56 protein-coding genes, 5 tRNA genes, 1 pseudogene and 1 riboswitch (2 of these 63 only partly in view) are annotated in these 57431 nt (G+C 54.1%); of the genes and pseudogenes, 20 read left to right on the top strand and 42 right to left on the bottom strand.

The window, feature by feature from the left end:
• The 6 genes from AC07NP_RS02025 to moaA all read right to left on the bottom strand — a co-directional run.
• Nucleotides 1-377: the 5' portion of a Bax inhibitor-1/YccA family protein gene (locus tag AC07NP_RS02025; RefSeq protein ID WP_203358409.1), read on the bottom strand. It extends 328 nt beyond the left edge of the window; only the first 377 of its 705 coding nucleotides appear in the window; its start codon is at nucleotides 375-377; its stop codon lies off the left edge, out of view.
• Between the two features lie 51 nt (nucleotides 378-428).
• Nucleotides 429-881, bottom strand: coding sequence for a molybdopterin synthase catalytic subunit MoaE (gene moaE / locus AC07NP_RS02020; protein WP_203358410.1), 453 nt, complete (start codon nucleotides 879-881; stop codon nucleotides 429-431).
• A 1-nt stretch (nucleotide 882) separates the two neighbouring features.
• On the bottom strand, nucleotides 883-1128 hold the full coding sequence (gene moaD, locus AC07NP_RS02015; protein ID WP_203358411.1) for a molybdopterin synthase sulfur carrier subunit: 246 nt from the start codon (nucleotides 1126-1128) through the stop codon (nucleotides 883-885).
• Nucleotides 1121-1606: a cyclic pyranopterin monophosphate synthase MoaC gene (gene moaC / locus AC07NP_RS02010; protein WP_494659411.1), complete on the bottom strand. Its 486-nt coding sequence runs from the start codon at nucleotides 1604-1606 to the stop codon at nucleotides 1121-1123. Before moaC ends, moaD begins: the two co-directional genes overlap by 8 nt.
• A gap of 2 nt (nucleotides 1607-1608) precedes the next feature.
• The gene (moaB, locus tag AC07NP_RS02005) at nucleotides 1609-2121 is read right to left on the bottom strand and encodes a molybdenum cofactor biosynthesis protein B (protein WP_203358413.1); all 513 of its coding nucleotides are present in this window, start codon (nucleotides 2119-2121) and stop codon (nucleotides 1609-1611) included.
• 20 nt (nucleotides 2122-2141) lie between these two features.
• Nucleotides 2142-3131: a GTP 3',8-cyclase MoaA gene (moaA, locus tag AC07NP_RS02000; protein WP_192611643.1), complete on the bottom strand. Its 990-nt coding sequence runs from the start codon at nucleotides 3129-3131 to the stop codon at nucleotides 2142-2144.
• Nucleotides 3119-3264, bottom strand: a riboswitch (molybdenum cofactor riboswitch). It overlaps the preceding gene by 13 nt.
• Before the next feature lie 266 nt (nucleotides 3265-3530).
• Between moaA and yvcK the strand changes: the two genes are divergently transcribed.
• A complete protein-coding gene (gene yvcK / locus AC07NP_RS01995; RefSeq protein WP_494659410.1) occupies nucleotides 3531-4439 on the top strand; it encodes a uridine diphosphate-N-acetylglucosamine-binding protein YvcK in 909 nt (302 codons plus the stop codon).
• 56 nt (nucleotides 4440-4495) lie between these two features.
• Here the strand turns inward: yvcK and uvrB are convergent, their stop codons facing one another.
• Nucleotides 4496-6517, bottom strand: a complete 2022-nt coding sequence (gene uvrB / locus AC07NP_RS01990; protein ID WP_192611641.1) for an excinuclease ABC subunit UvrB — start codon at nucleotides 6515-6517, stop codon at nucleotides 4496-4498.
• Between the two features lie 579 nt (nucleotides 6518-7096).
• Between uvrB and AC07NP_RS01985 the strand changes: the two are divergent.
• Nucleotides 7097-7249 (top strand): annotated as a pseudogene (locus tag AC07NP_RS01985) (ABC transporter ATP-binding protein); the annotation flags it as partial.
• Here AC07NP_RS01985 and bioD read toward each other — a convergent pair.
• From bioD to bioB, 4 genes are read right to left on the bottom strand one after another with little or no spacing between them, the layout of a single operon-like run.
• Nucleotides 7215-7913, bottom strand: coding sequence for a dethiobiotin synthase (gene bioD / locus AC07NP_RS01980; protein ID WP_494659409.1), 699 nt, complete (start codon nucleotides 7911-7913; stop codon nucleotides 7215-7217). The pseudogene AC07NP_RS01985 and the gene bioD sit on opposite strands and share 35 nt — an antisense overlap.
• The gene (gene bioC / locus AC07NP_RS01975) at nucleotides 7906-8661 is read right to left on the bottom strand and encodes a malonyl-ACP O-methyltransferase BioC (protein WP_494659408.1); all 756 of its coding nucleotides are present in this window, start codon (nucleotides 8659-8661) and stop codon (nucleotides 7906-7908) included. The genes bioD and bioC overlap by 8 nt, the downstream gene beginning before the upstream one ends.
• The gene (bioF, locus tag AC07NP_RS01970; protein WP_494659407.1) at nucleotides 8648-9802 is read right to left on the bottom strand and encodes an 8-amino-7-oxononanoate synthase; all 1155 of its coding nucleotides are present in this window, start codon (nucleotides 9800-9802) and stop codon (nucleotides 8648-8650) included. The genes bioC and bioF overlap by 14 nt, the downstream gene beginning before the upstream one ends.
• Nucleotides 9799-10839, bottom strand: a complete 1041-nt coding sequence (gene bioB / locus AC07NP_RS01965; RefSeq protein ID WP_494659406.1) for a biotin synthase BioB — start codon at nucleotides 10837-10839, stop codon at nucleotides 9799-9801. The genes bioF and bioB overlap by 4 nt, the downstream gene beginning before the upstream one ends.
• A gap of 86 nt (nucleotides 10840-10925) precedes the next feature.
• Between bioB and bioA the strand changes: the two genes are divergently transcribed.
• The gene (gene bioA / locus AC07NP_RS01960; RefSeq protein WP_494659405.1) at nucleotides 10926-12215 is read left to right on the top strand and encodes an adenosylmethionine--8-amino-7-oxononanoate transaminase; all 1290 of its coding nucleotides are present in this window, start codon (nucleotides 10926-10928) and stop codon (nucleotides 12213-12215) included.
• 65 nt (nucleotides 12216-12280) lie between these two features.
• Nucleotides 12281-12757 (top strand): kinase inhibitor, encoded by a 477-nt coding sequence (locus tag AC07NP_RS01955; protein WP_494659404.1) that lies wholly within the window; start codon nucleotides 12281-12283, stop codon nucleotides 12755-12757.
• Between the two features lie 89 nt (nucleotides 12758-12846).
• On the opposite strand, the gene hutH is transcribed toward AC07NP_RS01955, so the two are convergent.
• From hutH to hutI, 5 genes are all read right to left on the bottom strand, one after another.
• Nucleotides 12847-14367 carry a histidine ammonia-lyase gene (gene hutH, locus AC07NP_RS01950; RefSeq protein WP_494659403.1) on the bottom strand — a complete coding sequence of 507 codons (1521 nt, stop codon included), beginning with the start codon at nucleotides 14365-14367 and terminating at the stop codon, nucleotides 12847-12849.
• A 1-nt stretch (nucleotide 14368) separates the two neighbouring features.
• The gene (hutU, locus tag AC07NP_RS01945; protein WP_494659402.1) at nucleotides 14369-16054 is read right to left on the bottom strand and encodes a urocanate hydratase; all 1686 of its coding nucleotides are present in this window, start codon (nucleotides 16052-16054) and stop codon (nucleotides 14369-14371) included.
• Between the two features lie 136 nt (nucleotides 16055-16190).
• Nucleotides 16191-16928 (bottom strand): histidine utilization repressor, encoded by a 738-nt coding sequence (locus AC07NP_RS01940; protein WP_203358424.1) that lies wholly within the window; start codon nucleotides 16926-16928, stop codon nucleotides 16191-16193.
• 39 nt (nucleotides 16929-16967) lie between these two features.
• Nucleotides 16968-17909, bottom strand: coding sequence for a formimidoylglutamase (gene hutG / locus AC07NP_RS01935; protein WP_494659401.1), 942 nt, complete (start codon nucleotides 17907-17909; stop codon nucleotides 16968-16970).
• On the bottom strand, nucleotides 17906-19129 hold the full coding sequence (gene hutI / locus AC07NP_RS01930) for an imidazolonepropionase (RefSeq protein ID WP_494659400.1): 1224 nt from the start codon (nucleotides 19127-19129) through the stop codon (nucleotides 17906-17908). Before hutI ends, hutG begins: the two co-directional genes overlap by 4 nt.
• A 229-nt stretch (nucleotides 19130-19358) precedes the next feature.
• Here hutI and AC07NP_RS01925 point away from each other — a divergent pair, with 229 nt between their 5' ends.
• A complete protein-coding gene (locus AC07NP_RS01925) occupies nucleotides 19359-20642 on the top strand; it encodes a putative acyl-CoA thioester hydrolase (protein WP_494659399.1) in 1284 nt (427 codons plus the stop codon).
• 87 nt (nucleotides 20643-20729) lie between these two features.
• Here AC07NP_RS01925 and pgl read toward each other — a convergent pair whose 3' ends face one another.
• A complete protein-coding gene (pgl, locus tag AC07NP_RS01920) occupies nucleotides 20730-21725 on the bottom strand; it encodes a 6-phosphogluconolactonase (protein WP_494659398.1) in 996 nt (331 codons plus the stop codon).
• 162 nt (nucleotides 21726-21887) lie between these two features.
• Here pgl and AC07NP_RS01915 point away from each other — a divergent pair, with 162 nt between their 5' ends.
• A complete protein-coding gene (locus AC07NP_RS01915) occupies nucleotides 21888-22706 on the top strand; it encodes a pyridoxal phosphatase (RefSeq protein WP_494659397.1) in 819 nt (272 codons plus the stop codon).
• Here AC07NP_RS01915 and modC read toward each other — a convergent pair whose 3' ends face one another.
• The 4 genes from modC to AC07NP_RS01895 form a co-directional block, all read right to left on the bottom strand.
• On the bottom strand, nucleotides 22707-23765 hold the full coding sequence (modC, locus tag AC07NP_RS01910) for a molybdenum ABC transporter ATP-binding protein ModC (protein ID WP_494659396.1): 1059 nt from the start codon (nucleotides 23763-23765) through the stop codon (nucleotides 22707-22709). It lies immediately after the preceding gene.
• A gap of 2 nt (nucleotides 23766-23767) precedes the next feature.
• Entirely contained in the window at nucleotides 23768-24457 is a 690-nt protein-coding gene (gene modB / locus AC07NP_RS01905) for a molybdate ABC transporter permease subunit (protein ID WP_192611625.1), read from the bottom strand.
• On the bottom strand, nucleotides 24457-25230 hold the full coding sequence (modA, locus tag AC07NP_RS01900) for a molybdate ABC transporter substrate-binding protein (protein WP_494659395.1): 774 nt from the start codon (nucleotides 25228-25230) through the stop codon (nucleotides 24457-24459). The genes modB and modA overlap by 1 nt, the downstream gene beginning before the upstream one ends.
• Before the next feature lie 166 nt (nucleotides 25231-25396).
• Entirely contained in the window at nucleotides 25397-25546 is a 150-nt protein-coding gene (locus AC07NP_RS01895) for an AcrZ family multidrug efflux pump-associated protein (protein WP_301696329.1), read from the bottom strand.
• A 128-nt stretch (nucleotides 25547-25674) separates the two neighbouring features.
• Here AC07NP_RS01895 and modE point away from each other — a divergent pair, with 128 nt between their 5' ends.
• The 7 genes from modE (at nucleotide 25675) to gpmA (ending at nucleotide 33427) form a co-directional block, all read left to right on the top strand.
• Nucleotides 25675-26463, top strand: coding sequence for a molybdenum-dependent transcriptional regulator (modE, locus tag AC07NP_RS01890; protein WP_494659394.1), 789 nt, complete (start codon nucleotides 25675-25677; stop codon nucleotides 26461-26463).
• Nucleotides 26464-26530: 67 nt separating this feature from the next.
• Nucleotides 26531-28003, top strand: a complete 1473-nt coding sequence (gene modF / locus AC07NP_RS01885; protein WP_494659393.1) for a molybdate ABC transporter ATP-binding protein ModF — start codon at nucleotides 26531-26533, stop codon at nucleotides 28001-28003.
• Nucleotides 28004-28210: 207 nt separating this feature from the next.
• Nucleotides 28211-29227 (top strand): UDP-glucose 4-epimerase GalE, encoded by a 1017-nt coding sequence (gene galE / locus AC07NP_RS01880; RefSeq protein WP_494659392.1) that lies wholly within the window; start codon nucleotides 28211-28213, stop codon nucleotides 29225-29227.
• A 9-nt stretch (nucleotides 29228-29236) separates the two neighbouring features.
• Entirely contained in the window at nucleotides 29237-30283 is a 1047-nt protein-coding gene (galT, locus tag AC07NP_RS01875) for a galactose-1-phosphate uridylyltransferase (protein ID WP_494659391.1), read from the top strand.
• Between the two features lie 3 nt (nucleotides 30284-30286).
• A complete protein-coding gene (gene galK, locus AC07NP_RS01870) occupies nucleotides 30287-31435 on the top strand; it encodes a galactokinase (RefSeq protein ID WP_494659390.1) in 1149 nt (382 codons plus the stop codon).
• Nucleotides 31429-32469, top strand: a complete 1041-nt coding sequence (gene galM / locus AC07NP_RS01865; RefSeq protein ID WP_494659389.1) for a galactose-1-epimerase — start codon at nucleotides 31429-31431, stop codon at nucleotides 32467-32469. Before galK ends, galM begins: the two co-directional genes overlap by 7 nt.
• 205 nt (nucleotides 32470-32674) lie before the next feature.
• On the top strand, nucleotides 32675-33427 hold the full coding sequence (gpmA, locus tag AC07NP_RS01860) for a 2,3-diphosphoglycerate-dependent phosphoglycerate mutase (RefSeq protein WP_494659388.1): 753 nt from the start codon (nucleotides 32675-32677) through the stop codon (nucleotides 33425-33427).
• 45 nt (nucleotides 33428-33472) lie between these two features.
• Here gpmA and AC07NP_RS01855 read toward each other — a convergent pair whose 3' ends face one another.
• From AC07NP_RS01855 to aroG, 3 genes are all read right to left on the bottom strand, one after another.
• On the bottom strand, nucleotides 33473-34249 hold the full coding sequence (locus AC07NP_RS01855) for an ABC transporter ATP-binding protein (protein ID WP_494659387.1): 777 nt from the start codon (nucleotides 34247-34249) through the stop codon (nucleotides 33473-33475).
• Nucleotides 34246-35313, bottom strand: coding sequence for a FecCD family ABC transporter permease (locus tag AC07NP_RS01850; RefSeq protein WP_494659386.1), 1068 nt, complete (start codon nucleotides 35311-35313; stop codon nucleotides 34246-34248). The genes AC07NP_RS01855 and AC07NP_RS01850 overlap by 4 nt, the downstream gene beginning before the upstream one ends.
• A 156-nt stretch (nucleotides 35314-35469) precedes the next feature.
• On the bottom strand, nucleotides 35470-36522 hold the full coding sequence (gene aroG, locus AC07NP_RS01845) for a 3-deoxy-7-phosphoheptulonate synthase AroG (RefSeq protein ID WP_494659385.1): 1053 nt from the start codon (nucleotides 36520-36522) through the stop codon (nucleotides 35470-35472).
• Between the two features lie 372 nt (nucleotides 36523-36894).
• Between aroG and zitB the strand changes: the two genes are divergently transcribed.
• On the top strand, nucleotides 36895-37836 hold the full coding sequence (zitB, locus tag AC07NP_RS01840; protein WP_494659384.1) for a CDF family zinc transporter ZitB: 942 nt from the start codon (nucleotides 36895-36897) through the stop codon (nucleotides 37834-37836).
• On the opposite strand, the gene pnuC is transcribed toward zitB, so the two are convergent.
• The 18 genes from pnuC to cydA all read right to left on the bottom strand — a co-directional run bounded on the left by pnuC (nucleotide 37833) and on the right by cydA (nucleotide 49712).
• On the bottom strand, nucleotides 37833-38552 hold the full coding sequence (gene pnuC / locus AC07NP_RS01835; protein WP_494659383.1) for a nicotinamide riboside transporter PnuC: 720 nt from the start codon (nucleotides 38550-38552) through the stop codon (nucleotides 37833-37835). The two genes, zitB and pnuC, sit on opposite strands and share 4 nt — an antisense overlap.
• 27 nt (nucleotides 38553-38579) lie before the next feature.
• Nucleotides 38580-39623, bottom strand: a complete 1044-nt coding sequence (gene nadA, locus AC07NP_RS01830; protein WP_494659555.1) for a quinolinate synthase NadA — start codon at nucleotides 39621-39623, stop codon at nucleotides 38580-38582.
• 245 nt (nucleotides 39624-39868) lie between these two features.
• Nucleotides 39869-39944: transfer RNA gene (locus AC07NP_RS01825), tRNA-Lys, on the bottom strand.
• Between the two features lie 49 nt (nucleotides 39945-39993).
• Nucleotides 39994-40069 (bottom strand) — tRNA-Lys (locus tag AC07NP_RS01820).
• 146 nt (nucleotides 40070-40215) lie between these two features.
• A tRNA-Lys gene (locus AC07NP_RS01815) sits at nucleotides 40216-40291 on the bottom strand.
• A gap of 3 nt (nucleotides 40292-40294) precedes the next feature.
• Nucleotides 40295-40370: transfer RNA gene (locus AC07NP_RS01810), tRNA-Val, on the bottom strand.
• Nucleotides 40371-40406: 36 nt separating this feature from the next.
• A tRNA-Lys gene (locus AC07NP_RS01805) sits at nucleotides 40407-40482 on the bottom strand.
• Between the two features lie 164 nt (nucleotides 40483-40646).
• Nucleotides 40647-41441, bottom strand: coding sequence for a cell division protein CpoB (cpoB, locus tag AC07NP_RS01800; RefSeq protein WP_494659382.1), 795 nt, complete (start codon nucleotides 41439-41441; stop codon nucleotides 40647-40649).
• A 9-nt stretch (nucleotides 41442-41450) separates the two neighbouring features.
• Nucleotides 41451-41969, bottom strand: coding sequence for a peptidoglycan-associated lipoprotein Pal (pal, locus tag AC07NP_RS01795; RefSeq protein ID WP_162383422.1), 519 nt, complete (start codon nucleotides 41967-41969; stop codon nucleotides 41451-41453).
• Nucleotides 41970-42003: 34 nt separating this feature from the next.
• Nucleotides 42004-43296: a Tol-Pal system beta propeller repeat protein TolB gene (tolB, locus tag AC07NP_RS01790; protein ID WP_192611609.1), complete on the bottom strand. Its 1293-nt coding sequence runs from the start codon at nucleotides 43294-43296 to the stop codon at nucleotides 42004-42006.
• 132 nt (nucleotides 43297-43428) lie between these two features.
• Nucleotides 43429-44703: a cell envelope integrity protein TolA gene (gene tolA / locus AC07NP_RS01785; protein ID WP_203358446.1), complete on the bottom strand. Its 1275-nt coding sequence runs from the start codon at nucleotides 44701-44703 to the stop codon at nucleotides 43429-43431.
• Nucleotides 44704-44767: 64 nt separating this feature from the next.
• Nucleotides 44768-45196: a colicin uptake protein TolR gene (tolR, locus tag AC07NP_RS01780; protein ID WP_192611607.1), complete on the bottom strand. Its 429-nt coding sequence runs from the start codon at nucleotides 45194-45196 to the stop codon at nucleotides 44768-44770.
• Between the two features lie 3 nt (nucleotides 45197-45199).
• Nucleotides 45200-45892, bottom strand: a complete 693-nt coding sequence (gene tolQ / locus AC07NP_RS01775) for a Tol-Pal system protein TolQ (RefSeq protein WP_203358447.1) — start codon at nucleotides 45890-45892, stop codon at nucleotides 45200-45202.
• Nucleotides 45889-46293 carry a tol-pal system-associated acyl-CoA thioesterase gene (gene ybgC, locus AC07NP_RS01770; protein ID WP_192611606.1) on the bottom strand — a complete coding sequence of 135 codons (405 nt, stop codon included), beginning with the start codon at nucleotides 46291-46293 and terminating at the stop codon, nucleotides 45889-45891. Before ybgC ends, tolQ begins: the two co-directional genes overlap by 4 nt.
• Before the next feature lie 274 nt (nucleotides 46294-46567).
• Entirely contained in the window at nucleotides 46568-46861 is a 294-nt protein-coding gene (ybgE, locus tag AC07NP_RS01765; RefSeq protein ID WP_203358448.1) for a cyd operon protein YbgE, read from the bottom strand.
• Nucleotides 46861-46974 carry a cytochrome bd-I oxidase subunit CydX gene (cydX, locus tag AC07NP_RS01760; RefSeq protein WP_071828905.1) on the bottom strand — a complete coding sequence of 38 codons (114 nt, stop codon included), beginning with the start codon at nucleotides 46972-46974 and terminating at the stop codon, nucleotides 46861-46863. The genes ybgE and cydX overlap by 1 nt, the downstream gene beginning before the upstream one ends.
• Nucleotides 46975-46988: 14 nt before the next feature.
• Complete coding sequence (gene cydB / locus AC07NP_RS01755; RefSeq protein ID WP_203358449.1) at nucleotides 46989-48128, bottom strand: cytochrome d ubiquinol oxidase subunit II; 1140 nt, start codon at nucleotides 48126-48128, stop codon at nucleotides 46989-46991.
• A 15-nt stretch (nucleotides 48129-48143) separates the two neighbouring features.
• Nucleotides 48144-49712, bottom strand: coding sequence for a cytochrome ubiquinol oxidase subunit I (cydA, locus tag AC07NP_RS01750; protein ID WP_162383430.1), 1569 nt, complete (start codon nucleotides 49710-49712; stop codon nucleotides 48144-48146).
• Nucleotides 49713-51321: 1609 nt separating this feature from the next.
• Between cydA and glmS the strand changes: the two genes are divergently transcribed.
• The 6 genes in view from glmS to AC07NP_RS01720 are tightly spaced (at most 18 nt apart) and all read left to right on the top strand, a layout consistent with a single transcriptional unit that may run on beyond the window.
• Nucleotides 51322-51771, top strand: a complete 450-nt coding sequence (glmS, locus tag AC07NP_RS01745) for a methylaspartate mutase subunit S (protein WP_192611603.1) — start codon at nucleotides 51322-51324, stop codon at nucleotides 51769-51771.
• The gene (gene glmL, locus AC07NP_RS01740) at nucleotides 51771-53159 is read left to right on the top strand and encodes a methylaspartate mutase accessory protein GlmL (RefSeq protein WP_203358450.1); all 1389 of its coding nucleotides are present in this window, start codon (nucleotides 51771-51773) and stop codon (nucleotides 53157-53159) included. The genes glmS and glmL overlap by 1 nt, the downstream gene beginning before the upstream one ends.
• 18 nt (nucleotides 53160-53177) lie before the next feature.
• Nucleotides 53178-54623 carry a methylaspartate mutase subunit E gene (locus AC07NP_RS01735; protein WP_203358451.1) on the top strand — a complete coding sequence of 482 codons (1446 nt, stop codon included), beginning with the start codon at nucleotides 53178-53180 and terminating at the stop codon, nucleotides 54621-54623.
• Nucleotides 54623-55864, top strand: coding sequence for a methylaspartate ammonia-lyase (locus AC07NP_RS01730; RefSeq protein WP_203358452.1), 1242 nt, complete (start codon nucleotides 54623-54625; stop codon nucleotides 55862-55864). Before AC07NP_RS01735 ends, AC07NP_RS01730 begins: the two co-directional genes overlap by 1 nt.
• 3 nt (nucleotides 55865-55867) lie before the next feature.
• Nucleotides 55868-57238, top strand: coding sequence for an acyclic terpene utilization AtuA family protein (locus AC07NP_RS01725; protein WP_192611599.1), 1371 nt, complete (start codon nucleotides 55868-55870; stop codon nucleotides 57236-57238).
• A protein-coding gene (locus AC07NP_RS01720; protein WP_162382520.1) for a DUF4387 domain-containing protein crosses the window boundary here: on the top strand, nucleotides 57235-57431 show its 5' portion. 121 nt of this gene lie beyond the right edge of the window; 197 of the gene's 318 nt are visible here — the first part of the coding sequence; the start codon lies at nucleotides 57235-57237; its stop codon lies beyond the right edge, outside the window. The genes AC07NP_RS01725 and AC07NP_RS01720 overlap by 4 nt, the downstream gene beginning before the upstream one ends.

The following is a 57431-nucleotide window of genomic DNA, read 5'->3' as shown; positions in this document are numbered from 1 at the left end:
ATCGCGCCAAACATGCCACCCGAGACCACAAAGGTGCTGGCGATGGAAGAGTAGGTATAGACGATAAAAATGCTCGACAGCGTTAACCCGGTCAACGCGGAATAAAGCATAAACAGCGTGGTCGCCATCCCGGCGCTGAGTTTATGCACCATCGCAGACAGCACAACCACCAACGCAAGCTGAGCGATAATCAAACCAAAGAAGGTGATTTTGCTGGAAAAGATAAACATCATCAGCTCAGGCGTATTGGCCGCATACCACGCGATAAACGCCGTCAGCAGTAAACCGCAGGTCATCCAGCCGTAGACTTGCGCCATGTAGGTTTGCAGGCCGGGACGCGCCTGCACGATAGAATCGGATCGTGGAAATCGGTCCATGATAATCTCCTGGTTGAAAGTGATACCTGTCACTAAGCGTATCACATTATCTCACCAGCGTTTCGCCGCCTGTTGATCGCTATCACGCGCTTCTACCCAGCGGTCTCCCTCCGGCGTCGCTTCACGCTTCCAGAACGGCGCACGCGTTTTCAGATAATCCATAATGAACTGTCCGGCTTCAAACGCGCTGCTGCGATGCGCGCTGGTCACGCCGACGAAGACGATTTCATCGCCTGGCCACAATTCGCCGATGCGATGAATCACCGTCACACGTCCCAGCGGCCAGCGGCTACGCGCCTCATCGACGATATCCGCCAGCGCCTTTTCCGTCATGCCTGGGTAGTGCTCCAGCGTCAACGCCTTCACGCTGTCGCCAAGATTATGATTGCGGACTTTCCCGGTGAACGTAACGACGGCGCCATCTTCATCGCGTTCCGCCAGCCAGGGATACTCTTCCCCTACGCTAAACGGCGCAGGCCCGACAATAATTCGCGTTTCAGCCATCTCAGCCTCCCGTCACTGGCGGGAAGAACGCCACTTCATCACCATCGACCAACGGTTGATCAAAGCTGACTAATGTCTGGTTAACCGCAGCCAGCAGTTTACCGTCTTCCAGCGCCAGCGCCCAACGATCGCTTTGTGCCGCCAGATGCTGACGCAGCGCATCCACCGTGGTGAACCTGGCTGGCAGTTCCAGCGCATCGGTATTGACCAGTTCGCGCACCTGCGCGAAGAAAAGCACCTTAATCATCGGCATCCACCTTAAAATCTCCCGACTTGCCGCCGCTTTTCGCCAGCAAGCGTACCGGGCCAATCACCATGTCTTTTTGCACGGCTTTGCACATGTCGTAGATGGTCAACGCCGCAACAGATGCCGCGGTCAGCGCCTCCATTTCCACACCGGTCTTCCCGGTCAAACGGCAGACAGATTCGATACGCACACGGTTGTGCTCCGGTTCCGCCAGCAGTTGTACTTCTACTTTGCTCAACAGCAGCGGATGACACAGCGGGATCAGTTCCCAGGTGCGTTTGGCGGCCTGAATCCCGGCAATACGGGCGGTCGCAAAAACGTCGCCTTTATGGTGACTGCCAGCGATGATCATCGCCAGCGTTTCGCTATGCATCGTGACAAAGGCTTCCGCGCGCGCCTCGCGAACGGTTTCCGTTTTGGCGGAGACATCCACCATGTGCGCTTCGCCAGCGGCGTTAATATGGGTCAGTTGCGACATACTTATTTCTTCAAATGGGGGTGGAAATTGCACGGACGCGTGCGGGCATCCAGTTGCGGCGCAATAATATTGTCCCACGCGGTGCGACACGCTTTGGTGGAACCCGGCATGGCGAAAATTAGCGTTTTGTTGGCCACGCCTGCCACCGCGCGAGACTGCAACGTCGCGGTGCCAATCTCTTCAAAAGAGAGCATGCGGAACACTTCGCCAAACCCTTCAACTTCCCGGTCAAACAGCGGCAATAACGCTTCCGGCGCCTGGTCACCTTCAGTCAGCCCCGTCCCACCGGTTATCAGCACCACCTGCACGTCGTCGCTGGCAATCCAGGCGGAAACCTGGGCACGAATGGCGTAACGGTTTTCTTTTACGATGGCTTTATCGACCACTTTATGGCCAGCTTCCAGCGCGGAATCACGCAGAAAATGGCCTGACGTGTCATCTTCTTCGCCGCGACGGCTGGAAATCGTAAGAATAGCGATACGGGTTGGGATAAATTCAGTACTTACCTGACTCATCTGAAATCTCCTTTTAGCGTTTATCCACCAATGTACGATAAATTTTGCGTAATTCCGGTCTGGTTCTGATGCAGGAAATGGGTCTGTTTTTTCTCCAGCAGCGCGGCAGAAATGCGGTCTTCCAGCGCATGCTGTTGAGCGTCATCTTCCAGCAGATCGCGCAGACTGACGCCGCCTTCGCCAAACAGGCACAGGTGGAGTTTACCCACTGACGACACGCGCAGACGGTTGCAGGTTGCGCAGAAATCTTTCTCATACGGCATGATCAGACCAATTTCACCGGCATAGTCAGGGTGACAAAACACCTGTGCCGGGCCGTCGCTGCGCTTGCGTAGCTGATGGAGCCAGCCGCGACGCAACAGTTCGTCACGCAGCACCTGACCAGAAATATGATGTTTACGGAAGAGTTCGCTCCCCTCTCCTGTTTCCATCAGTTCGATGAAACGCAGTTGGATGGGGCGCGCCTGAATCCAGGCAAGGAAGGTGTCCAGCTGATGGTGATTCACATCGCGCATCAACACGGTATTAACTTTGACCTTTTCAAACCCGGCGTCAAAGGCGGCATCGATTCCTGCCATCACCTGCTGAAATTTATCCTGCCCGGTAATGGCATGAAACTGGCGGGCGTCGAGGCTGTCGACGCTAACGTTGATGCCGGTCAGACCGGCGTCGCGCCAGTTCGCCGCATCACGCGCCAGGCGGTAGCCATTAGTGGTGACAGCAATCTGGCGGATCGCGGCATTTTCACGCACGGCGGCGATGATGTCGGTAAAGTCACGACGTAAGGAAGGTTCGCCGCCCGTCAGGCGCACTTTCTCGGTGCCGAGGTTCGCAAATGCGCGCGTAACCCGGCGAATTTCGTCGACGGTCAGGAAGCCATTATTGGTGACCCCGCCAGGCTTGTAGCCATCCGGCAGGCAGTAGGTGCAACGAAAGTTACACACATCGGTAATCGACAAACGTAAGTAGTAAAACTTACGCGCGAAAGCATCGGTAAGTTGTGAGCCCATGTACACCTTTCCAAATACGGGAGGCGGAGTCATTTCTTCCTGCGCCCTGGTGACAAGCACGTTTACGCGTTGTCACGGCCAAAGCACCGTATCAGTTGACCCAGGTGCAGAGGCTAGAGTGTTTATTGTGGTTATGCCGATACTAGCGTGTAAACGTTTTTTACGCCATCTACACTTACGCTGTATAATCATATATATAGCGTCATGATCGTGCACTTTCGCTACAGAATAAGCAAAAACCACAGTTTTGCATTGATATACATCATTTTGCTGTACCTTACCCCTCGCCATAAAGAGGTAGACGGCAAGATTTTATTTCCACTCAGCCTACCTGGCTAATTGCTGAAAACCCGCGATTTGCGCTACTGTAATGCAGATCTTTTGACACCAGGAATTTATATGCGCAATCGCACGCTGGCAGACCTCGACCGTGTTGTGGCTCTCGGCGGAGGGCATGGATTAGGACGCGTTCTTTCTTCACTCTCGCCATTAGGTTCACGCCTGACCGGTATTGTTACGACGACAGACAACGGCGGCTCAACAGGACGTATTCGCCGTTCAGAAGGCGGTATTGCCTGGGGCGATATGCGTAATTGTCTGAACCAGTTAATTACTGAACCTAGCGTCGCTTCGGCCATGTTTGAGTATCGTTTTGGCGGTAATGGCGAACTTTCCGGGCATAACCTCGGAAATTTGATGTTAAAGGCGCTGGATCACCTTAGCGTACGGCCTCTTGAGGCCATCAATTTAATTCGTAATTTGCTGAAAGTGGATGCGCATTTAATTCCGATGTCGGAGCTGCCGGTAGACCTGATGGCAATCGACGATCAGGGGCATGAAGTATACGGCGAGGTCAATATCGACCAGTTGTCTATGCCGCCGCAAGAGTTGATGCTGTCGCCGAAAGTCCCTGCCACCCGCGAGGCCGTGCAAGCCATTAGCGAAGCGGATCTGATTTTGATTGGGCCGGGCAGTTTTTACACCAGCCTGATGCCAATCCTGCTGCTGGACGATCTGGCGCAGGCGTTACGACGTACCCCTGCGCCGATGGTGTATATCGGCAATCTGGGGCGCGAGTTGAGTTTGCCCGCCGCCAGTTTATCCCTTGTCGATAAGCTCGCCATTATGGAGCAGTATGTCGGGAAGAAAGTGATTGATGCGGTCGTGGTCGGGCCGAAAGTTGATGTCTCAGCCATCACCGACAGAATTGTGATTCAGGAGATTCTGGAGGCCAGCGACATTCCGTATCGTCATGACCGTCAGTTGCTGCACTGCGCGCTGGAAAAAGCGGTACAGGCGCTCGGTTAAATCGGTGAGCCTGATAGCAACGCTAACGCGTCTTATCAGGCCTACAGCTAAGAACCCTAAGACGCCGCAATAAACAACTCGCGTAACTGGTGCAACTGATCGCGGATCTGCGCGGCTTCTTCAAACTCCAGATTCTGCGCATGCTGCATCATTTGCCCTTCCAGCTCATGGATTTTTTGCTGCAACGCTTTCGGCGTCATGTCCAGCTCAACCACATCGGACTTCGCCCCTGCGCGAGACTTCCCTCTTCCCTTCGCTTTTGTCTTCGCGATGTTCTGACCCAGCGCCAGAATATCGACCACTTTTTTGTTTAGCCCCTGCGGGATGATGCCGTGTTCTTCGTTGTACTGCTGCTGCTTCTCTCTGCGACGTTCCGTCTCGCCAATGGCCTTCGCCATCGACGCGGTAATTTTATCGCCGTAGAGAATGGCTTTGCCGTTGATATTGCGCGCCGCGCGCCCGATGGTCTGTATCAGCGAACGTTCAGAACGCAGGAAGCCTTCTTTGTCGGCATCGAGTATCGCCACCAGCGAGACTTCCGGCATATCCAGCCCTTCACGCAACAGGTTAATCCCCACCAGCACGTCAAACTCGCCCAAACGCAGGTCGCGAATAATTTCCATACGCTCAACGGTGTCGATATCGGAGTGCAGGTAGCGCACACGTTCGCCGTGTTCTTCCAGATATTCTGTCAGGTCTTCCGCCATCCGTTTGGTCAGCGTGGTCACCAACACGCGTTCGTTGATCGCCGCGCGAATACGGATTTCGGAGAGCAGATCATCCACCTGCGTCGCCACCGGACGAACTTCAATAACCGGATCCAGTAGCCCGGTCGGTCGCACCACCTGATCCACCACATCGTCACCGGATTTCTCCAGCTCATAGTTACCTGGCGTTGCGGAAACGTAGATGGTTTGCGGTGCCAGCGCTTCGAACTCTTCAAACTTCAGCGGACGGTTATCCAGCGCTGACGGCAAACGAAATCCGTACTCGACTAGCGTCTCTTTACGCGCCCGGTCGCCGCGATACATACCGCCAATCTGTGGAATGGTCACGTGGGATTCATCTACCACCAGCAGACCGTCAGCAGGTAGATAGTCAAACAGCGTCGGCGGCGGTTCGCCCGGTCCGCGCCCGGAAAGATAACGGGAGTAGTTTTCGATGCCGGAGCAATACCCCAGCTCGTTCATCATTTCCAGATCGAATTGGGTACGCTGTGATAAACGCTGCTCTTCGAGCAGTTTGTTGTTCGCCAGCAGGTTCTTACGCCGCTCCGCCAACTCGACTTTAATCTCTTCCATCGCCTGCACAATCCGTTCACGCGGGGTGACGTAGTGCGTCTTAGGGTAGATGGTATAGCGCGTAATCGTTGATTCCACCTGCCCGGTCAGCGGATCAAACAGCGACAAACGTTCCACCTCTTCATCGAACAATTCGACGCGCAGTGCGATGTCGTCAGACTCCGCCGGGAAGATGTCGATCACTTCGCCGCGCACACGGAACGTACCGCGCTGGAAAGCCTGATCGTTTCGGGTGTATTGCAACTCCGCCAGACGGCGCAAAATGGCGCGCTGGTCGATGATCATGCCCACCGTCAGGTGCAGCATCATTTTCAGGTATAAATCGGGGTCGCCCAGACCGTAGATGGCGGAAACAGAGGCCACCACCACCACATCCCGACGCTCCAGCAGCGCTTTGGTGGCCGACAGGCGCATCTGTTCAATGTGTTCGTTCACCGAGGCATCTTTCTCGATAAACGTGTCGGAACTGGGTACATAGGCTTCGGGCTGGTAGTAGTCGTAGTAAGAGACGAAATATTCCACCGCGTTCTCCGGGAAGAACTCTTTCATTTCGCCGTACAACTGCGCCGCCAGCGTTTTATTCGGCGCCAGCACCATTGTGGGGCGCTGCAAATCCGCAATCACGTTGGCAATGGTGAACGTTTTTCCTGAACCCGTGACGCCCAGCAAGGTCTGGTGCGCCAGACCATCTTCCAGCCCTTCCTCCAGACGACGTATCGCCTCAGGCTGATCGCCAGACGGTTTAAATGCGGAATTCAGTTTGAACGGTTTACTCATGAGCAGCTACCTGAAGCAATGGGCGGGCAGGTGTGTAATTTTACTCGGGATAACTAATATTGCCAGTAAAATATACTGGATGAAAAAACAGTAGCACGGTAAAGTATTTCTGTTACGCGGGCAAAAACCACGTCATCACAGTGCAAAATTTAGCCCCAGACGAGATAAAAAACCACCCGATGTCGGTTATCCCCAGACCTATGACTTTTTTAACATTTGTCAAGCAGTGTAATGCGCGTTTTATGGCAATCCATGACACTTTTCTTTCAGCCATTGCTTTTATTTAACAAGCTGTTTTATAACGAATATTTCTTTAAGCCGTCTTTCGCATCAATTCAGTCGCAGGCCGCGTATTCTCTCGCTTACGTTATGTTTTCTAACTCTAATGCACAAGGTTATCCACAGGAATAGTGGATAACTGCTTCCAGCCCGTATGGACTGCCGCCTGGCAAAATCGACCTTCTGGTCATTTTCGGGCAACTAAAAAAAAATTATCGCTAATTTTTGATTTTTATCAGCTAACAGCACGACCCCATCCAGACGAGATCTTGCTCGCATTTTCACCATTTGGTTGCACTGCTTTTGCTGGGGGAGCAACGTCTGCCGTTGATTCGCCGGGTCGCTGACCGCTTTTGCCTCCTGCACCGGGGACGCAACGTGGCGCAGGGGCAACTGACCCAGCTAAACGACAAGCTTCTTAATCAGTGGATGACGCCCGCTCCAGAGCGCTGAGATCGAGGTAATGACCTGTCGGGGCGTATTCCGGCGACTCAGCCAGCCAGGGGATTTCCCCTAACAGCGGCGCCGGGAGCACACGCGATAACGTCGCCATATACTCCTGATGACGTTTTCCAGGCGGCGTCACGTCGTTGGCGACCCAGCCTGCGAGCGTTAAACCCGCTTGCTGTACCGCCTGCGCTGTCAGCATGGCATGGTTGATACATCCCAGTTTAACACCCACCACCAGAATCACCGGTAGTTGCTCGGCCTGGACCCAGTCAGCAAAGGTCAGCGTCGTTGAGAGCGGCGTAAACCAGCCCCCGGCCCCTTCAACCAACACCCAGTCAGCCTGGGCTTCTAACGCCCGTAAACCGTCAGACATCACCGTCGCGAGAATGGGCCTTCCCTCGTCGGCGCTGATAATATGCGGCGATGTTGGCTCCGCAAAGGTGTACGGATTGATGTCCTGATACGCCAGAGACAGCGTACTGTTGCGCTGTAGTGCCTGCGCATCGCCGTTGCGTAAACCGTCCGTCGTCATCTCACTGCCCGACGCCACCGGCTTGTAACCCACTGTACGGTAACCCCGCAGAGCGGCGGCCTGCAGTAGCGCACAACTGGCAACAGTTTTCCCAACTTCGGTGTCAGTGCCGGTGACAAAATAACGCTTAGTCACGTTCAATCACTCCCAAAAAAAGATGATAAGTCAGCGGGTATTTCCCCTGCTGTTGCGGCCAGGCTAGTTGCAGTTGCTGGAGCTGGCTGCGGGTGAGCACCCTCTGTTCGCGCCCTTCGTGCAGATGGGTCGCTCCAATGCCTTTGAGCGAACGCATCGCGCTCAGCGCATCGTCAAACCAGAGCGTGATAGCCTGAATCCGGTGCCGGGCGCGCCAGCCTCTCAGGGCGTTTTCGATGGCAATGCCGTCTAAAAAGTGGTTTGCATGCGCCCGATTATCGACCGCCCGCCACGCCTGACGCAGCTCCGGCAACGACCCTTGCGCCAGAGTGGTGAATGCTACCTGTCCGCCGGGGCGTACCACGCGATACAGCTCCGACAACGCCTGGGGTAAATCACTGCACCATTGCACCGCAAGGTTACTCCAGGCCAGATCGAAGCTCGCCGTGGGTTGCGAAATCGATTCAATATCCGCCATCAAATAATGGTCTGCGGCCTGCTGACGACGCGCCTCCTCGAGCATTTGCGCCGAGAGGTCGAGCGCCGTCACTTCGCAACCCTGTGCTCGCCAGTGGCGGCTCATGCGTCCCGGCCCGCAACCGGCATCCAGCACCTGCGAAAACGCGCGATCCGGCAACAATCCAAGTAACGCATCCGCGCTCTGGCGTTGCAGTTCGGCATGTTGTTCATACTGCGTCGCTGCTCGTCCGAACGCCGCCGCGATGGCCTGCTTATCAAACTGCGCCATGCAGCACCTCCAGCAAACGATCGATGTCCTGTTTTTCGTGCGCCTGGGTCAGCGTCAAACGTAGCCGCGCGGTGCCCGCCGGAACGGTAGGCGGGCGGATCGCGGTCGCCCAGCATCCCTGGCTGCGCAACGTTTCCGCCAGCTGTAATGCGCGCGCGTTATCGCCGACGATCAGCGGCTGGATTGCGCTGTGAGAAGGCGCCAGGGCGAACGCCGTGGTATCCACGCCAGCACGAAAATGTTCAATCAATGACGCCAGTTTTTCTCTGCGCTGGCGGCCTTCATCGCTACGGATCACCGCCAAAGCGGCGCGTAACGCCTGGGCCTGAGCGGGCGGCATACTGGTGCTGTAGATCAGGTGACGGGCAAACTGCAGCAGATACTCTGCCACACTGTCGGAACAGAGAATGGCCGCCCCGCTGACGCCAAACCCTTTGCCGAATGTCACCACCAGCAGTTCAGGCTTCACCTGCTGCTGCCAGCAACTCCCTCGCCCCTCATCACCGGTAACACCAATACCGTGCGCATCATCGACCAGCAGCCACGCGCGGTGCTGTTGTGCGGTACGCTGAATCTCGGCAAGCGGCGCGCTGTCGCCATCCATGCTGAATACCCCTTCGGTCACCACCAGTTGTTGACCAGAAATCGGGGCGGCCAGCAAACGAGACAGATGTTCGGGGTTGTTATGCGTAAAACGACGCAGTTGCGCCGGACTGAGGCTGGCGGCCTCCAGCAGCGATGCGTGGCTAAGCCGGTCGGCCACGATGCGATCGTCTTTTGCCATCAGTGCGGCAATGACCGCCTGGTTCGCCGCAAAACCGGAGATGAATAACAGCGCACGCGAATACCCCAGCCACTGCGCCAGCTCTTCCTCCAGCGCCTGATGGGCAACGGAATAGCCACTGACATGACCCGAGCCACCGCTTCCCACGCCAAAGCGCTCCGCGCCTTGCTGCCAGGCGCAGATAATCTGCGGATGGTGACTCAGCCCCAGGTAGTCATTGCTGGAAAAATTGAGATATTGACGATCGCCCGCATGGAGCCAGCGCCCGGCGCCCTGCACCACCGCGTGACGGCGGCGCAACGCATCGGCAGAACGACGCGCTATCAGCGCATCGTCGATTTTTTGCTGCCAGGTCATACGGTTGCCGCGTTGTAGTAATCGTCGGTGTCCGGGGTTATCAGCGCCTGTTCGAGGCGTTGCTGCTGTTCGTTGTCACCGGCCAGCACGGCCGTTTGCTGCGGATTCAGCCCCAGCTTGCGGAACAACTGCAGGTCTTTATCCTCTTCCGGGTTTGGCGTGGTCAGCAGCTTACAGCCGTAGAACACCGAGTTTGCGCCAGCCATAAAGCACATTGCCTGGGTCTGTTCGTTCATCTGTTCACGGCCTGCGGAGAGACGGACAAACGAGGTGGGCATCATGATACGCGCCACCGCAATGGTGCGAATAAAATCAAACGCGTCTACGTCGTCATTATCGGCCAGCGGCGTCCCTTTCACCTTCACCAGCATGTTGATGGGCACGCTTTCCGGTGGTGTCGGTAGGTTGGCTAATTGCAGCAAAAGTCCGGCCCGATCGTTTACCGTTTCACCTAACCCCACGATGCCCCCAGAGCAGACCTTAATGCCCGCCTCGCGGACTTTGTCCAGCGTGTCGAGACGCTCCTGATACGAACGGGTGGTGATAATGTTGCCGTAGAACTCAGGCGAGGTGTCGAGGTTGTGGTTGTAATAGTCCAGACCTGCGTCAGCCAGGCGCTTCGCCTGGGCGTCATTGAGCGTGCCCAGCGTCATGCACGCTTCCAGCCCCAGTTCTTTCACGCCCTGCACCATCTGTTCCAGATACGGCATATCGCGTTCATGTGGATTCTTCCAGGCCGCCCCCATGCAGAAGCGGGTCGATCCCGCATTTTTCGCTTTACGCGCAGAGTCCAGAACCTGTTCAACTTCCATCAAACGTTCTGACTCCAGGCCCGTTTTGTAGCGGGAACTCTGTGGGCAGTATTTGCAGTCTTCCGGGCAGGCACCGGTTTTAATCGACAACAGCGTACTCACTTGCACCTGTTGCGGGTCAAAATGTTGACGATGAACCTGTTGCGCTTCGAACAGTAAATCCAGCAACGGCTTTTCAAATAATTCGGTGACTTGCGACATTGTCCAGCGAGCGTGGTGAGCCATCGGGCCTCTCCAAAGGGTGTTGTTAATTTTTGATTCGGTGTAGACTCGTAAACCTAAATCTTTTTAATTTGGTTTACAAGTCGATTATGACAACGGACGATCTTGCCTTTGACCAACGCCATATCTGGCATCCTTACACGTCAATGACCTCACCGCTCCCGGTGTATCCGGTGGAGCGCGCCGAAGGTTGCGAACTGATTTTGTCTAACGGCGAACGCCTGGTTGACGGCATGTCCTCCTGGTGGGCGGCAATTCATGGCTACAATCACCCACAGCTCAACGCGGCAATGAAAACGCAGATCGACAGCATGTCGCACGTTATGTTCGGCGGTATCACCCATGCCCCTGCCATCAATCTGTGCCGTAAACTGGTGGCGATGACCCCAGAGCGGCTCGAGTGCGTTTTTCTGGCGGATTCCGGTTCGGTCGCGGTGGAAGTGGCGATGAAAATGGCGCTGCAATACTGGCGGGCATTAGGCGAATCCCGCCAGCGCTTCCTGACGTTTCGTAACGGCTATCACGGGGATACGTTCGGCGCGATGTCCGTCTGTGACCCGGAGAACTCCATGCATAGCCTGTGGAAGGGCTATCTGCCGGATAACCTGTTCGCTCCCGCGCCGCAAAGCCGAATGGACGGTGAGTGGGATGAACGGGATATGGTGGCATTCGCCCGTTTGATGGCCGCGCACCGCAACGAGATTGCGGCGGTCATTCTGGAGCCGATCGTCCAGGGCGCGGGCGGCATGCGGATGTATCACCCTGAATGGTTGCGGCGCATCCGTAAAATGTGCGACCGCGAAGGCATCCTGCTGATTGCCGATGAGATTGCGACCGGATTCGGCCGTACGGGTAAACTGTTTGCCTGCGAGCACGCCGACATCACGCCGGACATTCTGTGTCTGGGGAAAGCGCTGACCGGCGGGACCATGACCCTCTCCGCCACCTTAACCACCCGCACTATCGCTGAAACCATCAGCAACGGCGAAGCCGGATGTTTTATGCATGGCCCAACCTTTATGGGCAATCCACTGGCCTGTGCCGTGGCGACCGCCAGCCTGTCGCTGCTGGAAACCGGAGAGTGGCAACACCAGGTTGCCGCCATCGAAACGCAGTTACGCGCTGAATTAACCCCTGCCGCGCAGTCGCCGTGGGTGGCGGATGTGCGCGTGCTTGGTGCCATTGGCGTAGTGGAAACGACACATCCGGTGAATATGGCAGCGCTCCAACGCTTCTTTGTGGAACAAGGGGTGTGGGTACGCCCGTTCGGTAAACTGATTTATCTGATGCCGCCTTACCTTATTCAACCTGAGCAACTGCGTAAACTGACGCAGGCAGTGAATGACGCCGTGACGCAGGAAACATTTTTTATCCATTAATCGGCGGTAAGCCCGTCTGATACTGACTACACTTTTTTGCGGATCAGCAGATTGACGGAGGGTGCATGATACTTATCAGCCACGACCTGCGCGACGGGGAAAAACTGCCCCATCGTCAGGTATTCAACGGGATGGGCTATGACGGAGATAATATCTCTCCGCACCTGGCCTGGGACGATGTCCCCGCTGGGACGAAAAGCTTTGTCGTGACCTGTTACGATCCCGACGCGCCCACCGGCTCGGGTTGGTGGCACTGGGTTGTCGCCAACTTACCTGCCGACACGCGCGTTTTACCGCAAGGCTCAGGCTCTGGTCTTTCGCCGCTGCCGGAAGACGCGATTCAGACGCGCACGGATTTTGGCAAAGCGGGCTACGGTGGCGCTGCGCCGCCAAAAGGGGAAACGCACCGTTATATCTTTACGGTGCATGCCCTGAATGTGGAACGCATTGAGGTCGATGAAGGCGCCAGCGGTGCGATGGTCGGATTTAATGTCCATTTCCATTCGCTCGCCAGCGCGTCAATTACCGCGATGTTCAGTTAATCGGTGTTGTGCCGGATGGCGACGCTAACGCGTCTTATCCGGCCTACAGGTTACACAGGCCGAATAAGCGTTAGCGCCATCCGTCATTGTTACAAGAACTCAGGCACCAGACGCAGTAAATCCCCTCGCGCCAGTAGCGCAGTAGCACACTCGATATCCGGGGAGAAGAAACGATCCTGGGTGTAGTGCGGAACCTGTTCACGTAATGCCTGACGCGCCTGCTCCAGCAGTGGACTGGAGGTTAACCCTTCACGCAAATCAATCCCCTGACAGGCTGCCAGCCACTCCACGGCGATCACGCCTCGCGTATTGGCGGCCATTTCCCACAACCGACGACCCGCCGCCGGTGCCATGGAAACATGGTCTTCCTGATTCGCCGATGTCGGCAGACTGTCGACACTGTGCGGATGCGCCAGCGCTTTGTTCTCGCTGGCCAACGCCGCCGCCGTCACCTGGGCTATCATAAAACCGGAGTTAACCCCGCCATTTTTCACGAGGAACGGCGGTAGCTGCGACATGTGTTTATCCATCATCAACGCAATGCGTCTTTCCGACAGCGCGCCAATCTCCGCGATCGCCAGCGCCAGATTATCCGCCGCCATCGCCACCGGTTCCGCATGGAAATTGCCGCCGGAAATCACATCGCCCTCTTCGGCAAACACCAGCGGGTTGTCCGAAACCGCATTGGCTTCAACAAGCAGCACCTCCATAACCTGACGCAGTTGCGTCAGACACGCCCCCATCACCTGCGGCTGACAGCGCAGAGAGTACGGGTCCTGCACTTTTTCACAGTTATGGTGAGAGTCGGAAATCGGACTGTTTTCGGTCAGCACGTGGCGGTAAAGCGCCGCGGCATCTATCTGTCCGCGTTGCCCACGCGCGGCATGAATGCGCGCGTCAAACGGGCGACGTGACCCCAGCACAGCTTCCGTGGTCAGTGCCCCGCACACCACGGCGGAGGCAAATAACTCTTGCGCCTCAAACAGACCGCGCAGGGCAAAAGCGGTCGATGCCTGGGTGCCGTTAAGCAGCGCCAGCCCCTCTTTTGCCGCCAGCGTGACAGGCTCCAGACCCGCTTTACGCAGCGCGTCCTTCGCCGGTAGCCACTCGCCTTGCCAACGTGCTTTACCCTCGCCAAGCAGCGTAAGGGACATGTGTGCCAACGGCGCTAAGTCGCCTGACGCCCCTACCGATCCTTTTGCCGGAATCAGTGGATAAACACCGGCATTGACCAGTGCGATCAGCGCTTCAATCACACTCAGACGAATGCCTGAAAATCCACGGGCCAGACTGTTGATTTTCAGCACCATCATCAGACGCACCATCGCGTCGTCCAGCGGTTCGCCAACCCCTGCGGCATGTGAAAGCACCAGCGAGCGCTGCAAATTTTGCAGATCTTCGGTGGCGATGCGCGTCTGCGCCAGCAGACCGAAACCGGTATTGATCCCGTAAGCCGTACGCCCTTCAGCCACAATGTTATTCACACAGGCGACGCTGGCATTGATGCCATCAATCGCGCTGGCATCCAGACTCAGTTGCACAGGCTGCTGCCAGACGGCGCGCAGTTGTTCAAGGCTCAGTTGGCCCGGCGTTAACATAAGCGTATTCATATCAACGATTCCCTTGAGTAGCCGCGATCATAGGTAAGTTCAGCCCCTGCTCGACGGCGCATTCGACGGCGATGTCATAACCGGCATCGGCATGGCGCATAACGCCCGTTGCCGGATCGTTGTGCAGTACCCTGGCGATGCGTGCTGCCGCTTCATCGGTGCCGTCACAGACGATCACCATCCCGGAGTGCTGGGAGAAGCCCATTCCCACGCCGCCACCGTGATGCAGCGAAACCCAGGTTGCGCCGCTGGCGGTGTTGAGCAGCGCATTCAATAACGGCCAGTCGGAGACCGCGTCTGAGCCGTCGCGCATCGCTTCAGTTTCACGGTTCGGGCTGGCGACGGAACCGGAATCGAGATGGTCACGGCCAATCACAATCGGCGCGGAGACTTCGCCGCTGCGCACCATTTCGTTAAACGCCAGCCCCAGTTTTTGCCGCCACTCCAGTCCGACCCAGCAGATACGCGCGGGAAGTCCCTGGAAGTTGATGCGTTCACGGGCCATATCCAGCCAGTGATGCAAATGTTTATCGTCTTTGACGATTTCTTTTACTTTGGCATCGGTTTTATAAATATCCTGCGGATCGCCGGAAAGCGCCACCCAGCGGAACGGGCCAATCCCACGACAGAACAGCGGTCGAATATAGGCCGGAACGAAACCGGGGAAATCAAACGCCTTTTCAACGCCCATCTCTTTGGCCATTTGGCGAATATTGTTGCCGTAGTCAAAGGTCGGGACGCCCATTTCGCTAAACGCCAGCATTGCCTGGACGTGCGTCGCCATTGAGCGTTTCGCCGCCAGTACCGTACCTTGCGGGTCAGAAATCGCTTTCTGCTGGTACTCTTCCCAGCTCCAGCCGGAAGGCAGATAGCCATGCAGCGGATCGTGGGCGCTGGTCTGATCGGTTACCATATCCGGGCGTACGCCCCGTTTTACCAGTTCTGGCACGATGTCCGCCGCATTGGCGCACAGGGCGATAGAGACGGCTTTACCTTCACGGGTGTATTTTTCAATACGCGCCAGCGCGTCATCCAGGGATTCAGCCTGTTCGTCGACATAGCGGGTACGCAAACGGAAATCGATACGGCTCTGCTGACATTCAATGTTCAGTGAACAGGCACCGGCCAGCGTCGCGGCCAGCGGCTGAGCGCCGCCCATCCCACCAAGCCCGGCGGTCAGAACCCAGCGTCCCGCCAGGTTGCCCTGATAGTGCTGGCGTCCGGCTTCGACAAAGGTTTCGTAGGTGCCCTGCACGATCCCCTGGCTGCCAATGTAGATCCAGCTTCCGGCCGTCATTTGACCGTACATGGCCAGGCCTTTCGCATCCAGCTCGTTGAAGTGCTCCCAGGTCGCCCAGTGCGGAACCAGGTTGGAGTTGGCGATCAACACGCGCGGCGCATTTTCATGGGTTTTGAATACGCCTACCGGTTTGCCGGATTGCACCAGCAGGGTTTCATCGTCATTCAGTTGGGTCAGTGCTTTAACGATGGCGTCATAACATTGCCAGTCGCGCGCGGCACGCCCAATCCCGCCATACACCACCAGCTCGTGGGGATTTTCAGCAACATCGGGATCAAGGTTATTCATTAACATGCGCAGCGGCGCTTCGGTCAGCCAGCTTTTGGCTGTTAAGGTCGTCCCTCTTGGGGCACGGATATCCTGCTCACGATATTTGCTTTGGGGCATGTCAGATTCCTCACGAACGCTCAGATAAGTCACTAACATATACTTGTCTATACAAGCTATCGCAAGGACGCAATTAACAGAAATGATACATTTTTGTTATATTGCGTCAGCAATCACGGTTTTCGCTGTTGTCCGGTCAGGACATAAAATGGCCTTGCAGGCGATAACGCGACCCCGGAAAGAGTAAACGCGCATGGGAGACGATCTGCGTTGCCGACCAGGTGGTACGACGGATCAGCAGACACGGGTCATGTTCTTTGATATTTAACAAGGCGCACTCTTCCGCCGTGGCGCGTACCGCCTCGACAATGTGCTCCCCTTCCGTCAGCGGGGCGATCAGCGACAAATAGGCATGCGGCGTTGTCTGCTGGTAATCCTGAGAGAGATACTCCGGCACCACCTCCGCATTCACACAGCGATCCTCAATTTGCACCGGCAGAGCGTCTTCGTAATGCACCATAATAGAATGGAAAATGGGCGTGCCTTCTTTGACGTTGAGCGCCGCCGCCTGCAATGCCGTCGCCTGCGTGCTCTCCAGTGTCAGCACTTCACAGCGGTGCTGGTGGTGACGGGCAACGATTTCGTCTGCAATGCTGCGGATTTCAAACAGCGCCGATTGTCCTTTCGGCTCCGCGACAAATGTCCCGACGCCCTGCAGGCGCACCAGCAGCCCCTCATCGGTTAGCTCCCGCAGCGCCCGGTTGATGGTCATTCGACTGAAACCATACTGCGCCACCAGTTCCGCTTCCGACGGAATACGGTCATGGGGTTGCCAGATCCCGCTGGCGATTTTTTCGCTGATGGCCTGTTTGACCTTTTCATAAAAGGGCGCAGGCGCGCTGGCCGTGGCAGAACGTGAGCGAGAGGGAAACATGCAAGAGCCTTCCTTATGCGTATAAAAGTGGGTCTGGTGTTAGTGCCACCAGTGCGCGATTTGCCAGCCAAGCCGCGCCGCAACTCGCGCTGCTTTGCCATCATCGTCAAAGCGGGGGTTAAATTCAACCATATCCACCGCCTGGAGTTTACCGCTTCGACAAACAGGTTCAACTAACCGCATCACGGTGGCCAGCGGCACCCCAAGCGCCGCTGGCGCGGAAACCGCAGGCATTTCCCAGACGGGAAGCACGTCGAGATCGATAGTCAGATAGATTTTGTCCACGCTGGCGATAAACTGCGACAGCTGTGGTTGTGCGTCGCCGCAGTCCAGATCCTCAACGACCGTCACCTTACGCCGTTGCGCTTCATCCCATAAGGCAGCGGTATTTGCCGCCCGACTCACACCAAAGCAGGCATAATGAAACTCGCGCTCCTGCGCCTCGCAAAGCTGGGCCAGTTGCCGAAACGGCGTGCCGGACGTTGCCCTTTCGGCCTGGCGAAGATCCAGATGCGCATCCAGATTGAGGATCCCAATGCGCGCATCCGGGAACGCATCCAGAACGCCAGCCCCATGACCAAATGCGGTTTCATGCCCACCGCCTAACACCAGGGTACGCATATTGGCCTGCTGACACTGTCGTACGGCGTCACGCAAGGCGTGTTGTGCCGCTTCAAGATCGGGAGCCTGCGCGATGATATTGCCTAAATCTACCAGCCGGTCATGCCCCTGATGCGCCGCCAGATTCGCCAGCGCTTTTCGCAGCGCATCCGGTGCGCCCGCCGCACCTGGACGCCCCTGATTACGCTTTACGCCTTCATCACAGGCAAACCCCAGTAACGCGATGTTCTCCGGGTATGAGGATGGGGAGAATGTCGGGCTGAGCGTGATTGTCTGGAACAGGCGCAGCGCATTGGCGGCTTCCGCGCTGTCATCACGCCCCTGCCACAAAGAACGGGGGGTCGGTTGCCATTGCGTCATTTTATCTGCCCTCTGAAAACGCGTTGATACAGCGGGTTACGGCCCGGTTCGTAAAGGATTTCAACCGGAAGCGCCGCATCCCAGACCACAAAATCAGCCACATAGCCCGCTTTAAGCTGCCCATGGGTTGCCTGTCGCCCGAGCGCGCGCGCAGCATGGCGTGTGACGCCAGCCCATGCCTCTTCCGGCGTTAACCCAAACTGAACGCAGGCCATGTTCATCGCCAGATGCAAGCTAATGAACGGGCTGGTGCCTGGGTTAAAATCGGTGGCGACAGCCATCGGCACCTGGTAGCGGCGCAGCAGTTCAACCGGTGGGCGCTGGGTTTCTTTGAGAAAATAAAACGCCCCCGGCAGCAGGACGCCAACGGTACCGCTTTGGCGCATCGCCGCCACGCCCGCTTCGTCCAGATATTCGATATGATCGGCAGACAGACCGTGATAGCGGCTGACCAACTGCGCGCCGCCCAGCAAAGAGAGTTGCTCAACATGCCCCTTAACCGGGATCCCCAGCGCCTGCGCGGCCTGGAATACGCGCTCGCTTTGCGCCAGGTTAAAACCGACGCTTTCGCAGAACAGATCCACGGTCTCAAACAGCCCCTTTTCCCATAAATGAGGCAGCATCGACTCGCACACCTGCGTGATGTAACCGTCAGGATTGTCGCGATATTCCGCTGGCGTGGCGTGCGCCGCCAGTAACGTAGGACTGATTTCCACGGTGTTCTCAGACGCCAGCGCCGCGATAACCTGCAGCATCTTCTCTTCTGTGGGTAAATCCAGACCGTAGCCAGACTTTATCTCCAGCAGCGTGACGCCTTCTTTAACAAGACGCGCCAGTCTGGCCCGTGCGATGGCAAGCAGATCGTCAGCGGAGGCTTTTCGCGTCGCCGCCACGGTCGAATTAATACCGCCGCCCTGCGCGCTAATCTGTTGATACGAAACCCCGTTCAGCCGCTGTTCCCATTCTGCGGCGCGGTTGCCGCCAAAGATCAGGTGCGTATGGCAGTCGATCAATCCCGGCGTGACCAGGCGACCCTGCATATCAAACGTCTTGCCCTGCGCCGCGTCTAATGATGATTCGGGGACAATATCCAGTATGTTGCCCTGACGCACCACCAGCGCATGCCCCTCGACCATGCCATACGGCGTGTTACGTTCGGGATCCATGGTCGCCAGCCGGACATTACGCCAGATAACGTCATCAGGTAAAAGTTGCCGCATTCCATCCACCACTTGTCATAGGTTGTATAGACATTTATTTTTATTCCAGCACTATTGTCAACCGGGGGAACGATAAATGTTGCTTATTTGTGACGTGTCGGCCCAATCCACGGGGCATCCGCTTCCTAAAATGAACTTTTTGCCTTTTCGCCTTCCCGTTTCGCCCAACTTAGTATAAAAAAGCAGGCTTCAATGGAATTAATTTAACTTTCAAAGCCCGGAGCAACCCGTGAACACATTATCGGTTTCCCGTCTGGCGCTGGCACTGGCTTTTGGCGTGACGCTGACCGCCTGTAGCTCTACGCCGCCCGATCAAATCCCTTCCGATCAGACTGCGCCTGGAACGTCCTCGCGTCCGATCCTGTCGGCGAATGAAGCACAGAACTTTGTTGCTGCTCATTATTTCGCTTCACTGACGCCGAATACGGCACCGTGGTCGCCTTCTTCTATTTCTCTGCCTGCACAGCCTGACTTTGTGGTCGGCCCGGCAGGCACGCAGGGCGTCACGCATACGACGATTCAGGCGGCAGTAGATGCGGCAATTACCAAACGTACCAATAAGCGTCAGTTTATCGCGATCATGCCAGGCGAATATCAGGGTACCGTGTACATTCCGGCCGCACCTGGCAGCCTGACGCTGTACGGTATGGGCGAGAAGCCGATTGATGTGAAAATTGGATATGCCATTGATGGCGATATGAGCATTGCTGACTGGCGTCGCGCGGTAAACCCGGGCGGTAAATATATGCCGGGTAAACCTGCGTGGTATATGTTTGACAGCTGCCAGAGCCAACGTAACGCGAACATTGGCGTCATGTGTTCAGCGGCTTTCTGGTCACAGAATAACGGCCTGCAATTGCAGAACCTGACTATCGAAAACAATCTCGGTGATAGCGTAGATGACGGTCACCACCCAGCCGTTGCCCTGCGCACCGACGGCGACAAAGTTCAGATCAACAATGTGAACCTTCTCGGTCGTCAGAACACCTTCCTGGTGACCAACAGCAGCGTGCAAAACCGTCTGCAAAACGATCGTCAGCCGCGCACGCTGGTAACCAATAGCTACCTCGAAGGGGATGTGGATATTGTTTCTGGTCGTGGTGCCGTGGTGTTTGACAACACAGACTTCCGCGTTGTGAACTCCCGTACCCAAAAAGAAGCTTACGTTTTCGCCCCGGCAACGCTGTCCAACGTCTTCTACGGCTTCCTTGCCACCAACAGCCGTTTCACGGCAAGTGGTGATAATGTCGCGCAACTGGGCCGCTCGCTGGATGTCGATACCAACACCAACGGTCAGGTGGTGATCCGCGATAGCGTGATCAATGAAGGCTTTAATATGGCCAAACCGTGGGCTGATACCGCGATTTTCAAACACCCGTTTACGGGAAACACCGGTACGATGGATGATAAGGGAGAAGTTCAGCGCAACCTGAACGACACCAACTTCAACCGCCTGTGGGAGTACAACAACCGCGGGTTAGGCAGCAAAGTGGTTGCAGAACCGAAGCAGTAATCGCAGTCCTGGCCCGGTAAGCGCATGCACTACCGGGTCATGCGCCGGATAATGGCTGAAACGCCTTATCCGGCCTGCGACACACAATTAGTACGCGTTAACCACCACCCACATTGGCCCCTGACCCACCGCATAGCGCGCTTTTTCGCTTAGTAGCCCCTGCTCTCCGACAATGTCATACACCGCAATATGATGCGACTTTTGCCCGGCGGCGATCAGATATTTCCCCTGATGATCAACATTGAAGCCACGCGGCTGGGTTTCCGTCGGCTGGTAACCTTCTTTGGTCAGCACGCTACCATCTTCAGAAACGCTGAACACCGTAATCAGACTGGCAGTACGATCGCAGGCATACAGATGACGGCCATCCGGCGTAATGTGAATGTCTGCCGCCCAGCGCGTGTCGGAGAAATCAGCAGGCATCATATCCAGCGTTTGTACGCACTCCACGTTGCCATGGGGATCTTTGAGTTCCCAGACATCCACAGAGCTGTTCAGCTCATTCACGCAGTAGGTGTATTGCTGGTTCGGGTGGAATGCCATATGGCGTGGACCTGCACCCTCAACCGTCGTCACTTCCGCTGGTTCCTGCGCCACCAGCTTGCCGTCGTCGCTGAGCGTAAACAGGCAAATGCGATCCTGTTTGAGCGCCGGAACCCACAAGGTACGATTATCCGGCGAGATATTCGCAGAGTGGCATCCCTCCAGCCCTTCAACGACATCCACCACCTCAACAGGTAGCCCATCTTCCAGACGCGTCACGCTGACGTTTCCGGCATTGTAGGATCCGACAAAGACAAAGCGCCCCTGGCGATCGGTGGAAATATGCGTCGGACTGCCCGGCAATGCGGACTGTGCTGCAAACGTCAGTGAACCGTCGTCTGGCGCAATGCGATACGCCAGTACGCGAAACTCCGGACGCACGCCAACGTAGAGATAGCGCTTATCCGGACTGACCACCATCGGCTGAACCTGGCCGGGTACGTCAACCACCTGCACAAGCGTCAACACGCCTTCATGATTCAGGCTCCAGACGTGAATTTGCTGGCTTTCAGGGCTGGCGGTATAAACTGTTTGCTTCATGAATGCTCCTTTGCTTTGGCAACTGGCTGCAATAACCGGATACAGCTTAACGTAGTCGCTTTTAACGATGAATTCTGAATTAACGCTCAGAGTTTTGCCCGACTCTCTTCTCGGTGTACCATTCTCTCAGACAAAACTCTCAACCTTAACCTGGAAATATCTATGACCGCTCGCGTGATTGCTCTGGATTTAGACGGTACCTTGCTGACCCCGAAAAAGACCTTGTTACCCTCCTCTCTTGAGGCACTTTCGCGCGCCAGAAAAGCCGGGTATCAACTTATCATTGTCACCGGTCGTCATCACGTTGCTATTCACCCTTTTTATCAGGCGCTGGCGCTGGATACACCTGCAATTTGCTGTAACGGCACCTATTTGTATGATTATCATGCAAAAAGCGTACTGGAATCGGATCCAATGCCAGTGGATCAGGCGCTGCAGTTAATCGATATGCTTGATGATCACCAGATCCACGGACTGATGTACGTTGATGATGCCATGCTCTATGAGCGCCCTACCGGGCACGTGATTCGCACCACTAACTGGGCGCAAGCTCTGCCGCCGGAACAGCGCCCGACATTTACCCAGGTGCCTTCGCTGGCGCAGGCCGCGCATGAGGTGAATGCCGTCTGGAAGTTCGCCCTGACGGACGAAGATATTCCTAAACTGCAACAGTTTGGTCAGCACGTCGGACAGACTTTGGGGCTGGAGTGCGAATGGTCGTGGCACGATCAGGTTGATATTGCGCGTAAAGGCAACAGCAAAGGGAAACGCCTGACGCAGTGGGTTGAGGCCCAGGGAGGCTCAATGCAAGACGTGATTGCGTTCGGTGATAACTTTAACGATATCAGCATGCTGGAAGCCGCTGGCACCGGCGTCGCTATGGGCAATGCCGAGGACGCGGTGAAAGCGCGGGCCAATGTTGTCATCGGCGACAACACCACCGACAGCATTGCGGCGTTTATCTATTCTCATCTGCTGTAATCAGGCGGTAATCGACACGCTCTTGATTTGCGCGTACAGCCACAGGCCAGGTTTGATACCCAACTCATCCCTGGCCCACGGGCTGATCCTCGCCCACAGGGTCTTGCCCCCAATCTCCAGTTGTACTTCAACTTGTCCTTTGTCGTCATAACACTGCGCCACTTTGGCGCGCAAAATATTACGGATACTGGTTTGCTGCGGCGGTTGCAGTACCAGTGAGACATCCGAGGCCTGAATGCGAATGCGCATCGCGGTTTGCAGCGGCTCATCAAGCTTGCTCACCCACAGATGCTGATCCCCGAGGGCCAGCGCCGTCATCGCATAATGCGGATGGTGTTCCAGCACGCTGACTTTCAGAATACTGCTCTGCTGCTCCTGCGGCAGCCACGGATGCATGACATTGCTCCCCCACACCTCTTCCAGCGCGCCAAAGGCTTTCACCTGACCGTTTTCCAGCACCATGACTTTATCCGCCAGGTGCAAGATCTCATCAAGGGAGTGGCTGACATACAACATGGGAATATTGATTTCACGCGCCAGGCGTTGCAGGTAAGGCAGCAGTTCGCGCTTACGCGGAATATCCAGCGAGGCCAGCGGTTCATCCAGCAACAGGAGTTCTGGCGCCGTCAGCAACGCCCGCCCGATGGCCACGCGTTGCTTTTCACCGCCGGAAAGGCTTCCTGGCAAGCGGTCAAGCAGCGGTTCAATACCCAGCAAGGCCACCAGTTTATCAAACTGCCCGGCCATGCTCTTTGCCATACCGTAACGAAGATTGCCGCGCACTTTATAATGAGGGAACAGGCGAGCATCCTGAAAAACATATCCCACGCGCCGTTTTTCCGGGGTTAAACAAATGCCGTTTTCGACATCGTTCAGCACCCGGCCGTTGAGCACGATGCGCCCGGTTTGCGGGCGCGTCAGACCACTGATGGCATTAATGAGCGACGTTTTCCCGGCGCCGGAAACACCAAAAATCGCGGTGATCCCGCTGGCAGGCAACGTTTCGTTGAGCGTCAGGCAATGTGTGCCTAATGTCTGGGAGAAGTTGAGTTCCAGCATCGTTATCTCCCCGTCCGTTCACGGCTAATACGGGCCAGCCATTCCGAAACCAACAGGGAAATCAGCGCCAGCACGATAGAAATCAAACACAGTCTCGCCGCCGCGCTTTCCCCTCCAGGAGTCTGGATCAGGGTATACATCGCGGACGGAATGGTGCGCGTTTCACCGGGGATATTGGAAACAAAGGTAATGGTTGCACCAAACTCGCCGAGCGAACGGGCAAACGCCAGCACCGTACCAACAATGATACCCGGCAGAGTGAGCGGCAACGTAATGGTCAGAAACACGCGCCAGCGGCCTGCGCCGAGCGTGCGGGCGGCCTGTTCCAGTTTGACGTCCACCCCTTCCAGCGCCAGGCGAATGGCCCGCACCATCAACGGGAAAGACATGACGGCGGCCGCCAGCACCGCGCCGCGCCAGCTAAACGCAAAGGTGATGCCGAACACATCATACAGCCACTGGCCGATAAATCCGCGTCGCCCCATCGCAACCAGCAGGAGATAGCCCACCACCACGGGCGGTAACACCAACGGAAGATGCAGCACGCTATCGAGCAGGGCTTTGCCTGGAAACGTGCACCGGACAAGTAACCAGGCAAAAAAGATCCCAAACGGCAGGCTAAACAGCACGGCCAGGGAAGAGACTTTCAGGCTCAGTAATACGGCCTGCCATTCTGGATCGGTCAGTATCATTACTTCGTCGTAAATCCATAACGTTTAAAAATGTCAGAAGCCTGCGGTCCTTTCAGGTAGTCATAGAACGCGCTGACCGTGGCGTTTTTGTGTCCATCGACAATCGCTACCGGATATTCTACTTTTTTATGCGAATCTTCCGGGAAGGTGCTCACCACCTTCACACCTTTACTGGCAACAGCATCAGAGCCGTAAACAATCCCCAGCGGCGCTTCGTTACGTTCCACTAACGCCAGCGCACCGCGAACATCTTCAGCCGGTGCCAGTTTCGCCGCCAGAGTATCCCATGCACCCAGTTTTTGCAGCGCTTCTTTGGCGTAGATGCCAGCAGGAACGTGCTCGGGATCGCCAACGGCCAGACGTCCGCCGTTCAGCAGCTGCGTCCAGGGGGTTTTGCTGTCGATAGTGAACGCTTTCTGCTCGCTCGCTTGCGGTGCGACAACCACCAGGCTGTTACCCAGCAGCGTTTGACGCGAACCGGTATCTATCGCTTTTTTATCTACGACGTAATCCATCCATTTCTGATCGGCAGAGATAAACAGATCGGCAGGCGCGCCCGCCTCAATCTGGCGTGCCAGCGTTGACGAAGACGCAAAAGAAGAGACGACGTCAACGTTCTTCTCTTTTTTGTACTGTGCGGCAATATCCTGCATTGCGTTGGTCAGTGACGCCGCCGCAAAGACGGTGATTTTCCCTTCATCCGCCAGCGCTTGACCAGCAACGGTTAAAGATAATGTTGCCCCGGCAAACAGGCGTAACCATGTACGAGCCATCTGTAACTCCTTTTGAATATCGTTATGTATTCGCAAATATAACGATATTGCCAACATTTGCCCAGCGGTTATTCACGACCATGAGAGGTGACACAAAGAAAATATCGGCAGGGAAAGCAGGATCTTGAGAAAACAAAAACGCCCGACTGAGCGGGCGTTTGGGGAATTAATGGTTCTGTCTGGGCTGGTCTTTTTTACCGATACTGGAGAAAATGTTGAACACTTCTCCCAGGCCGTAAATCATTCCGAGGATGACGGCCATGACTACAGGTACCATGATTACGGCGAATACCAGACTTTTCAATAACTCTAACATGGTCAACTCCAGATATAATCCTTCAGTTATTCTAACCTTATAAACGAGAAAAGCACTCCCCTTTTGTGCTATCGGCTTTGCGCGCCCGCCGTTTTCCGTCACAATAACCCTTTTGCCAGGATCTTGTTATGCAAGCCGAAATCCTTCTCACCCTGAAACTTCAGCAAAAATTGTTTGCGGACCCACGACGCATTTCTCTGCTTAAGCACATTGCGCTTTCCGGCTCCATTAGTCAGGGAGCGAAAGATGCAGGCATCAGCTACAAAAGTGCCTGGGATGCGATTAACGAGATGAACCAGCTCAGCGAACAGACGCTCGTAGAGCGCGCAACGGGCGGCAAAGGCGGCGGTGGCGCGGTGTTGACGCGTTATGGTCAACGGCTGATCCAGCTTTACGATTTACTGGCGCAGATTCAGCAAAAAGCCTTCGATGTGCTGAGCGACGACGATGCGTTACCTCTCAATAGTCTGCTGGCGGCCATCTCCCGTTTTTCACTGCAAACCAGCGCCCGCAACCAGTGGTTTGGCACGATCACCTCGCGTAACCACGATCAGGTACAGCAGCACGTCGACGTCCTGTTAGCCGACGGTGAAACGCGACTGAAAGTGGCAATCACGGCGCAAAGCGGCGAGCGTTTGGGTCTGAATGAAGGTAAAGAGGTACTGATCCTTCTGAAAGCACCCTGGGTGGGCATTACCCAGGACGATGCCACCGCACAGGCAGCCGACAATCAGCTTCAGGGCACCATCAGCCATATCGAACGCGGCACCGGGCAATGTGAAGTGCTGATGACACTTCCGGATGGTCAGACCTTGTGCGCCACAGTGCCGGTTGAAGAGGCCGCCAGGCTGGAAGAAGGCGCCAACGTGACGGCCTGGTTTAACGCGGACAACGTGATTATCGCCACGTTGTGCTAAGCACATTGACATTGTTTCACGAAAGACGTATCCCTGTGGTTCATCGCTGCAAAAAATGGGATATAAAATGTCATCGTTGCATATTTCGCAAGGCACGTTTCGTCTGAGCGATACCAAAACGCTTCAACTGAACACGTTTACGTTGAATGCGGGTGATAGCTGGGCGTTTGTGGGCGCCAACGGCAGTGGAAAATCCGCGCTGGCGCGAGCACTGGCGGGTGAACTCCCCTTATTAAAAGGCGAACGCCAGTGCGCCTTTACGCGCAGGACTCGCCTCTCATTTGAACAGTTGCAGCAACTGGTCAGCGATGAATGGCAGCGGAACAACACCGATCTGCTCAGCCCTGGCGAAGAAGATACCGGGCGCACGACGGCGGAAATTATCCAGGAAGAGGTCAAAAACCCCTCCCGCTGCGCGGAACTCGCAGCGCAGTTTGGCATCTCCGGGTTACTCACCCGACGTTTTAAATACCTCTCCACCGGCGAAACGCGCAAAACCCTGCTCTGCCAGGCGCTGATGTCTGAACCCGATTTGCTGATCCTCGACGAGCCGTTTGACGGGCTTGACGTGGCTTCCCGCCGCCAGTTAGCGGAGCTTCTCGCCACCCTGCATCAATCGGGCTACACGCTCGTGCTGGTCTTAAACCGCTTCGATGAGATACCTGACTTCGTGCAATTTGCTGGCGTCCTCGCAGACTGCACGCTGACAGAAACCGGCGAAAAATCCGCTCTGTTACAACAGGCGCTGATCGCCCAACTCGCCCACAGCGAGCAACTGGCTGGCATGCAATTACCAGAACCCGATGTCCCTTCCGCGCGCCATACCCTGCCGGAGACAGAGGCGCGAATTGTTCTGAAAGACGGCGTCGTTTCCTACAACGATCGCCCTATCCTCAACCGCCTGAGCTGGCAGGTAAATCCGGGCGAGCACTGGCAGATTGTCGGTCCTAATGGCGCAGGAAAATCGACGTTACTCAGCCTGGTCACCGGCGATCATCCCCAGGGCTATAGCAACGATCTGACGCTGTTTGGCCGTCGTCGCGGCAGTGGTGAAACCCTGTGGGATATCAAAAAACACATTGGCTATGTCAGCAGCAGTCTGCACCTTGACTACCGTGTCAGTACCACGCTACGTAATGTGATCCTGTCAGGCTTTTTTGATTCTATAGGCATCTATCAGGCCGTCTCGGACAGGCAGCGCAAGCTGGTGCAGCAGTGGCTGGATATTCTTGGAATGGATAAGCGCACCGCCGACGCGCCGTTTCATAGTCTTTCCTGGGGACAACAGCGGCTGGCGCTGATTGTCCGCGCGCTGGTGAAACACCCCACGCTGCTGATCCTCGATGAGCCGCTACAGGGGCTGGACCCGCTAAACCGTCAGCTTGTCCGCCGCTTTGTCGATGTACTGATCGGTGAAGGGGAAACTCAGCTGTTGTTTGTCTCTCACCACGCCGAAGACGCGCCAGACTGTATCACCCATCGCCTGGAGTTTGTGCCGGATGGCGACGGGTATCTCTACCGGCAGACAGCACGGCAGTGATTTTCATCCGTGGGCGCGTCAATGCGCCCTTTTTTTCGGACAAACACCGCAACCGTTCCTTAATCCTATGATTTACAATGACGTCATTGAATGACGGACATAAAAATACCGAAGTGTAAACGATTCCACTAATTTATTCCGTATCACACTTTTCGCAACTTTGTTATGCTATGTTTATTCCATACCATAGGCTTAACGGAGCGAATTATGAGAGTTTTGGTTACAGGTGGTAGCGGTTACATAGGAAGCCATACTTGCGTACAGTTGCTGAAAAACGGTCACGACGTCATCATCCTTGATAACCTCTGCAACAGTAAGCGCAGTGTACTGCCCGTTATTGAACGTTTAGGCGAAAAGCATCCGAGTTTCGTTGAAGGCGATATCCGCAACGAAGCGCTGATGACCGAAATCCTGCACGATCACGCGATTGATACCGTGATTCACTTTGCTGGTCTGAAAGCCGTTGGCGAATCCGTCGCTAAACCGCTGGAATATTATGACAACAACGTTAACGGCACCCTGCGTCTGATCGGCGCCATGCGCGCTGCCGGCGTCAAAAACTTCATCTTTAGCTCCTCCGCCACCGTTTACGGCGACCAGCCGAAAATTCCTTATGTCGAAAGCTTCCCGACCGGTACGCCGCAAAGCCCGTACGGCAAAAGCAAACTGATGGTCGAACAGATCCTCACCGATCTGCAAAAAGCGCAGCCGGACTGGAGCATCGCGCTGTTGCGTTACTTCAACCCGGTCGGCGCGCATCCGTCAGGTGATATGGGCGAAGACCCGCAGGGCATTCCGAATAACCTGATGCCCTACATCGCCCAGGTGGCAGTGGGTCGTCGCGATTCACTCGCTATCTTTGGCAACGACTACCCGACCGAAGACGGCACCGGCGTGCGCGACTACATCCACGTGATGGATCTCGCCGACGGGCACGTCGCCGCGATGGAAAAACTGGCCGGTAAACAAGGCGTACACATTTATAACCTTGGCGCAGGTGTTGGCAGCAGCGTGCTGGACGTCGTCAACGCCTTCAGCAAAGCCTGCGGCAAACCGGTGAACTACCATTTTGCCCCGCGTCGCGAAGGCGATCTTCCCGCCTACTGGGCAGATGCCAGCAAAGCAGACCGCGAACTGAACTGGCGCGTTACCCGTACGCTTGACGAAATGGCGCAAGATACCTGGCACTGGCAGTCACGCCATCCGCAGGGATATCCGGATTAAGGAACAATCATGACGCAATTTAACCCTGTCGATCATCCACATCGCCGCTTTAACCCGCTCACCGGGCAATGGATTCTGGTTTCGCCGCATCGTGCGAAACGCCCCTGGCAAGGGGCGCAGGAAACACCGTCTAACGAACGCCTGCCAGCTCACGATCCGGACTGTTTCCTGTGCGCAGGCAACACCCGTGTGACCGGTGATAAAAACCCCAACTACACCGGGACCTACGTTTTTACCAACGACTTTGCCGCCTTAATGTCCGACACGCCGGACGCGCCGGAGAGCCACGATCCACTGATGCGTTGCCAGAGCGCGCGCGGCACCAGTCGGGTTATCTGTTTTTCTCCGGATCACAGCAAAACCTTACCCGAATTGAGCGTTCCGGCACTGACGGAAATCGTTAAAACCTGGCAGGAACAAACGGCCGAGCTGGGGAAAACGTATCCGTGGGTGCAGGTTTTCGAGAACAAAGGTGCGGCAATGGGGTGTTCCAACCCGCATCCACACGGTCAGGTTTGGGCTAACAGCTTCCTGCCCAACGAAGCCGAACGTGAAGATCGTTTGCAAAAAGCCTACTTTGCTGAGCAGGGTTCCCCGATGCTGGTGGATTATGTTCAGCGTGAACTGGCCGATGGCAGCCGCACCGTCGTGGAAACCGAGCACTGGTTAGCGGTCGTCCCCTACTGGGCAGCCTGGCCATTTGAAACCTTGCTGTTGCCAAAAGCGCATGTATTGCGCATGACCGATCTGACCGATGACCAGCGCGCCGATTTGGCGCTGGCGTTGAAAAAACTGACCAGTCGTTATGACAACCTGTTCCAGTGCTCATTCCCCTACTCCATGGGCTGGCACGGCGCGCCATTTAACGGCGAAGCGAACGAACACTGGCAACTGCACGCACACTTTTATCCGCCGCTGCTGCGCTCCGCGACCGTGCGTAAATTTATGGTCGGTTACGAAATGCTGGCGGAAACCCAGCGTGATCTGACGGCTGAACAAGCGGCAGAACGCCTGCGTGCGGTCAGCGACATCCATTTTCGCGAATCCGGAGTTTAAAAAATGAGTCTGAAAGAGAACACACAATCTCTGTTTGCAGAAATTTTTGGCTACCCTGCCACCCACACCATTCAGGCGCCAGGTCGCGTTAATCTGATCGGCGAACATACCGATTACAATGACGGTTTCGTACTGCCCTGCGCTATCGATTATCAGACGGTGATCAGCTGTGCGACGCGCGACGATCGTAAAGTCCGCGTCATTGCCGTCGATTATGACAATCAGGTTGACGAATTCTCCCTCGATGCCCCCATCGTCACCCATGACAGCCAGCAATGGTCAAACTACGTACGCGGCGTGGTAAAACACCTGCAAAAACGTCACGCGGGTTTTGGCGGCGCCGATTTAGTGATTAGCGGTAACGTACCGCAGGGCGCGGGATTAAGCTCTTCCGCTGCGCTGGAAGTGGCCGTGGGCACCGTGTTCCAGCAGCTTTATCATCTGCCGCTGGATGGCGCGCAAATCGCGCTCAACGGTCAGGAAGCAGAAAATCAATTTGTTGGCTGCAACTGCGGCATCATGGATCAGCTGATCTCCGCGCTGGGCAAGAAAGACCATGCCTTGCTTATCGATTGCCGTTCACTGGGCACCAAAGCGGTATCGATGCCAAAAGGCGTGGCGATCGTTATCATCAACAGCAACTTTAAACGTACGCTGGTGGGCAGTGAATACAACACTCGCCGCGAACAGTGCGAAACGGGCGCACGCTTCTTCCAGCAGCCTGCCCTGCGCGATGTCAGCCTTGACGCCTTCAACGCCGTAGCAAGTCAGTTGGATCCGGTGGTGGCAAAACGCGTTCGTCACGTCCTGACCGAAAACGCGCGCACCGTTGAAGCGGCAAACGCGCTGGAAAACGGTGACCTGAAACGGATGGGTGAGCTGATGGCGGAATCTCACGCCTCCATGCGTGATGATTTTGAAATCACCGTACCGCAGATCGATACGCTGGTTGAGATCGTCAAAGAGACCATTGGCGAAAACGGCGGCGTGCGCATGACCGGCGGCGGCTTCGGCGGTTGCATCGTCGCGCTGATCCCGGAAGCGTTAGTACCCGCCGTACAACACGCCGTTGCTGAGCAGTACGAAGCAAAAACCGGTATCAAAGAAACCTTCTACGTCTGCAAACCTTCACAAGGAGCCGGACTGTGCTAAATGAAACCCCAGCGCTGGCACCCGATGGTCAGCCGTTTCGCCTGCTGACCCTGCGCAACCGCGCAGGGATGGTGGTCACGCTGATGGACTGGGGCGCCACGCTTCTTTCCGCCCGCATCCCCCTGAGCGACGGGAGCGTTCGCGAAGCCTTGCTGGGCTGCTCCAGCCCGGAACAGTATCCCGAACAATCGGCGTTTCTCGGCGCATCGGTCGGTCGTTATGCTAACCGCATCGCCGATAGCCGCTACAGCTACGCGGGTGAAACGGTCAGTTTGCTGCCAAGTCAGGGCGAGAACCAGCTGCATGGCGGACCCGACGGTTTTGATAAACGTCGCTGGCAGGTGGTCAACCAGAACGATTGTCAGGTGTTGTTTGCGCTGACATCCGAGGATGGCGACCAGGGCTTCCCGGGACGTCTGTGCGCCACCGCGCAATATCGACTGACCGAGGACAACCGTATTTCGATCACCTATCGTGCGGCGGTGGATAAGCCCTGCCCGGTTAATCTGACCAACCACGTTTATTTCAACCTGGATGGCGATGTGACCGATGTCCGCAATCATAAGCTGCAGATTCTGGCTGATGATTATCTGCCGGTTGATGAAGGGGGCATCCCGCGTGAAGGGCTGAAATCCGTTGCCGGTACCTCATTCGATTTCCGCCAGGCGAAAACAATTGCCAGTGCGTTTCTTGCTGATGGCGATCAACGCAAAGTGAAGGGATATGACCACGCCTTTTTGTTGCAGGCCAGGGGCGATGCTCGCACCCCTTGCGCGCATCTGTGGTCACAGGATGAAAAATTGCAGATGAAGGTGTACACCTCCGCGCCAGCGCTACAATTTTATTCCGGTAACTACCTGGGCGGCACACCTTCCCGTGGGCCGGACGCGTATGCCGACTGGCAAGGCCTGGCGCTGGAAAGTGAATTCCTGCCGGACAGTCCAAACCATCCGGAATGGCCGCAGCCAGACTGTATTCTTCACCCGGGCGAAGAGTATGTGAGCCTGACGGAATATCAGTTTATCCCTGCCTGATTCAGCGCCCTCCGAAAGGAGGGCGGTTTTATCTCCATCCTGCTCAAATCCCCATCACCTGAAGACAAAATCGCAACCATGAGTTCACAAGAACCTTACACTGCGTCACTATTTTCGCTATGGTTATGCATAAGGATTGCCGCTGAGGCGTCACGGCAATATAATGAGAATTATTATCATTAAATGAAGGTTGAGGAGTAAGCATATGGCTGTAACTAAGCTGGTTCTGGTACGTCATGGTGAAAGTCAGTGGAACAACGAAAACCGCTTCACCGGCTGGTACGATGTTGATCTGTCTGAGAAAGGCGTGGGCGAAGCAAAAGCGGCAGGTAAACTGCTGAAAGATGAAGGCTATAGCTTTGATTTTGCTTATACCTCTGTGCTGAAACGTGCCATCCACACCCTGTGGAACGTGCTGGACGAACTGGATCAGGCCTGGCTGCCGGTAGAGAAATCCTGGAAACTGAACGAGCGTCACTACGGTGCGCTACAGGGTCTGAACAAAGCTGAAACCGCAGAGAAATACGGTGATGAGCAGGTGAAACAGTGGCGTCGTGGCTTTGCGGTAACACCGCCAGAGCTGAGCAAAGACGATGAGCGCTTCCCGGGTCACGATCCACGCTATGCCACACTGACTGACAAAGAACTGCCGGTCACCGAAAGCCTGGCGCTAACCATTGATCGTGTCATCCCTTACTGGAATGAATCCATTCTGCCGCGCATCAAAAGCGGTGAGCGCGTCATTATCGCCGCTCACGGTAACTCCCTGCGCGCGCTGGTGAAATACCTGGATAATATGGGCGAAGATGAAATTCTTGAACTGAATATCCCGACCGGCGTACCGCTGGTGTATGAGTTCGACGAAAACTTCAAGCCAATCAAACGTTACTACCTGGGTAATGCTGACGAGATCGCAGCAAAAGCGGCGGCCGTTGCGAATCAGGGCAAAGCGAAGTAATTCATTTTCCGGGTAGCGATTCGTCATCGATTGGCTACCCGGTGCTTATACCCCGATAACCCCATCCAGTATCACCTGCGCCCTCCCCTGCGAACACCGTTCCACGCGACCACGCACGTTGTACACCTGCGCCAGACGTTCTGCGGTAATCACCGCTTGCGGCGCGCCGCTCGCCACCAGCTTACCGTCTTTGAGCATCACAATATGTTCGCCGAAGCGTAATGCCATATTCATATCGTGCACCACCACCAGCGTCACCAGCTGACGCGTTCGCGTCTCCTGAGCAATCCGTTCCATAACGTGCAACTGATAATTCAGATCCAGTGCGCTAAGTGGCTCATCCAGTAGCAAAAGCTCGGGACGGCGGATCAGTGATTGCGCCAGTCCGACCAGTTGCCGCTGACCGCCAGAGAGCCTGTCGAGATAATGCAGCGCGAGATGCGAAATGCCCAAATGTTCAAGTAGTGCCAGTACCTGCGCCTGATCCTGCGAAGCGTTATTTCCGCCCGCTGCGCGTTGCGCCACCAGCACAGACTCCAGCACCTGCAAGTGCACGCCCTGCGGCAATGACTGAGGTAAAAACACCACCTTCTGCGCACGCCGGGCAAACGGCAGCGACATCAGGTTTTCATCACCCAAAAGCACTTCCCCACGGGCTTTCGTTAAGCCAGCCAGCGCACGTAACAATGTCGACTTTCCACAGCCGTTAGGTCCCAGCAGCACCGTGATTTTGCCGCGCGGCAGTTCAGGAATGCTCAGATTGCCAATCACGGGGTGCTTCGGATAACCGGCATACAGCCCCTTAATCATCAGTCCGCTCATAGACCGCTTCCCCGTTGACGAAGAATGATGCTCAGGAAAAACGGTACGCCCACCAGTGACGTCACAATTCCCACCGGAATGATCACGCCAGGCACTATGTTTTTGGAGGCGACCGACGCCAGAGAAAGCACAAGCCCACCGGTCAACACGCTGCCTGGCAGATAAAAACAGTGATCTTCCCCAAACAGCATTCGCGCAATATGTGGCGCCACCAGACCGATAAAACCAATCGGCCCAACAAACGCCACCGAAAGCGCGGAGAGCAGACTAATGCGCAATAACGCGGCCAGACGCAAACGCCGGACATCAATACCGAAGCTCATCGCCCTCTCTTCTCCCAGCCGCAATGCCGTCAGTTGCCAGGCGCTGCGCATTGACCAGCACGAGACAACGACGAAAACTACCGCCAGCACGCCAAGTTTTTCCCATGAGGCGCGGGTCAGACTGCCCATCGTCCAGAAAACCAGTCCCTGCAACGTATCTTCATCTGCCACAAACTGCAGCATTGAAACCAGCGCATTGAAGGTAAACACCAGGGCAATACCGAACAGCACTACGCCCGACGTCGCAACGCGCGTCCAGCGGGTGATGCCATCCAGTAACAACGCGGAAAATAAGGCAAACGCAAAAGCATTGGCGGGGATAAACCAGGCCGCAGGAATACCCGGAATCCCGATGCCCAGCACAATCGCCAGCGCCGCACCAAACGCCGCGGCAGATGAAACCCCGAGTGTAAAAGGACTCGCCAGCGGGTTGTTCAAAATGGTTTGCATTTCGGCCCCCGCCAGCCCAAGCGCCATCCCGATCAGCAGCGCCATCAGCGCATACGGCAAGCGAATATCCCAGACAATCACGCGAACCCCGGCATTCGCGCTGGCAGGATGCAACAGCGTTTCCCAGAGTTCACCGAACGGTAAACCTGACGCGCCAAGGGTTGAATCAAGCACCAACGAAGCCAGAATCGCCAGAGTAATCACCAGCGCCAGCAGTAAGCGTTGACGCACAACCTGCCGGTAGAGACGCAGAATGGCGTTCGGGGAGGTGACATTAGCGGAGGACGACATAGTATTTCATCAGGATGCGTGGCAAATCTTATTCTTACGGGGTCGGAAGGGTGATTATACCGTACCAGGCCATCGTTATATATTTTTTTATATTTCGAGTGTGGGGGCACAAAAAAAGCCGACTGTCAGAGTCGGCTTAGATGCAGGTAAGCAGGATTATCCGCGGCGTGCTTTCACCGCATTCGACAACTTACGCAGCAGCGAGTCGGTGTCTTCCCAACCAATACAGGCATCGGTAATGCTTTTACCGTAGGTCAGCGGTTCACCGCCTTCCAGGTTTTGATTCCCTTCGACCAGATGGCTCTCTACCATCACGCCAATAATCGCTTTTTCTCCGCCAGCAATTTGCTGGCAAACATCCGCGCACACATCCATCTGCTTTTTGAACTGCTTGCTGGAGTTGGCGTGGCTAAAATCGATCATCACCTGCGAAGGCAGCCCGGCTTTCCCAAGACCCTCTTTCACGACAGCGACATGCTGCGCGCTGTAGTTCGGTTCTTTCCCGCCACGCAGAATGATATGGCAGTCGCCATTTCCGCTGGTATTCACAATCGCGGAGTGACCCCATTTAGTGACGGAGAGGAAACAGTGCGGCGCCCCTGCGGCGTTGATAGCGTCAATGGCGACCTTGATCGTGCCATCGGTGCCATTTTTGAATCCTACCGGGCAGGAAAGTCCTGAAGCCAGCTCACGGTGAACCTGCGATTCGGTAGTACGCGCCCCAATGGCGCCCCAGCTCATCAGGTCAGCAAGGTATTGTGGGGTGATCATGTCAAGGAACTCACCAGCAGCCGGTAAACCGCTATCATTGATATCCAGCAATAACTTACGGGCGATACGCAGACCATCGTTGATCTGGAAGCTGTTATCCATATGCGGATCGTTGATCAGCCCTTTCCAGCCCACGGTGGTGCGCGGTTTTTCAAAATAAACGCGCATGACGATCTCAAGCTCGTCTTTTAACTCTTCACGCAGTGCCAGCAGGCGAGCCGCATACTCTTTGGCCGCCGCCGGATCATGAATTGAACACGGCCCAATCACCACCAGCAGGCGATCGTCATTGCCTTTCAGAATTTTATGAATCGCTTTACGGGCATGCGCTACCGTGTTGGCAGCGTTTTCAGTAGCGGGGAATTTTTCCAGGAGTGCGACCGGCGGTAATAACTCGTTGATCTCTTTAATGCGTAAATCGTCGTTCTGATAATTCATGATTATTCCAGCGTTGCCATACTTATATAAATGAATGCAATCCCTCCAATCTATATCTTCATCCTGAAAGTGTAAACTGGGTTTTACAGTTTGCATGGATTAATCCTGAAATCAGTTCAAAAACGCCATAAAGTAGGGAAAAACGAGATCTAGCCTACAACTTTCAACTCCAATTGCTCATATTAAAATTATTTTCCAGATTCTATGCTGCGCTAAATCGCCGTTCCGCAGTCGTTAGCGCCTTTCTGCTGAGCCCCAATACCTGAAAATTTGGCTGATACCGGGAGAGCAAAAGCTCTCCTTTTTATTTTGTCAGTCATAAATCCGTATGATGTCATACAGTAATGATGAGAATAACAAAGGGATGACACCATGGCGCACTCACATACTCATACTTCACCTCACCTGCCGGAAGACAAAAATGCCCGCCGGTTGCTGTTCGCGTTTTGTGTCACTGCCGGATTTATGCTGGTTGAGGTGGTGGGCGGAATACTCTCTGGCTCGCTGGCACTGTTGGCGGATGCTGGCCACATGCTCACCGATGCCGCCGCCCTGCTCTTTGCACTGCTGGCCGTACAGTTTGCCCGGCGACCGCCCACAATCCGCCATACCTTCGGCTGGCTAAGACTCACGACACTGGCTGCGTTTGTTAATGCCATCGCGCTGGTCGTAATCACCATTTTGATCGTCTGGGAGGCCATTGAACGTTTCTACACACCGCGACCCGTTGCAGGTGGCATGATGATGGTCATCGCCGTTGCCGGACTGATGGCCAATGTGCTTTCGTTCTGGATACTGCACCGCGGCAGTGAAGAAAAAAATCTCAACGTCAGGGCCGCTGCCCTGCATGTGATGGGAGACTTACTGGGATCGGTCGGGGCGATCATCGCTGCGTTGATAATCATCTGGACGGGCTGGACGCCTGCCGACCCGATCCTCTCGATTCTGGTTTCTCTGCTGGTACTAAGAAGCGCATGGCGTTTGTTGAAAGACAGCGTCAACGAACTTCTGGAAGGCGCACCGGTTTCCCTGGATATTGCTGCTTTACAGCGCCATCTCAGCAGGGATATCCCGGAAGTACGTAATGTGCACCATGTGCATGTCTGGATGGTCGGCGAGAAACCGGTGATGACGATGCATGTGCAGGTGATCCCGCCGCACGATCATGATGCGTTGCTGGCGCGCATCCAACATTTTCTGATCCACCATTACCAGATTGAACACGCCACCATACAGTTAGAGTATCAACCCTGTAACGGCCCGGATTGCCAGCTGAACCAGAGGCAATCCGGGCATATACATCACCACCATTAATGGGAAAGTGCGCGTGAGCCTCGGTCGCGCGCGCTGTTGATCCACATCCGACTGCCGTTCAGGGCAATAAACGTCAGGATCAGGTATTCCAGCGACATCGCGTAGACCCCCTGTAGCGCGAAGATCACAACGCTAATGACGTTGATAACCACCCACAGTAGCCAGTTTTCAACGTATTTGCGCGTCATCAGGATCATCGCCACAATCGACAGCACCATCATGCAGGAATCCCAGAAAGGGAAGGCGTCAGGCTGTAGCTCAGGCGCAGTGACCTGCAACCCCAGCGTCTGCATAATATTCACAGCAATTTTTGTCAGGAAAGCGAATACCGGGTCGATGAATACCGTCATCAAACCAATGGCGACCACGCAGATAGCCAGGCAGCTCAGCGCTTTTGGCAACGGCAGCCAGCGAATTTTCAGTTCCGCTTCATGTTGACTCGTTTGTCGGGACCAGGCATACCAGCCATAGATATTGGCGGCAAAGAAAAAAACCTGTAACAGCAGGCTGGCATAGAGTTGGATCTGAAAAAAGATAATGGCGAACAACGTAACGTTAATCAGACCAAAAAAGTAATTACTGATCTTCTCCAGACTCGCCAGCCCGATACACAATAAACCAGCGACAGTCCCCACAGCCTCAATCCACGACAGAGCGTACCCTCCCGCGCCGATTGGGATATGAACAAGAATGTTCTGCGTGCTAAAAAAATCCATCTTTTCCCCCAGAGCAAAACGTCATGATTAAGCTCGTAGTGTAGCCGCAAATTCCAGCATGCGGTTTAACGGCAATAAAGCGCCTTCTCGCAGCGTTTCGTCAACATGGATTTCGTGGGACGCTCCGCCTTGTTCCAGGCCTTCAGCAATCGCTTTAAGGCCGTTCATCGCCATCCACGGACAATGAGCGCAACTACGACAGGTTGCACCTTCTCCCGCCGTCGGCGCTTCGAGCAGCTCTTTCTCAGGAACCGCCTGCTGCATTTTGTAGAAAATACCCCGGTCAGTCGCCACAATCAGTTGCTGATGCGGCAGCGTTTTCGCCGCAGTAATGAGCTGACTGGTTGACCCTACCGCATCGGCCATATCAACGATCGACTGAGGTGATTCAGGATGTACCAGCACGGCGGCATTGGGATAGAGTCCCTTCATGCGGGTTAAGGCCTGGGTTTTAAACTCATCGTGTACGATACAGGCGCCCTGCCAGCATAGCACGTCGGCACCGGTCTGTTTCTGCACGTAATTACCCAGATGGCGGTCCGGAGCCCAGATGATTTTTTCACCTAAACTATCAAGATGCTCAATAAGTTCAACGGCGATGCTGGACGTCACTACCCAGTCCGCTCGCGCTTTTACCGCGGCTGACGTGTTGGCATAGACCACCACGGTACGATCCGGATGCGCATCACAAAAAGCGCTGAATGCGTCGATCGGACATCCCAAATCCAGCGAGCATTCCGCCTGTAAAGTCGGCATCAGGATGGTTTTTTCCGGGCTGAGGATTTTGGCGGTTTCCCCCATAAAGCGAACCCCTGCAACCAGCAGGGTTGACGCGGAATGTTTCGCGCCAAAGCGTGCCATTTCAAGCGAGTCCGAAATACAGCCACCGGTTTCTTCGGCCAGTTGCTGGATTTCCGGGTCAGTGTAATAGTGGGCGACCATCACAGCATCCCGCTCTTTCAGCAGACGTTTGATTTTCTCACGGTAGAATTGTTTTTCATCCACACTCAGCGGCGCTGGCTTTGGTGGAAACGGATAGATTGCAACTTCTGGATCAAACATCACGCTCATCATGCTTTCTCGTTTTACTGGCTTAACGAAATTGCCGGTCATTAGCGCAGTTCGCGCATTAATCGGACATAAGTGTTTTGTATGCTAAACAAGATAGCCGAAATAGTGGAGAAAGTCGTGGAGATTTTGAGCGTGGGTGTATGTATCTGGTGTCAGGTGGCGCAGGGTTTACCCGAACTTGCTGCAGGTTCGAATCGTCTAAATCGCAGATAGCAAAAAGGCGCCTTTAGGGCGCCTTTTTACACTGGTGGGGCGTGCAGGATTCGAACCTGCGACCAATTGATTAAAAGTCAACTGCTCTACCAACTGAGCTAACGCCCCCATATGGGGTTTACTACTTTAATTCTTTTTCAGGAACCCACCTCGATATTGGTGGGGCGTGCAGGATTCGAACCTGCGACCAATTGATTAAAAGTCAACTGCTCTACCAACTGAGCTAACGCCCCATTCGGGTGTTACCTGAAAGATTTTACTCGGTTACCAATTTAAAATTGGTGGGTCGTGCAGGATGACTCGGCTTCGCCTCGCCCTACGGGCCGTTGCTAATGCAACGTTATCCTTCACGCTTAACATCTGAGTTCGATGTTAAAATTGGTGGGTCGTGCAGGATTCGAACCTGCGACCAATTGATTAAAAGTCAACTGCTCTACCAACTGAGCTAACGACCCGAGTGGTGGGTGATGACGGGATCGAACCGCCGACCCCCTCCTTGTAAGGGAGGTGCTCTCCCAGCTGAGCTAATCACCCGATACTACGCTGGATACTGCTTACTAACTGATTTAGTGGTGGGTCGTGCAGGATTCGAACCTGCGACCAATTGATTAAAAGTCAACTGCTCTACCAACTGAGCTAACGACCCACTTTTGCGCTGCTTTTGGTTTGTTTGATATCCCGTGGCAACGGCGGCATATATTACTGATTTCAGATTTCAGCGCAACAAAAATTTCGATATAGATCACTCAACTGCTTAGGAATCACACGACACGACCAGAAATAACGCGATTTCTGGTCGCATGGTGTGCATTACATCGCGCTGAGACGTTTTTGCGCTTGTTTCGCGCCATCGGTACCAGGGTATTTCGTGATGACCTGCTGGTAAACGGCTTTGGCTTTTGCTGTATCGCCTTTGTCCTGCATGATGACGCCGACTTTAAACATCGCATCAGCAGCCTTCGGAGACTTCGGATAGTTTTTCACTACCGAGGCAAAATAGAACGCTGCATCATCTTTTTTACCCTTGTTGTAATTCAACTGCCCCAGCCAGTAATTGGCATTCGGCTGGTACGTTGAGTCCGGGTATTGTTTGATGAAGTTCTGAAACGCCACAATCGCGTCGTCCTGACGCGCGTTATCATGCACCAGGGCAATTGCTGCGTTGTAATCCGTATTCGCGTCTCCGCTTGACGCGGGCGCGCCTGACGTTGCTGCTCCAGCATCAGGAGCTGGTGCTGGCGTAGTCGTTGCCGCACCACTTTGATCGCCAGCTGCAGGCTGCGCTGCGGCGCTACCGCTGCTCAGACTGTCTATCTGTAACAGGATCTGCTTTTGGCGCTCAACGACCTGATTCAGTTGATACTGACTTTCCTGAATTTGGCCACGCAGGGAATCAATATCAGTCTGATTATCGGAAAGTTGTTGCTGGAGTTGGGTTAAAAGCTGGCTATGAGCATTAGAAATACGCTCGAGTTGAGTGACGCGGTCTTCGACCGAGCCAGAGCCGACACTACTGATTGGCGCCTGAGCAAAAGCGGCCCAGGGGGCCGCTATGCCAACCAGTAACGACAGACTCAACAGGTGATGTCTGAAGTTACTGCTCATGTCATTCTCTTAGTAAACCAGTACGGCACGACGGTTTTTGGAGTAAGCCGCTTCGTCATGACCCAGTACTGCAGGTTTTTCTTTACCGTAAGAAACGATGGAGATCTGGTCAGCAGAAACGCCTTTACCCTGCAGGTACATTTTCACGGCGTTAGCACGACGTTCGCCCAGGGAGATGTTGTACTCAGGAGTACCACGTTCGTCCGCGTGACCTTCTACGGTGACTTTGTAAGACGGGTTGCTACGCAGGAAGTTTGCGTGCGCATCCAGCATTGCAGCGAAATCAGAACGGATATCGTACTTGTCCAGATCGAAGTAAACGATGTTGTTCTGCTGCAGCTGTTGCATCTGCAGACGCGCTTGCTCTTCGGAGGACATGTTGCCGCTGCCATTAGCATCCATACCAGTGCCAGCACCCATCATGCCTTCGCTGCCGTCATTGCTGGCGTTCTTGTTAGAAGAACATGCCGCGATTGCCATAACAGGCAGAGCGATCATCAGCCCCTTCAGCACTTTGTTCAGTTGCATTTCAATGATTCCTTTATTAATCAATTATTTATTATCACAGATACGGCGACCAGGCAGGGAATTTAACCTGACCATCAGTTGCCGGAAGACGCGCCTTGAAACGCCCATCTGTAGAAACCAAATTCAGCACGGATCCCATCCCCTGAGAAGAGCTGTAGATTACCATAGTGCCGTTAGGTGCCAGACTTGGCGTTTCATCCAGGAACGTTGACGACAGAACTTGTACGCCACCCGCTACCAGATCTTGTTTGGCAATGTGTTGTTGCCCACTATTTGAGCTTACCATTACCATAAATTTACCGTCGCTGCTCACATCAGAATCCTGGTTTTGCGATCCTTCCCAGGTAATACGTTGCGGAGCACCGCCGTTGACATTGACTTTATACACCTGCGGACGACCGGCCTGGTCAGAGGTAAATGCCAGATTCTGGCTGTCCGGGAACCAGGTTGGTTCAGTGTTGTTGCTGCGACCGTCCGTCACCTGGCGGATCTGGCCAGAGCCAATGTCCATTACATACAGGTTCAGACTACCGGTTTTAGACAAAGCAAACGCCAGTTTGCTGCCGTCCGGAGAGAATGCCGGCGCACCGTTGTGACGCGGGAAAGAGGCAACCTGGCGAACCGCACCGTTAGACAGCGTCTGGATGACCAGCGCAGAACGGCCGCTTTCAAAGGTAACGTATGCCAGTTTGGAACCGTCCGGAGACCATGCCGGAGACATCAACGGTTGCGGAGAACGGTGAACCACGAACTGGTTGTAGCCATCGTAGTCCGATACGCGCAGTTCATACGGGAACTGACCGCCATTGGTCTGAACCACATAAGCGATACGGGTACGGAACGCGCCCTTAATACCGGTCAGTTTTTCGAACACTTCGTCACTTGCAGTATGACCAGCATAACGCAGCCACTGCTTGTTCACTTTGTAAGAGTTCTGAGCCAGAACGGTACCCGGTGCACCGCCGGTATCAACCAGTTGATACGCAACGTTGTAAGAACCGTCCGGATTCGGCGTTACCTGGCCGACCACGACAGCGTCAATACCCAGAGCAGACCATGCCGCAGGCTGAACTTCCTGAGCGGTACCCGGCTGCTGAGGCAGACGAGAACGGTCTAGCGGATTAAATTTACCGCTGTTGCGCAGGTCAGCGCCCACGATACCACCGATATCTTCAGGAGCCGCGCCCGGCCCCGCCCACTGGAACGGAACAACGCCAATAGGACGACCGGAATCTACACCACTGTCGATCACAATGCGGACTTCAGCGTGCAGAACCGACGCCCACAGTATGAGAAAACCAAATGCTACTCGTAATGCCTGCTTCATCATATCTCCCTTATCTGGACAGATAGCCCACGATAATTTAGCAGAATGTTAACAAACTCAAATACACAAAACTACCAGAACCCAGCGACAACCGGTGTCTGATGTTGACCGATGTGACGGCCAACATCGCGATTACGGTTTGAAGTCCAATGGTGCGTTTTTGAACACTTCATATACTGCCTGGCTTGGCGGTTTCGGGATCTTCGCAAGTTTAGCTGCTGCAAGCGCAGCCTGACAAAGCGCGGGATCGCCACCTTCAGACTGAATATCCAGTAACATGCCGTCGGAAGCCAGTTTTATGCGCAGCGTACAGGTTTTCCCTGCATAGGACGAAGCGTCATAAAACTTACTTTCAATGGCAGTTTTAATCTGCCCGGCATAGTTGCTGATATCCGCACCTGATGCGCCATTATTTTTAGTATTACCACTTCCGGCAGGGGAAGCATTGCTGCCTTTCGCCCCGCCGCCGGATTTCGGCGCATTCTTACCAGAGCTTAAATCGCCCAGCAGATCGTCGACACCGGAAGCTGCTGCAGCTTTTTCAGCCGCCGCTTTTTTAGCGGCAGCGGCTTTATCTGCTGCTGCTTTCTTATCGGCTGCCGCTTTTTTATCTGCGGCAGCCTTCTCAGCCGCGGCTTTTTTGTCCGCTGCGGCTTTTTCTGCAGCCGCTTTCTTATCGGCTGCGGCTTTTTCAGCCGCGGCAGCTTTCGCAGCAGCTGCTTTTTCAGCTTTCTCCGCGGCAGCCTTCTCTGCCTGTGCTTGCTTAGCAGCTTCTGCCTGTGCTTTTTTCGCAGCATCAGCGGCAGCTTTAGCCGCCATCACCTCGGCGACTTTCTTCGCATCAGCAGCGGCTTTTGCGGCGGCTTCAGCCTCCGCTTTTTTCTGTGCGTCAGCGGCCGCTTTCTTCGCTGCTTCTGCGGCTTGTTTCGCCTGAGCATCCGCCTTGGCCTTCGCGTCGGCAGCTGCTTTCGCCGCCGCTTCCTCAGCCTGCTTCTGTTGCTCCTGCGCTTTCGCCGCTGCGGCTTCAGCCTGTTTTTGCTGCTCCGTCTGCTCACGCACTTTTTCCTGCGCAGCTAAACGTTCTTTCTCAAGTTGCTTCAAACGCTCTTGTTCAGCAGCCTGTTTCTCACGAAGCTCCTCGGCTTGCTGCTGCGCTTGTTTTTCACGCTGTTGCTCAGCACGTTTCGCACTCGCCTGTTGCTGCTGCTGACGATCGTACTGTTGAACAATAGCGCCAGGATCTACCATGACGGCGTCAATGGAAGATCCACCGCCGCCCCCTGCTGATGCCTCAATGTGCTCATCGAACGAACTCCAGATCAGTACCGCAAATAAAATGACATGCAGCACCGCTGAAATAATTATCGCCCGTTTGAGCTTGTCGTTTTGTTCGGTTGCCTTTGACACTCTCGGTTCCCAAAAAACTGTTCGCCTGTTACTCGCTATATTGCAAGCCAGAGGGGCGCAGACTTCAGATTGGCTGCGTCATTAAGCCAACCGATTTCACGCCCGCACTGTGTAACAAGTTCAGCGCTTTAATTATTTCATCGTAAGGCACATCTTTCGCGCCACCGATTAAGAAGACCGTTTTCGGATTGGACTCCAGGCGACTCTTCGCCTCGGCAATAACCTGTTCTGGCGGTAACTGATCCATACGATCTTTTTCAACCACCACGCTGTATTGCCCAATACCGGAAACTTCAATAATGACCGGAGGTTCGTCATTGCTGCTAACGGCCTGCGACTCGGTCGCATCCGGCAGATCGACTTCCACACTCTGGGTAATGATGGGCGCTGTCGCCATAAAGATCAGCAACAGCACCAGCAGAACGTCGAGCAACGGTACAATATTGATTTCGGACTTAAGTTCGCGACGACCTCGTCCACGCGTTCTGGCCATGGCTTACCCCTTGTTGCTTTCGCTACTGGTAAATGCCTGGCGGTGCAGGATCGCGGTGAACTCTTCCATAAAGTTGTCGTAATTCAGTTCCAGTTTGTTCACGCGCTGATTCAGGCGGTTGTAGGCCATAACGGCTGGAATAGCAGCAAACAGACCGATGGCCGTTGCAATCAATGCTTCCGCGATACCTGGTGCAACCATCTGCAGGGTAGCCTGTTTTACCGCGCCCAGCGCGATAAAGGCGTGCATAATCCCCCAGACCGTACCAAACAGACCGATATACGGACTGATGGACCCTACCGTACCGAGGAAGGGAATATGCGTCTCTAATGTTTCCAGTTCACGGTTCATCGAGATACGCATCGCACGTGATGCCCCTTCAACCACCGCTTCTGGCGCATGATTGTTCGCACGATGCAGTCGCACAAACTCTTTGAACCCGCTGTAAAAGATTTGCTCCGAACCGGCCAGGCTATCACGGCGCCCCTGACTTTCCTGGTACAGGCGAGACAGTTCGATTCCGGACCAGAATTTATCTTCGAACGCTTCAGCTTCACGCCCAGCCGCGTTAAGAATACGAGTTCGCTGGATAATGATAGCCCAGGATGCGATCGAAAAACCAATCAAAATCAACATGATAAGTTTAACCAGAAGGCTTGCCTTCAGGAACAAATCAAGGATATTCATGTCAGTCACTGCTTAAACTCCGCGACAATAGACTTGGGAAGCGCACGAGGCTTCATTTTGAGTGGATCAACGCAAACAATCAGAACTTCTGCTTCATTCAGCACAGTGTTCTCTGCGTTGACAATGCGTTGCGTGAATACCAAAGAGGTGCCACGCATTGACGTAATTTCTGTTTGGATTTCGAGCATATCGTCAAGTCGCGCTGGCGCAAAATATTCCAGGGTCATTTTGCGAACCACAAAGGCGACTCGTTCAGCCAGCAACACCTGTTGGCTGAAGTGATGATGGCGCAGCATCTCTGTGCGTGCTCTTTCATAAAAAGCGACGTAACTGGCGTGGTAAACCACACCACCGGCATCGGTGTCTTCATAGTAGACACGAACCGGCCATCGAAATATATACTTATTCATTCCTGCTGCCTCTTTGTTGGCTCTGTCCACTCACTCCAGCCACTGACTCCAGTCAGCGCCTGGTGATTCGCGCACTTGCCGCCACGATGCATCGAGAATGCTGTTGTATATAGCGTTGTATTCACTTTACATCCCGGTAATGCAACAAAAGTTAGAGATTTTAAACGTTGCTACTATACGCGCGCTATTGAGGCTTGGGAATGGGGGGAAGTTAAGGGAGAGTAAAAAATTATGGGCTTATGCAAGCCCATAAATATTTAAGGATGTTTCTTATTCAAATGAAGAAGAAAAACAGACCGGTGATAAGCACAATATCGGCAATCAATGGCGAGAAAAGCCCCTGCCAGTGAACCGCGCGGGGACGGAATCCCACACCGTGAATCACACCTGCACAGACCGCCCACATCAACAGAAAACCATGCCAGATTTCCAGCTCGCTGGTTTTTGCTGCGAAGCGTGATGGGTCCCAGAATATGCAGCCAGCCAACACGATTGCCAGCACAAAGGAAAGCGCCCGCAAGGGGCGCTTATCCATTACCGCATATAACATCGCGATAATGTTGGTCATCAGCTTTCTTCTTGTCCGGCTTTGCCTGCTTCAACGTGCTCAAGCGCCAGCGCTGTGATTATCCCAAATGCACAGGCAAGAAGCGTTCCCAAAATCCATGCGAAATACCACATTTTAAGCTCCTTACTTAGTACAGAGAGTGGCTGTTGCGTTCAATATCTTCTTTGGTGATGCGACCGAACATCTTCCAGTAACACCAGCCGGTGTAGAGCAGGATGATCGGTACAAACACCGCCGCAACCCAGGTCATCAGATTCAATGTTCTCTGGCTGGAGGTGGCATCCCACATCGTCAGACTTGCGTTCATCATCGTGCTGGACGGCATCACAAACGGGAACATTGCAATACCGGCGGTCAGGATGATGCAGGCCAACGTCAGTGAGGAGAAGACGAACGCCCAGGCCCCTTTCTCCATACGAGACGTCAGGATGGTCAACAGTGGCAGAACCACGCCGAGCGCCGGAACCAACCACAGGATAGGTGCATTGTTAAAGTTCACCATCCATGCGCCAGCTTCTCGAGCCACTTCTTTGATCATCGGGTTAGAGGCGGCATGGTGATCCAGTGCGGAAGTCACAACATAACCGTCAATACCGTATATCACCCAGACACCCGCCAGAGCGAAGCAGACCAGAGTCACCAGAGCCGCAACCTGCGATGTTGCACGTGCACGCAGATGGAGTTCACCCACGGTACGCATCTGCAGATAGGTCGCGCCCTGAGTAATGATCATCCCCACGCTCACGATACCTGCCAGCAGACCAAACGGATTCAGCAACTGGAAGAAGTTACCGGTGTAGTACAAACGCATGTACTCATCCATGTGGAACGGAACCCCTTGCAGCAGGTTGCCGAACGCCACGCCAATTACCAGCGGCGGAACGAAGCTACCGATGAAGATGCCCCAGTCCCACATGTTGCGCCAGCGCATGTCTTCGATCTTCGAGCGGTAATCAAAACCGACCGGACGGAAGAACAATGACGCCAGTACAAGGATCATCGCCACATAGAAACCGGAGAACGCAGCGGCATACACCATCGGCCATGCAGCGAATAATGCGCCACCCGCGGTGATCAGCCAAACCTGGTTACCGTCCCAGTGTGGGGCGATGGAGTTAATCATAATTCGACGCTCGGTATCATTACGACCGAGGAAACGGGTGAGCATGCCCACCCCCATGTCGAAGCCATCAGTGACCGCAAAACCAATCAGCAGAATGCCAACCAGCAGCCACCAGATAAAACGCAATACTTCATAATCGATCATTTGACGACTCCTGTCTTAGCGTGCCGGCTGAGAAGTCACAGTGGACTGCTCGTAGTGATAACGACCGGTTTTCAGGCTGCTCGGGCCACGGCGTGCGAACTTGAACATCAGGTACAGTTCAGCCACCAGGAACAGGGTGTACAGGCCGCAAATCAACAGCATCGAGAAGATGAGATCGCCGGCAGTCAGCGAAGAGTTCGCCACGGCTGTCGGTAACACTTCACCAATTGCCCACGGTTGACGACCGTACTCAGCGACGAACCAACCGGACTCAATGGCAATCCACGGCAGCGGAATTGCATACAGCGCCGTGCGCAGCAGCCATTTTTTCTCGCCGATACGGTTGCGAATAACAGTCCAGAAGGAGACCGCGATAATCGCCAGCATCAGAATGCCGCACGCCACCATGATACGGAACGCAAAGTACAGTGGAGCAACGCGAGGTATAGAATCTTTCGTTGCCTGCTGAATTTGCGATTCGGTCGCATCGGTGACCTTATCGGTATAGCGTTTCAGCAACAGACCATATCCCAGGTCTTTCTTCATGCTGTTGAACTGGTCACGAACGGCCTGATCGGTTGAGCCAGCACGCAGTTCTTCCAGCAACTGATACGCTTTCATCCCGTTACGGATACGTTCTTCGTGCTGCACCATCAGGTCTTTCAGACCAATGACCTGCGTATCAACAGAACGGGTGGCAATGATGCCCAGCGCGTAAGGAATTTGAATCGCAAAATGGTTTTCCTGCGCATCCTGGTCCGGAATACCGAACAGCGTAAAGGATGCCGGTGCAGGCTGGGTTTCCCACTCTGCTTCAATAGCGGCGAGTTTGGTTTTCTGCACATCACCCATTTCGTAACCGGATTCATCACCCAGAACGATAACAGAGAGAATGGCAGCCATACCGAAGCTGGCAGCAATGGCAAAAGAGCGTTTAGCGAACGCGAAATCACGGCCGCGCAGCATGTAGTAGGAGCTGATACCCAGAACGAACATCGCGCCACAAACATAACCAGAGGCGACAGTGTGAACAAATTTCACCTGTGCAACCGGGTTAAGCACCAGCTCAGAGAAGCTCAGCATCTCCATGCGCATGGTTTCAAAGTTGAAATCCGCTGCAATTGGGTTCTGCATCCAACCGTTCGCAACCAGAATCCACAACGCGGAAAGGTTTGAACCCAACGCCACCAACCAGGTGACGCACATATGCTGGACTTTACCCAGACGGTCCCAACCAAAGAAGAACAGACCTACAAAGGTAGATTCGAGGAAGAAGGCCATCAGACCTTCGATCGCCAGCGGCGCACCGAAGATATCCCCTACATAGTGAGAATAGTAAGACCAGTTAGTCCCGAACTGGAACTCCATGGTCAGACCGGTTGCCACACCCAGAGCGAAGTTGATCCCAAACAACTTGCCCCAGAACTTGGTCATATCTTTATAAATCTGTTTGCCGGAAAGGACGTAGACCGTTTCCATAATGGCCAGCAAAAACGCCATACCGAGCGTCAGTGGCACAAACAGGAAGTGGTACATCGCGGTCAAGGCAAACTGTAAGCGCGACAGTTCGACTATATCTAACATCATGACTCCTTGCTCATCGCATGAAGACTCCGAGAGTGAACCCCGTTAGAAAGGGTCACACGCATGCCCCAATACAAATTTATTTGCGCGCTTTCTTCGTTACTGTTTTGTCGTGAGAGGAAACAGCAACGATGAAAGGTTACAAACATGTTAATAAAAAACTCAAATTGATCCCGCAATTATATTACGCCGCAAAATCCTTACAATAAACAGGTTTTTATTGAGTTAGATTTACGTTTTTCGACAGTGATCAATTTATAGCGAACTTATCACTTTTTCACCAATTTGATCATGGACAATTTATCGCGTTTTAGCGTGCTTTTCCAAGTATTAAACTTTGATTTATATCAAAATCCATAAAACCTGTTAACAATGTGTATTGCTGGTAACTTCAGTAAATTCAATGTTACACGCATGTATCGAAATTGAAACGCGCGATTACCTAATAGGTGCGTACGCATAAAAAAACCGTAATTTAATTAACGTATCCGTGGGATTAACCCGTTCCCGGACTTAACTTTTTAGCGTAGTCAATTGACGGTTATTTTCCATAACGGAAATTCATTACAAAAAACAATCACAATAATTTTACTTTTGCGCTCATTTTAATTAACACTGAGCCGTTATTATTCTGTTAACAACAAATCTGCACCCGGTATCGCTTTTGTCTGATTGCTTGCTATTCATGCAAGTTATTGGTTGAACACTCATGGCTGAGCAGGCAGAAACGCCTCTACTTCACTTCCCCTCCTCCACTGACGGAACAAATCTGTCCATCCATACGTGTTTCCACACGGCCGATTATCGCTCTGGCAAAAGGAGCCATAGCGTCACAGACCGATTTCAGAAGGACGATACAGTCGCAAGAGACGTTCTTCCCTACCCTCCGCCATTTTTAATGCACAGCGCAGGTCACCCTCAAGCGGCGAAGGGAGACGCTTTCCATGGGAAAGCTGCCCGACGACATCGATGCCGGAGAAAGTCTCCCGTGGATTAAAAAATGGCAGGGCAATTAGCGATTGCCGTAACGCGTTTAAAACGGACGACGATAAATTTGCTTTGATCACACGCAGAAAACAGCATTAAGTAGTATCTCACGTGATTATTATCATTGGAGAATGATACATAGCTCGCAAATATAAAATGACAGCTACCACAAACAGTATAATCGATCACAAATCAGATAAAACAAATTATTATCATTTTTATCCTTTTATTAACAACAATCAAAACGCTTAACGTCTCATTGTATTATATTCCGTTATGCACCTCACAATTTCATCTTCACTCATATTTAAGCAACGAAATAATCTCATACACCTCAAATAAGATTTTGATCACAAAGATGACATCCGAGTTAATTAATGGTTTTTGTAATTAAATAAAAACCACATTGAAAAAACAACCATAACACACTGATATTAAACACTTTATTTAATAACGAAATTCTAAACAATCGTTTTCAGAAGGATATTTTGAAAATAGATCAATTGCTTCATTTTTAGCTTAAACAGACACTCCTGGGCTATTAACAGGTTACGACAACCTGCGTTCTAAATATTAAAAACGAATCTTACTTTTTTACCAACAGCCCTACAGAGGATTACTCATGAAAAAATCTACACTTGTTATTGGCGTCATTGGTGCTGACTGCCATGCGGTAGGCAATAAAGTTTTGGATCGCGTTTTTACTAACCATGATTTTCGCGTAATCAATCTGGGGGTGATGGTAAGCCAGGATGAATATATCGACGCCGCGATCGAAACCGGTGCCGATGCAATTGTGGTGTCATCTATTTACGGTCACGGCGATATCGACTGCCTCGGTTTACGTGAGCGCTGCATCGAACGTGGCATCGGCGAAATTCTGCTCTATGTCGGCGGTAACCTGGTCGTCGGTAAGCACGATTTCTCCGAGGTAGAAGCGAAGTTTAAAGATATGGGCTTTAACCGTGTCTTCGCACCAAGCCACGATCTGGAAGATGTCTGCCAACTGATCACCAATGATATTCAACAGCGCAATGGTGTTGAACAACGTTGTCTCGAAGAGGCTATCTGATGCAAACAGTCTCTGTCGATATCGGATCGACGTGGACCAAGGCCGCCCTCTTCGATTACGAAGGGGACGCGTTAACCCTGGTAAATCACGTCCTGACGCCAACCACCACGCATCATCTGGCAGAAGGTTTTTTTGCCAGCCTGAATCAGGTGCTAAATGTTACCGATGCTCGCCCGTTACTGAAAAGTGGTGAAGTGCAGTTGAAGTATTCCTCATCGGCCAAAGGTGGACTCGCCGTTGCCGCAATGGGGCTTGTACCGTCTATTACGCTGGAATCTGCGAAAGTCACCGCTCACTCTGCGGGGGCAAAAATCGCGCAGTATTACTCGTACAAACTCAACCGGCATGACATCCAGGCACTGGAATCGTCGCCGCCGGACATCCTGCTGTTTTCTGGCGGCACGGATGGTGGCGAAGAAAGCTACGGCCTGGCAAATGCGCGTGCGCTGGCTGAGTCGAATGTCAACTGCGCCATTATTTACGCCGGAAACCGGGATATTCAGGACGAAGTACAGTCTATTTTGGCGCAGAAGGATCTGACCATCGTAGACAACATTCTGCCAGATCTCGATCACCCAAATCCGTATGCCGCCCGTCAGGCCATTTGCGATCTGTTTTTATCACGCATCGTGAAAGGCAAAGGACTGGACGTCATTGTGGACGCGACCGGTGAAGAGCCGATGCCAACGCCCTGGACTGTTTTTGAGCTGGTGAAAGCGATAAGCGATTACGACAGCGCGTGGAAAGAGTTCATGTTGATCGACATGGGCGGCGCCACGACGGATGTCTACTCAGCCAGCGCCAACACGCTCTCCCCTGACACCGTACTGCATGGCGTACCGGAACCTTTCGTCAAGCGTACCGTTGAAGGCGATCTGGGTATGCGCGTCTCTGCCGTCGTGGTGGGTGAAAGTACCCAGGAAATGGTGAATGTCGTATTTGCGCAACAACCGGCACGTCAGGAAGCCTTTTATGGCTATCTGCGTCACCTGGTGGCACACCCGGATTACCTGCCGCACAACGAAGAAGAAAAATACTTCGACACCCTGCTGGCGGGACTCTGTGTAGGTTACGCCGCCGAGCGACACGCCGGAACCAAAAAACAGGTCTGTACCTGCGTGGGAAACGTCGACTTACAGATGGGTCGCGATCTCACCACCGTACGCAAAATCGTCGGTTCTGGCGGATGGCTCTCACGCGCCAGCCAGTTCGATATTCACAACTGGCTTAAATACCGGGAACTGGATGACGACGGCAGAAGGATCCTGTTGCCGAACCAGTTCGAATATTACCGCGATTCCTATGGCCTGCTTCCACTACTGGCTAACGTTGCCAGGTTGTACCCGCAAGCCGCTGCTCGCACCAGCATTCAATGTTTAACCCTATAAAACATAAGGCTACAAAGAATGGAACTCCGAAATAAAAAGTTAACCCATGATGAATTCATGACCGAGCGCGCCGAGGTTATCAAGACCTGGCATACCGGCAAGGACGTCGAAAATTTTGAAGATGGCGTTAAATACCAACAGACTATTCCAGAGAGTAAACGCTTTTCTCACGCACTGCTGAAAGCCGATCAGGAAGGTAAAACCCTGAGTCAGCCGCGCGCGGGCGTTGCGTTAATGGATGAGCACATTGAACTGCTCAAAACATTGCAGCAAGAGTGCGACCTTCTGCCGACCACTATCGATGCGTATACCCGTTTGAATCGCTATGAAGAAGCGGCGATCGGGATTCAAAAATCCATTGAAGCGGGTACGTCAAAACTGAACGGATTACCGGTTGTTAACCACGGGGTTGCAGCCTGCCGTCGTCTGACCGAAACGCTGGAAAAACCACTGCAGATTCGTCACGGTACGCCGGATGCGCGTCTGCTGGGTGAAATCTCCATGGCCAGTGGATTCACCAGCTATGAAGGCGGCGGTATTTCCTACAACATCCCTTACGCCAAGCGCGTCACGCTGGAAAAATCCATCCGCGACTGGCAGTACTGCGACCGCATGATGGGGATGTATGAAGAACACGGTATTCGTATCAACCGTGAACCGTTCGGCCCGCTGACCGGCACCCTGATCCCGCCGTTTATGTCCCACTCAGTGGCGATTATCGAAGGCCTGCTGGCGCTGGAACAGGGCGTTAAATCGATTACCGTCGGTTACGGCCAGGTGGGTAGCCTGACGCAGGATATCGCAGCGATTCAGGCCCTGCGCGAACTGTCCCACGAATACTTCCAGAATTATGGTTTCGACGATTACGAACTGAGTACGGTATTCCACCAGTGGATGGGCGGCTTCCCGGAAGATGAATCCAAAGCGTTCGCCATCATCTCCTGGGGTGCAGCGGTCGCAGGTATGTCCGGTGCCACTAAAGTGATCACCAAGAGCCCGCACGAAGCATGGGGTATCCCGACAGCTGCGGCAAACGCGCAAGGGCTTAAAGCCTCTCGCCAGATGCTCAACATGGTCTACGACCAGAAATTCCCGCAGTGCGCTGCCGTGGAACAGGAAGTGGATCTGATCAAGAGCGAAGTCCGCGCTGTGCTGAAAAAAGTCTTCGAACTGGGCAACGGCGACATAGCGCGCGGCACAGTGCTGGCCTTTGAAGCAGGTGTTCTGGACGTGCCTTTCGCGCCGGCCTCCTGTAACGCAGGCAAAATCCTGCCGGTACGCGATAACTCAGGCGCTATTCGTATCCTCGAAGCCGGTGCGGTTCCGCTGCCGAAAGACATTCTCGCCCTGCACCACGACTACGTCGCAGAGCGTGCGAATTTCGAAGGACGTAAACCTTCCTTCCAGATGGTTATCGATGACATTAACGCCGTATCCCACAGCAAATTAATAGGAAGACCATAATGAAAATTAAACAGGCCCTTTTCACCGCTGGCTACTCCTCATTTTATTTTGACGATCAGCAGGCGATCAAAGATGGTGCAGGTCATGATGGGTTCATTTACACCGGCGATCCGGTAACGCCTGGCTTTACTTCCGTCCGTCAGGCCGGTGAGTGTGTCTCCGTACAGCTGATTCTGGAAAACGGTACAGTCGCCGTCGGTGACTGCGCTGCGGTGCAGTACTCTGGTGCGGGCGGTCGTGACCCTCTGTTCCTGGCGGAAAATTTCATTCCATTCCTGAATGACCACATTAAACCGCTGCTGGAAGGCCGCGATGTGGATGCGTTCCTGCCGAACGCCCGCTTCTTCGACCAGTTACGCATTGACGGCCAACTGCTGCATACCGCAGTACGTTACGGTCTGTCTCAGGCACTGCTGGACGCCACCGCGCTGGCATCCGGTCGCCTGAAAACAGAAGTCGTTTGCGACGAATGGCAGCTGCCATGTGTTCCGGAAGCGATTCCTTTATTTGGTCAGAGCGGCGACGACCGTTATATCGCCGTCGACAAAATGATCCTCAAAGGTGTTGATGTTCTGCCTCATGCGCTGATCAACAACGTCGAAGAGAAACTGGGTCTTGAAGGCGAAAAACTGCGTGAGTACGTGCGCTGGTTGTCTGACCGCATCCTGAGCCTGCGTACCAGCCCGAACTACCACCCGACGCTGCATATCGATGTGTACGGCACGATTGGCCTGATTTTCGATATGGACCCGGTACGCTGCGCTGCGTATATCGCTAGCCTGGAGCAAGAAGCACAGGGCCTGCCGCTGTACATTGAAGGTCCGGTCGATGCGGGTAACAAACCGGATCAGATCCGTCTGTTGACCGAAATCACCAAAGAGCTGACCCGTCTGGGTTCCGGCGTGAAAATTGTGGCCGACGAATGGTGTAACACCTACCAGGATATCGTGGACTTCACCGATGCAGGCAGCTGCCACATGGTGCAGATTAAAACCCCGGATCTGGGCGGTATTCACAACATCGTTGATGCAGTGCTGTACTGCAACAAGCACGGAATGGAAGCCTATCAGGGCGGTACCTGCAACGAAACCGAGATCAGCGCCCGCACCTGTGTGCATGTCGCACTGGCCGCACGCCCAATGCGTATGCTGATCAAACCGGGTATGGGCTTCGATGAAGGTCTCAATATCGTGTTCAACGAAATGAACCGTACCATCGCGTTGTTGCAGACAAAGGATTAAGAAATGGCTCGCACATTTAAGATCTTATCGCCGACGGCTATTCTGGGTTATGGCTTCCCGGAAGAGAGTTTTCGCAAAGCCATGGAAGAGTCACCGGATCTTATTGCTGTTGACGCGGGATCCTCCGATCCAGGCCCTCACTACCTGGGCGCCGGTAAACCGTTTACCGATCGGGCAGGCGTTAAACGCGATCTGCGGTATATGATCACCGCTGGCGTGAAAAACAATATTCCTGTGGTGATTGGTACTGCCGGTGGATCCGGCGCGGCACCGCATCTGGAATGGTGTCGCCAGATAATCCTGGAGATTGCGCAGGAAGAGAAGCTGTCCTTCTCGATGGCGTTAATCCCATCGGATGTTGAAAAAGACGTCGTTCATCAGGCGTTGGATAACGGGAAAATTACCGCCCTCGACTTCGTGCCGGAACTCACTCACGAAGCCATTGACGCGAGCACCTACATCGTCGCGCAAATGGGTGTCGAACCTTTCCAGCGTGCGCTGGAAGCCGGTGCGCAGGTTGTTCTTGGTGGACGGGCATATGACCCGGTCTGCTTCGCCGCCCTGCCCATCATGCAAGGTTTCGATGAAGGGTTGGCTCTGCACTGCGGGAAGATCCTTGAATGTGCTGCCATTGCTGCAACGCCTGGCTCCGGCTCAGACTGTGCGATGGGAATTATCGATGACAACGGTTTCACGCTGAAGACATTTAATCCGAAGCGTAAATTTACCGAAACCTCGGCCGCTGCCCATACCCTGTATGAGAAGTCAGATCCCTACTTCCTGCCAGGTCCCGGCGGCGTGCTGAACCTGAAAGGCTGTAGCTTTAAGGCTGTGAACGAGGGCGAAGTCTACGTCAGCGGCTCACGCCATGAAGAGACACCTTACGCACTGAAACTGGAAGGCGCGCGTCAGGTCGGATTCCGTTGCATGACCATCGCCGGAACACGCGATCCGATCATGATCGCGGGCATTGACACCATTCTTGAAGAAGTGAAAGCCAGCGTGGCGAGCAACCTCTCTCTGAATGATGACAGCATCCGCATCACGTTCCATCTGTACGGTAAAAACGGTGTCATGGGTCTCCATGAACCCATGCAGTCAGCCGGACACGAACTGGGGATCTTGTTGGATGTGGTTGCGCCGACGCAGGACATTGCCAACAGCGTTTGCTCGCTGGTGCGCTCTACCCTGCTGCATTACGGTTATGAAAACCGCATTGCAACGGCGGGCAACCTCGCCTTCCCGTTCTCACCGTCGGATATTCCAAGTGGGCCGGTGTATGAGTTCTCAATTTACCATCTGATTGAGGCAAGCGACGCACTGCGTTTTGATTTCCACATCGAACAGGTGACGCCAGAAGGAATCCAGGCATGAAACAGTCAATTTGTTCACTGGCGCAGGTAATCCGTTCCAAAAACGCCGGACCGTACGAACTGGTTTTAGATATTTTATTTAAAACTCGTGAAGATTATCAGCGTGTAAAAGAATCGGGGCAATTAACACCACAGCTTATCGCTGAGTTATATCACGTTGAGCCTGACTTTATTCATCGCATTGTCTGGTTTGA

It is taken from the genome of Citrobacter sp. GW821-FHT07H02, from assembly GCF_059418505.1.
The sequence above is the reverse complement of the archived record's forward strand: the minus strand, read 5'-3'. Positions and strand labels throughout refer to the sequence as shown.

Coding starts and splice junctions, on each gene's coding strand:
- modC (WP_494659396.1), bottom strand. CDS start 23,765: ATGCTGGAACTCAACTTCTCCCAGACATTAGGCACACATTGCCTGACG.
- yvcK (WP_494659410.1), top strand. CDS start 3,531: ATGCGCAATCGCACGCTGGCAGACCTCGACCGTGTTGTGGCTCTCGGC.
- modF (WP_494659393.1), top strand. CDS start 26,531: ATGTCATCGTTGCATATTTCGCAAGGCACGTTTCGTCTGAGCGATACC.
- bioA (WP_494659405.1), top strand. CDS start 10,926: ATGACAACGGACGATCTTGCCTTTGACCAACGCCATATCTGGCATCCT.
- cydA (WP_162383430.1), bottom strand. CDS start 49,712: ATGTTAGATATAGTCGAACTGTCGCGCTTACAGTTTGCCTTGACCGCG.
- moaE (WP_203358410.1), bottom strand. CDS start 881: ATGGCTGAAACGCGAATTATTGTCGGGCCTGCGCCGTTTAGCGTAGGG.
- AC07NP_RS01955 (WP_494659404.1), top strand. CDS start 12,281: ATGATACTTATCAGCCACGACCTGCGCGACGGGGAAAAACTGCCCCAT.
- bioF (WP_494659407.1), bottom strand. CDS start 9,802: ATGACCTGGCAGCAAAAAATCGACGATGCGCTGATAGCGCGTCGTTCT.
- hutG (WP_494659401.1), bottom strand. CDS start 17,909: ATGACGCAATGGCAACCGACCCCCCGTTCTTTGTGGCAGGGGCGTGAT.
- pal (WP_162383422.1), bottom strand. CDS start 41,969: ATGCAACTGAACAAAGTGCTGAAGGGGCTGATGATCGCTCTGCCTGTT.
- AC07NP_RS01735 (WP_203358451.1), top strand. CDS start 53,178: ATGGAACTCCGAAATAAAAAGTTAACCCATGATGAATTCATGACCGAG.
- bioC (WP_494659408.1), bottom strand. CDS start 8,661: ATGGCGCAGTTTGATAAGCAGGCCATCGCGGCGGCGTTCGGACGAGCA.
- moaD (WP_203358411.1), bottom strand. CDS start 1,128: ATGATTAAGGTGCTTTTCTTCGCGCAGGTGCGCGAACTGGTCAATACC.
- hutH (WP_494659403.1), bottom strand. CDS start 14,367: ATGAATACGCTTATGTTAACGCCGGGCCAACTGAGCCTTGAACAACTG.
- moaB (WP_203358413.1), bottom strand. CDS start 2,121: ATGAGTCAGGTAAGTACTGAATTTATCCCAACCCGTATCGCTATTCTT.
- AC07NP_RS01730 (WP_203358452.1), top strand. CDS start 54,623: ATGAAAATTAAACAGGCCCTTTTCACCGCTGGCTACTCCTCATTTTAT.
- galT (WP_494659391.1), top strand. CDS start 29,237: ATGACGCAATTTAACCCTGTCGATCATCCACATCGCCGCTTTAACCCG.
- zitB (WP_494659384.1), top strand. CDS start 36,895: ATGGCGCACTCACATACTCATACTTCACCTCACCTGCCGGAAGACAAA.
- modE (WP_494659394.1), top strand. CDS start 25,675: ATGCAAGCCGAAATCCTTCTCACCCTGAAACTTCAGCAAAAATTGTTT.
- ybgE (WP_203358448.1), bottom strand. CDS start 46,861: ATGACCAACATTATCGCGATGTTATATGCGGTAATGGATAAGCGCCCC.
- moaC (WP_494659411.1), bottom strand. CDS start 1,606: ATGTCGCAACTGACCCATATTAACGCCGCTGGCGAAGCGCACATGGTG.
- AC07NP_RS01850 (WP_494659386.1), bottom strand. CDS start 35,313: ATGTCGTCCTCCGCTAATGTCACCTCCCCGAACGCCATTCTGCGTCTC.
- ybgC (WP_192611606.1), bottom strand. CDS start 46,293: ATGAATAAGTATATATTTCGATGGCCGGTTCGTGTCTACTATGAAGAC.
- galE (WP_494659392.1), top strand. CDS start 28,211: ATGAGAGTTTTGGTTACAGGTGGTAGCGGTTACATAGGAAGCCATACT.
- AC07NP_RS01940 (WP_203358424.1), bottom strand. CDS start 16,928: ATGTTTCCCTCTCGCTCACGTTCTGCCACGGCCAGCGCGCCTGCGCCC.
- moaA (WP_192611643.1), bottom strand. CDS start 3,131: ATGGGCTCACAACTTACCGATGCTTTCGCGCGTAAGTTTTACTACTTA.
- cydB (WP_203358449.1), bottom strand. CDS start 48,128: ATGATCGATTATGAAGTATTGCGTTTTATCTGGTGGCTGCTGGTTGGC.
- AC07NP_RS01855 (WP_494659387.1), bottom strand. CDS start 34,249: ATGAGCGGACTGATGATTAAGGGGCTGTATGCCGGTTATCCGAAGCAC.
- pnuC (WP_494659383.1), bottom strand. CDS start 38,552: ATGGATTTTTTTAGCACGCAGAACATTCTTGTTCATATCCCAATCGGC.
- hutI (WP_494659400.1), bottom strand. CDS start 19,129: ATGCGGCAACTTTTACCTGATGACGTTATCTGGCGTAATGTCCGGCTG.
- nadA (WP_494659555.1), bottom strand. CDS start 39,623: ATGAGCGTGATGTTTGATCCAGAAGTTGCAATCTATCCGTTTCCACCA.
- bioB (WP_494659406.1), bottom strand. CDS start 10,839: ATGGCTCACCACGCTCGCTGGACAATGTCGCAAGTCACCGAATTATTT.
- cpoB (WP_494659382.1), bottom strand. CDS start 41,441: ATGAGCAGTAACTTCAGACATCACCTGTTGAGTCTGTCGTTACTGGTT.
- modB (WP_192611625.1), bottom strand. CDS start 24,457: ATGATACTGACCGATCCAGAATGGCAGGCCGTATTACTGAGCCTGAAA.
- modA (WP_494659395.1), bottom strand. CDS start 25,230: ATGGCTCGTACATGGTTACGCCTGTTTGCCGGGGCAACATTATCTTTA.
- aroG (WP_494659385.1), bottom strand. CDS start 36,522: ATGAATTATCAGAACGACGATTTACGCATTAAAGAGATCAACGAGTTA.
- glmL (WP_203358450.1), top strand. CDS start 51,771: ATGCAAACAGTCTCTGTCGATATCGGATCGACGTGGACCAAGGCCGCC.
- tolB (WP_192611609.1), bottom strand. CDS start 43,296: ATGAAGCAGGCATTACGAGTAGCATTTGGTTTTCTCATACTGTGGGCG.
- AC07NP_RS01895 (WP_301696329.1), bottom strand. CDS start 25,546: ATGTTAGAGTTATTGAAAAGTCTGGTATTCGCCGTAATCATGGTACCT.
- galK (WP_494659390.1), top strand. CDS start 30,287: ATGAGTCTGAAAGAGAACACACAATCTCTGTTTGCAGAAATTTTTGGC.
- cydX (WP_071828905.1), bottom strand. CDS start 46,974: ATGTGGTATTTCGCATGGATTTTGGGAACGCTTCTTGCCTGTGCATTT.
- tolR (WP_192611607.1), bottom strand. CDS start 45,196: ATGGCCAGAACGCGTGGACGAGGTCGTCGCGAACTTAAGTCCGAAATC.
- gpmA (WP_494659388.1), top strand. CDS start 32,675: ATGGCTGTAACTAAGCTGGTTCTGGTACGTCATGGTGAAAGTCAGTGG.
- uvrB (WP_192611641.1), bottom strand. CDS start 6,517: ATGAGTAAACCGTTCAAACTGAATTCCGCATTTAAACCGTCTGGCGAT.
- AC07NP_RS01915 (WP_494659397.1), top strand. CDS start 21,888: ATGACCGCTCGCGTGATTGCTCTGGATTTAGACGGTACCTTGCTGACC.
- AC07NP_RS01725 (WP_192611599.1), top strand. CDS start 55,868: ATGGCTCGCACATTTAAGATCTTATCGCCGACGGCTATTCTGGGTTAT.
- glmS (WP_192611603.1), top strand. CDS start 51,322: ATGAAAAAATCTACACTTGTTATTGGCGTCATTGGTGCTGACTGCCAT.
- pgl (WP_494659398.1), bottom strand. CDS start 21,725: ATGAAGCAAACAGTTTATACCGCCAGCCCTGAAAGCCAGCAAATTCAC.
- hutU (WP_494659402.1), bottom strand. CDS start 16,054: ATGCCCCAAAGCAAATATCGTGAGCAGGATATCCGTGCCCCAAGAGGG.